At 61.8% G+C, this 54,935-nt stretch carries 58 protein-coding genes and 1 tRNA gene (2 of these 59 only partly in view); 42 read left to right on the top strand and 17 right to left on the bottom strand.

Annotation, left to right across the window (positions count from 1 at the left end):
* Positions 1-357, bottom strand: partial view of a sulfurtransferase complex subunit TusD gene (gene tusD / locus PspCFBP13509_RS13830; RefSeq protein WP_065948344.1) — the 5' portion only. 36 nt of this gene lie to the left of the window's left edge; 357 of the gene's 393 nt are visible here — the first part of the coding sequence; it begins with the start codon at positions 355-357; its stop codon lies beyond the left edge, outside the window.
* Between the two features lie 157 nt (positions 358-514).
* Between tusD and PspCFBP13509_RS13835 the strand changes: the two genes are divergently transcribed.
* Positions 515-1,690, top strand: coding sequence for a CaiB/BaiF CoA transferase family protein (locus tag PspCFBP13509_RS13835; RefSeq protein ID WP_065948343.1), 1,176 nt, complete (start codon positions 515-517; stop codon positions 1,688-1,690).
* A 95-nt stretch (positions 1,691-1,785) separates the two neighbouring features.
* Here PspCFBP13509_RS13835 and PspCFBP13509_RS13840 read toward each other — a convergent pair whose 3' ends face one another.
* Both PspCFBP13509_RS13840 and PspCFBP13509_RS13845 read right to left on the bottom strand, forming a co-directional pair.
* Positions 1,786-2,280 (bottom strand): SprT family zinc-dependent metalloprotease, encoded by a 495-nt coding sequence (locus tag PspCFBP13509_RS13840; protein ID WP_027606355.1) that lies wholly within the window; start codon positions 2,278-2,280, stop codon positions 1,786-1,788.
* Between the two features lie 129 nt (positions 2,281-2,409).
* On the bottom strand, positions 2,410-3,012 hold the full coding sequence (locus tag PspCFBP13509_RS13845; RefSeq protein WP_027606356.1) for a Yip1 family protein: 603 nt from the start codon (positions 3,010-3,012) through the stop codon (positions 2,410-2,412).
* A gap of 264 nt (positions 3,013-3,276) precedes the next feature.
* Between PspCFBP13509_RS13845 and ttcA the strand changes: the two genes are divergently transcribed.
* Together ttcA and PspCFBP13509_RS13855 are read left to right on the top strand one after the other, a co-directional pair.
* Complete coding sequence (gene ttcA / locus PspCFBP13509_RS13850; protein ID WP_065948342.1) at positions 3,277-4,101, top strand: tRNA 2-thiocytidine(32) synthetase TtcA; 825 nt, start codon at positions 3,277-3,279, stop codon at positions 4,099-4,101.
* A gap of 80 nt (positions 4,102-4,181) precedes the next feature.
* Entirely contained in the window at positions 4,182-4,853 is a 672-nt protein-coding gene (locus PspCFBP13509_RS13855) for a DNA-3-methyladenine glycosylase I (protein WP_027606358.1), read from the top strand.
* Between the two features lie 7 nt (positions 4,854-4,860).
* On the opposite strand, the gene PspCFBP13509_RS13860 is transcribed toward PspCFBP13509_RS13855, so the two are convergent.
* Genes PspCFBP13509_RS13860 through arsC form a run of 3 tightly spaced genes read right to left on the bottom strand, consistent with a single transcriptional unit; the run spans position 4,861 to position 6,216 of the window.
* Complete coding sequence (locus PspCFBP13509_RS13860; protein WP_065927084.1) at positions 4,861-5,268, bottom strand: DUF2069 domain-containing protein; 408 nt, start codon at positions 5,266-5,268, stop codon at positions 4,861-4,863.
* A complete protein-coding gene (wrbA, locus tag PspCFBP13509_RS13865) occupies positions 5,252-5,866 on the bottom strand; it encodes an NAD(P)H:quinone oxidoreductase (RefSeq protein ID WP_027606360.1) in 615 nt (204 codons plus the stop codon). Before wrbA ends, PspCFBP13509_RS13860 begins: the two co-directional genes overlap by 17 nt.
* Positions 5,863-6,216 carry an arsenate reductase (glutaredoxin) gene (arsC, locus tag PspCFBP13509_RS13870; protein WP_065927085.1) on the bottom strand — a complete coding sequence of 118 codons (354 nt, stop codon included), beginning with the start codon at positions 6,214-6,216 and terminating at the stop codon, positions 5,863-5,865. Before arsC ends, wrbA begins: the two co-directional genes overlap by 4 nt.
* A gap of 115 nt (positions 6,217-6,331) precedes the next feature.
* Here arsC and PspCFBP13509_RS13875 point away from each other — a divergent pair, with 115 nt between their 5' ends.
* Positions 6,332-6,793, top strand: coding sequence for a TlpA disulfide reductase family protein (locus PspCFBP13509_RS13875; protein ID WP_032889653.1), 462 nt, complete (start codon positions 6,332-6,334; stop codon positions 6,791-6,793).
* 230 nt (positions 6,794-7,023) lie between these two features.
* On the opposite strand, the gene PspCFBP13509_RS13880 is transcribed toward PspCFBP13509_RS13875, so the two are convergent.
* The 4 genes from PspCFBP13509_RS13880 to PspCFBP13509_RS13895 form a co-directional block, all read right to left on the bottom strand.
* Positions 7,024-7,428, bottom strand: coding sequence for an META domain-containing protein (locus tag PspCFBP13509_RS13880; RefSeq protein ID WP_065927086.1), 405 nt, complete (start codon positions 7,426-7,428; stop codon positions 7,024-7,026).
* Positions 7,425-7,865 (bottom strand): hypothetical protein, encoded by a 441-nt coding sequence (locus tag PspCFBP13509_RS13885; RefSeq protein WP_027607327.1) that lies wholly within the window; start codon positions 7,863-7,865, stop codon positions 7,425-7,427. The genes PspCFBP13509_RS13880 and PspCFBP13509_RS13885 overlap by 4 nt, the downstream gene beginning before the upstream one ends.
* 71 nt (positions 7,866-7,936) lie before the next feature.
* Positions 7,937-8,926 carry a 2-hydroxyacid dehydrogenase gene (locus tag PspCFBP13509_RS13890; protein ID WP_137212180.1) on the bottom strand — a complete coding sequence of 330 codons (990 nt, stop codon included), beginning with the start codon at positions 8,924-8,926 and terminating at the stop codon, positions 7,937-7,939.
* Positions 8,927-8,949: 23 nt separating this feature from the next.
* Complete coding sequence (locus PspCFBP13509_RS13895) at positions 8,950-11,703, bottom strand: response regulator (RefSeq protein WP_065948339.1); 2,754 nt, start codon at positions 11,701-11,703, stop codon at positions 8,950-8,952.
* Between the two features lie 205 nt (positions 11,704-11,908).
* Between PspCFBP13509_RS13895 and PspCFBP13509_RS13900 the strand changes: the two genes are divergently transcribed.
* Both PspCFBP13509_RS13900 and PspCFBP13509_RS13905 read left to right on the top strand, forming a co-directional pair.
* A complete protein-coding gene (locus PspCFBP13509_RS13900) occupies positions 11,909-12,637 on the top strand; it encodes a response regulator transcription factor (RefSeq protein WP_074847167.1) in 729 nt (242 codons plus the stop codon).
* Complete coding sequence (locus PspCFBP13509_RS13905; RefSeq protein WP_074847166.1) at positions 12,627-13,994, top strand: sensor histidine kinase; 1,368 nt, start codon at positions 12,627-12,629, stop codon at positions 13,992-13,994. The genes PspCFBP13509_RS13900 and PspCFBP13509_RS13905 overlap by 11 nt, the downstream gene beginning before the upstream one ends.
* Before the next feature lie 3 nt (positions 13,995-13,997).
* Here the strand turns inward: PspCFBP13509_RS13905 and PspCFBP13509_RS13910 are convergent, their stop codons facing one another.
* Positions 13,998-14,513, bottom strand: coding sequence for a DUF2062 domain-containing protein (locus PspCFBP13509_RS13910; protein WP_027607322.1), 516 nt, complete (start codon positions 14,511-14,513; stop codon positions 13,998-14,000).
* A 135-nt stretch (positions 14,514-14,648) separates the two neighbouring features.
* Between PspCFBP13509_RS13910 and PspCFBP13509_RS13915 the strand changes: the two genes are divergently transcribed.
* The 8 genes from PspCFBP13509_RS13915 (at position 14,649) to murB (ending at position 21,504) form a co-directional block, all read left to right on the top strand.
* Entirely contained in the window at positions 14,649-16,874 is a 2,226-nt protein-coding gene (locus PspCFBP13509_RS13915) for a ComEC/Rec2 family competence protein (RefSeq protein ID WP_235865596.1), read from the top strand.
* A gap of 109 nt (positions 16,875-16,983) precedes the next feature.
* Complete coding sequence (locus PspCFBP13509_RS13920; protein WP_027607320.1) at positions 16,984-17,619, top strand: MotA/TolQ/ExbB proton channel family protein; 636 nt, start codon at positions 16,984-16,986, stop codon at positions 17,617-17,619.
* Complete coding sequence (locus PspCFBP13509_RS13925) at positions 17,616-18,044, top strand: ExbD/TolR family protein (RefSeq protein WP_027607319.1); 429 nt, start codon at positions 17,616-17,618, stop codon at positions 18,042-18,044. The genes PspCFBP13509_RS13920 and PspCFBP13509_RS13925 overlap by 4 nt, the downstream gene beginning before the upstream one ends.
* On the top strand, positions 18,044-19,054 hold the full coding sequence (gene lpxK, locus PspCFBP13509_RS13930) for a tetraacyldisaccharide 4'-kinase (protein WP_137212181.1): 1,011 nt from the start codon (positions 18,044-18,046) through the stop codon (positions 19,052-19,054). The genes PspCFBP13509_RS13925 and lpxK overlap by 1 nt, the downstream gene beginning before the upstream one ends.
* A 23-nt stretch (positions 19,055-19,077) precedes the next feature.
* Positions 19,078-19,263: a Trm112 family protein gene (locus PspCFBP13509_RS13935; protein ID WP_003174668.1), complete on the top strand. Its 186-nt coding sequence runs from the start codon at positions 19,078-19,080 to the stop codon at positions 19,261-19,263.
* The gene (gene kdsB / locus PspCFBP13509_RS13940) at positions 19,260-20,024 is read left to right on the top strand and encodes a 3-deoxy-manno-octulosonate cytidylyltransferase (protein WP_065927093.1); all 765 of its coding nucleotides are present in this window, start codon (positions 19,260-19,262) and stop codon (positions 20,022-20,024) included. The genes PspCFBP13509_RS13935 and kdsB overlap by 4 nt, the downstream gene beginning before the upstream one ends.
* Complete coding sequence (locus PspCFBP13509_RS13945) at positions 20,024-20,488, top strand: low molecular weight protein-tyrosine-phosphatase (protein WP_065927094.1); 465 nt, start codon at positions 20,024-20,026, stop codon at positions 20,486-20,488. Before kdsB ends, PspCFBP13509_RS13945 begins: the two co-directional genes overlap by 1 nt.
* Positions 20,485-21,504 (top strand): UDP-N-acetylmuramate dehydrogenase, encoded by a 1,020-nt coding sequence (gene murB, locus PspCFBP13509_RS13950; RefSeq protein ID WP_065927095.1) that lies wholly within the window; start codon positions 20,485-20,487, stop codon positions 21,502-21,504. The genes PspCFBP13509_RS13945 and murB overlap by 4 nt, the downstream gene beginning before the upstream one ends.
* A 63-nt stretch (positions 21,505-21,567) precedes the next feature.
* Here murB and PspCFBP13509_RS13955 read toward each other — a convergent pair whose 3' ends face one another.
* Positions 21,568-22,239 (bottom strand): Bax inhibitor-1/YccA family protein, encoded by a 672-nt coding sequence (locus PspCFBP13509_RS13955; protein ID WP_027607314.1) that lies wholly within the window; start codon positions 22,237-22,239, stop codon positions 21,568-21,570.
* A 152-nt stretch (positions 22,240-22,391) separates the two neighbouring features.
* On the opposite strand from PspCFBP13509_RS13955, the gene PspCFBP13509_RS13960 reads away from it, so the two are divergent.
* The 7 genes from PspCFBP13509_RS13960 (at position 22,392) to PspCFBP13509_RS13990 (ending at position 27,243) form a co-directional block, all read left to right on the top strand.
* Positions 22,392-22,482: transfer RNA gene (locus PspCFBP13509_RS13960), tRNA-Ser, on the top strand.
* A 295-nt stretch (positions 22,483-22,777) separates the two neighbouring features.
* The gene (locus tag PspCFBP13509_RS31740) at positions 22,778-23,341 is read left to right on the top strand and encodes a hypothetical protein (RefSeq protein ID WP_235865594.1); all 564 of its coding nucleotides are present in this window, start codon (positions 22,778-22,780) and stop codon (positions 23,339-23,341) included.
* Positions 23,342-23,653: 312 nt separating this feature from the next.
* Entirely contained in the window at positions 23,654-24,550 is an 897-nt protein-coding gene (locus PspCFBP13509_RS13970) for a hypothetical protein (protein WP_137212182.1), read from the top strand.
* Between the two features lie 30 nt (positions 24,551-24,580).
* On the top strand, positions 24,581-24,865 hold the full coding sequence (locus PspCFBP13509_RS13975; protein WP_027607310.1) for a hypothetical protein: 285 nt from the start codon (positions 24,581-24,583) through the stop codon (positions 24,863-24,865).
* Between the two features lie 101 nt (positions 24,866-24,966).
* A complete protein-coding gene (locus PspCFBP13509_RS13980; protein WP_065948335.1) occupies positions 24,967-25,599 on the top strand; it encodes a hypothetical protein in 633 nt (210 codons plus the stop codon).
* A 500-nt stretch (positions 25,600-26,099) separates the two neighbouring features.
* Complete coding sequence (locus PspCFBP13509_RS13985; protein ID WP_137212183.1) at positions 26,100-26,849, top strand: hypothetical protein; 750 nt, start codon at positions 26,100-26,102, stop codon at positions 26,847-26,849.
* Between the two features lie 124 nt (positions 26,850-26,973).
* Positions 26,974-27,243: a hypothetical protein gene (locus tag PspCFBP13509_RS13990; RefSeq protein WP_065927112.1), complete on the top strand. Its 270-nt coding sequence runs from the start codon at positions 26,974-26,976 to the stop codon at positions 27,241-27,243.
* A gap of 253 nt (positions 27,244-27,496) precedes the next feature.
* Here PspCFBP13509_RS13990 and PspCFBP13509_RS31500 read toward each other — a convergent pair whose 3' ends face one another.
* The 3 genes from PspCFBP13509_RS31500 to PspCFBP13509_RS31505 all read right to left on the bottom strand — a co-directional run bounded on the left by PspCFBP13509_RS31500 (position 27,497) and on the right by PspCFBP13509_RS31505 (position 28,857).
* Positions 27,497-28,003, bottom strand: a complete 507-nt coding sequence (locus PspCFBP13509_RS31500; RefSeq protein ID WP_174562737.1) for a hypothetical protein — start codon at positions 28,001-28,003, stop codon at positions 27,497-27,499.
* 64 nt (positions 28,004-28,067) lie between these two features.
* Positions 28,068-28,694 (bottom strand): helix-turn-helix domain-containing protein, encoded by a 627-nt coding sequence (locus PspCFBP13509_RS14000; protein WP_065927114.1) that lies wholly within the window; start codon positions 28,692-28,694, stop codon positions 28,068-28,070.
* 4 nt (positions 28,695-28,698) lie between these two features.
* Positions 28,699-28,857 carry a hypothetical protein gene (locus PspCFBP13509_RS31505; RefSeq protein ID WP_162844266.1) on the bottom strand — a complete coding sequence of 53 codons (159 nt, stop codon included), beginning with the start codon at positions 28,855-28,857 and terminating at the stop codon, positions 28,699-28,701.
* A gap of 240 nt (positions 28,858-29,097) precedes the next feature.
* On the opposite strand from PspCFBP13509_RS31505, the gene PspCFBP13509_RS14005 reads away from it, so the two are divergent.
* The 3 genes from PspCFBP13509_RS14005 to PspCFBP13509_RS14015 all read left to right on the top strand — a co-directional run bounded on the left by PspCFBP13509_RS14005 (position 29,098) and on the right by PspCFBP13509_RS14015 (position 32,808).
* The gene (locus PspCFBP13509_RS14005; RefSeq protein WP_074847108.1) at positions 29,098-31,215 is read left to right on the top strand and encodes a TonB-dependent receptor family protein; all 2,118 of its coding nucleotides are present in this window, start codon (positions 29,098-29,100) and stop codon (positions 31,213-31,215) included.
* Between the two features lie 121 nt (positions 31,216-31,336).
* The gene (locus tag PspCFBP13509_RS14010) at positions 31,337-31,879 is read left to right on the top strand and encodes a sigma-70 family RNA polymerase sigma factor (protein ID WP_137212184.1); all 543 of its coding nucleotides are present in this window, start codon (positions 31,337-31,339) and stop codon (positions 31,877-31,879) included.
* Positions 31,876-32,808 carry a FecR family protein gene (locus PspCFBP13509_RS14015; protein WP_137212185.1) on the top strand — a complete coding sequence of 311 codons (933 nt, stop codon included), beginning with the start codon at positions 31,876-31,878 and terminating at the stop codon, positions 32,806-32,808. The genes PspCFBP13509_RS14010 and PspCFBP13509_RS14015 overlap by 4 nt, the downstream gene beginning before the upstream one ends.
* Here the strand turns inward: PspCFBP13509_RS14015 and PspCFBP13509_RS14020 are convergent.
* Positions 32,805-34,622, bottom strand: coding sequence for a sigma-54-dependent Fis family transcriptional regulator (locus PspCFBP13509_RS14020; RefSeq protein WP_137212186.1), 1,818 nt, complete (start codon positions 34,620-34,622; stop codon positions 32,805-32,807). The two genes, PspCFBP13509_RS14015 and PspCFBP13509_RS14020, sit on opposite strands and share 4 nt — an antisense overlap.
* A gap of 262 nt (positions 34,623-34,884) precedes the next feature.
* On the opposite strand from PspCFBP13509_RS14020, the gene PspCFBP13509_RS14025 reads away from it, so the two are divergent.
* The 17 genes from PspCFBP13509_RS14025 (at position 34,885) to PspCFBP13509_RS14125 (ending at position 53,338) form a co-directional block, all read left to right on the top strand.
* Complete coding sequence (locus PspCFBP13509_RS14025) at positions 34,885-35,979, top strand: ABC transporter ATP-binding protein (protein WP_027607299.1); 1,095 nt, start codon at positions 34,885-34,887, stop codon at positions 35,977-35,979.
* Positions 35,979-37,076: an ABC transporter ATP-binding protein gene (locus PspCFBP13509_RS14030; protein WP_065927119.1), complete on the top strand. Its 1,098-nt coding sequence runs from the start codon at positions 35,979-35,981 to the stop codon at positions 37,074-37,076. Before PspCFBP13509_RS14025 ends, PspCFBP13509_RS14030 begins: the two co-directional genes overlap by 1 nt.
* The gene (locus PspCFBP13509_RS14035; RefSeq protein ID WP_025858174.1) at positions 37,073-37,939 is read left to right on the top strand and encodes a carbohydrate ABC transporter permease; all 867 of its coding nucleotides are present in this window, start codon (positions 37,073-37,075) and stop codon (positions 37,937-37,939) included. Before PspCFBP13509_RS14030 ends, PspCFBP13509_RS14035 begins: the two co-directional genes overlap by 4 nt.
* Before the next feature lie 10 nt (positions 37,940-37,949).
* A complete protein-coding gene (locus PspCFBP13509_RS14040; protein WP_003174634.1) occupies positions 37,950-38,750 on the top strand; it encodes a carbohydrate ABC transporter permease in 801 nt (266 codons plus the stop codon).
* A gap of 10 nt (positions 38,751-38,760) precedes the next feature.
* Positions 38,761-39,033 (top strand): DUF2160 domain-containing protein, encoded by a 273-nt coding sequence (locus PspCFBP13509_RS14045; RefSeq protein ID WP_027607297.1) that lies wholly within the window; start codon positions 38,761-38,763, stop codon positions 39,031-39,033.
* Between the two features lie 162 nt (positions 39,034-39,195).
* Positions 39,196-40,938 (top strand): ABC transporter substrate-binding protein, encoded by a 1,743-nt coding sequence (locus PspCFBP13509_RS14050; protein WP_065927121.1) that lies wholly within the window; start codon positions 39,196-39,198, stop codon positions 40,936-40,938.
* Positions 40,939-42,475: 1,537 nt separating this feature from the next.
* A complete protein-coding gene (locus tag PspCFBP13509_RS14075) occupies positions 42,476-43,387 on the top strand; it encodes a methyl-accepting chemotaxis protein (RefSeq protein ID WP_370671246.1) in 912 nt (303 codons plus the stop codon).
* Between the two features lie 9 nt (positions 43,388-43,396).
* The gene (locus tag PspCFBP13509_RS14080) at positions 43,397-43,765 is read left to right on the top strand and encodes a response regulator (RefSeq protein ID WP_137212189.1); all 369 of its coding nucleotides are present in this window, start codon (positions 43,397-43,399) and stop codon (positions 43,763-43,765) included.
* A gap of 22 nt (positions 43,766-43,787) precedes the next feature.
* Entirely contained in the window at positions 43,788-44,075 is a 288-nt protein-coding gene (locus tag PspCFBP13509_RS14085; RefSeq protein WP_137212190.1) for an STAS domain-containing protein, read from the top strand.
* Between the two features lie 41 nt (positions 44,076-44,116).
* Positions 44,117-46,153 (top strand): chemotaxis protein CheA, encoded by a 2,037-nt coding sequence (locus tag PspCFBP13509_RS14090; RefSeq protein ID WP_137212191.1) that lies wholly within the window; start codon positions 44,117-44,119, stop codon positions 46,151-46,153.
* 29 nt (positions 46,154-46,182) lie between these two features.
* On the top strand, positions 46,183-47,841 hold the full coding sequence (locus PspCFBP13509_RS14095) for a methyl-accepting chemotaxis protein (RefSeq protein ID WP_137212192.1): 1,659 nt from the start codon (positions 46,183-46,185) through the stop codon (positions 47,839-47,841).
* Positions 47,842-47,877: 36 nt separating this feature from the next.
* On the top strand, positions 47,878-48,417 hold the full coding sequence (locus PspCFBP13509_RS14100; RefSeq protein ID WP_027607290.1) for a chemotaxis protein CheW: 540 nt from the start codon (positions 47,878-47,880) through the stop codon (positions 48,415-48,417).
* Positions 48,418-48,426: 9 nt separating this feature from the next.
* On the top strand, positions 48,427-49,236 hold the full coding sequence (locus PspCFBP13509_RS14105; RefSeq protein WP_092488757.1) for a CheR family methyltransferase: 810 nt from the start codon (positions 48,427-48,429) through the stop codon (positions 49,234-49,236).
* Positions 49,233-49,763, top strand: coding sequence for a chemoreceptor glutamine deamidase CheD (cheD, locus tag PspCFBP13509_RS14110; RefSeq protein WP_065924565.1), 531 nt, complete (start codon positions 49,233-49,235; stop codon positions 49,761-49,763). The genes PspCFBP13509_RS14105 and cheD overlap by 4 nt, the downstream gene beginning before the upstream one ends.
* Positions 49,726-50,808, top strand: coding sequence for a protein-glutamate methylesterase/protein-glutamine glutaminase (locus tag PspCFBP13509_RS14115; protein WP_137212193.1), 1,083 nt, complete (start codon positions 49,726-49,728; stop codon positions 50,806-50,808). Before cheD ends, PspCFBP13509_RS14115 begins: the two co-directional genes overlap by 38 nt.
* Positions 50,809-51,008: 200 nt before the next feature.
* Positions 51,009-52,382, top strand: a complete 1,374-nt coding sequence (locus PspCFBP13509_RS14120) for an iron-containing redox enzyme family protein (RefSeq protein ID WP_137212194.1) — start codon at positions 51,009-51,011, stop codon at positions 52,380-52,382.
* A gap of 11 nt (positions 52,383-52,393) precedes the next feature.
* Positions 52,394-53,338 (top strand): class I SAM-dependent methyltransferase, encoded by a 945-nt coding sequence (locus tag PspCFBP13509_RS14125; RefSeq protein WP_137212195.1) that lies wholly within the window; start codon positions 52,394-52,396, stop codon positions 53,336-53,338.
* Positions 53,339-53,481: 143 nt separating this feature from the next.
* Here PspCFBP13509_RS14125 and PspCFBP13509_RS14130 read toward each other — a convergent pair whose 3' ends face one another.
* A complete protein-coding gene (locus PspCFBP13509_RS14130; RefSeq protein ID WP_137212196.1) occupies positions 53,482-53,913 on the bottom strand; it encodes a hypothetical protein in 432 nt (143 codons plus the stop codon).
* Between the two features lie 165 nt (positions 53,914-54,078).
* Here PspCFBP13509_RS14130 and PspCFBP13509_RS14135 point away from each other — a divergent pair, with 165 nt between their 5' ends.
* Positions 54,079-54,935, top strand: partial view of an ABC transporter substrate-binding protein gene (locus tag PspCFBP13509_RS14135; RefSeq protein ID WP_065924570.1) — the 5' portion only. It continues 157 nt past the right edge of the window; the window shows 857 of its 1,014 coding nt (coding positions 1-857); its start codon is at positions 54,079-54,081; its stop codon lies off the right edge, out of view.

A 54,935-nucleotide genomic window follows, 5' to 3' on the forward strand; every position in this document is an offset into this window, starting at 1 on the left:
CTGGGTGGCGTCGTGCAATTGCCCCAGGCCCGACAATGCCCAGGGCGCATCCAGGTTGGCCGCGCTGCGTTGATAGCGCGTGGCTTCCTCGGCATTAAGCACGCCACGACGCAAGGCGGCAGCGATGCACACCACGCCGTCGAGTTGATGCACATTGACCAACTCGCGCCATTGGCGGGCGATGTCCTGCTCATCCTGGGGTGCAACGATGTTATTGGAGGCGCCGTAGACGCCGTCCTGATAGAAAAACAGCCGCACAATCTCATGCCCGCCGGCCAACGCCGCCTGTGCAAACAGCAGGGCGCGGCGCGAGGAGGGCGCATGGGCGGCGGAAAACACTGCAATCGCAAACTTCATGGAACACTCTGCAAGCAAACGTGGGCCAATGATAAAGCCGCCGCCACGAAAAAGCCCGCCATGATCAAAACGGTCACCCTCGATGATCGTTCTGACGATTGCCGGTAGGCGCCAGGCTGCCTAGTCTGTGGGAATCCGAAACCCAAATGGAGTCTCCATGTCAGGTCCCTTGGCGTCCCTCAAAGTGCTGGATTTTTCCACCTTACTGCCCGGCCCGTTTGCTTCCTTGATGCTGGCGGACATGGGCGCGGAGGTACTGCGTATCGAGTCCCCCACGCGCATCGACCTGCTGCGGGTGCTGCCGCCCCATGACCAGGGGACTTCCGCCAGCCATGCCTATCTCAACCGCAACAAACGCAGTCTGGCGCTGGATTTGAAGCAGGCCCAGGCGCTGGAGATCGTGCGCGAACTGGTCAAGGACTACGACATTGTCCTCGAACAATTCCGCCCCGGCGTGATGGAACGCCTGGGTCTGGGGTACGAGGCGCTGAAGGCGATCAACCCGCGGCTGATTTATGTGTCGATCACCGGGTATGGCCAGACCGGGCCCTATAAGGACCGCGCCGGGCATGACATCAACTACCTGGCGCTGGCCGGGGTCGCCAGTTACACCGGGCGCCGGGACAGCGGGCCACTGCCCTTGGGCGTGCAGTTGGCGGACGTGGGCGGCGGTTCGCTGCATGCGGTGGTGGGGCTGCTGGCGGCCGTTATCGCCCGGCAGCAGAGCGGGGTCGGCCAATACCTGGATGTCAGCATGACCGATTGCTCGTTCAGCCTGAACGCCATGGCCGGCGCGGGTTACCTGGCGTGTGGTGTGGAGCCTGAGCGGGAGGGCCATGTGCTCAATGGCGGGAGTTTCTACGATTACTACCGCTCCCGAGATGGGCGCTGGATGTCGGTCGGCAGCCTGGAACCGGCTTTCATGCAGCAGTTGTGTGAAGCGTTGGGCCGCCCGGAGTTGGCCGCGCAGGGCTTGAAGCCTGAGCAGCAGCCGGCGCTTAAGCAGGCCTTGCAGGTGGAGTTCGAGAAGCGCAGTTTCGAGCAATTGTGCGAGCTGTTTACCGGGGTGGATGCCTGCGTGGAGCCGGTGCTGACGCTCAGCGAAGCCGTGGCCCATCCGCAGTTGAAGGCGCGGGCGCTGGTCAGCCAGGTGCCCAGGGGTGATGGCTCTAGCCAGGCGCAGATAGCCTGCCCGTTGAAGTTTTCGGAAGGGTTGCCAGCGCCCCGGCACATTGGCGTCGCCGTGGGTGCGCACAGTGATGAAGTGTTGGCGGAGCTGGGCTTGAGCCCCCAGCGCATCAGCGAGCTGCGCAGCTCCAAGGTGATTATGTAGTGGCTGGGCGGACGCTATCGGGAGCAAGCCCCCTCCCACATTAGGCCTGTGAATACGATCAAAATGTGGGAGGGGGCTTGCTCCCGATGAGGCCTTTATTCCACTCTGGTTTCGCCGGTAAACACCAATGTCTGCCGACAGCGCCGACACAGGTACCGCCGCCCCTGAGCCACCATGCCATGGCGTTGCGACGAAAACGGAAAGTCACTGTCCGCACACGGGCAACGATAAATATAGCGGGTTACCTGGCGACGCTTCACGGCATAGGTGTGGCAGCGGTCCGGCGGCAGTTCATAGACCCCACGCATGATCAGTTGCCATTCCTCGCCATGGGGCTGGATGCGTTCGCCGAACAATTGGTGGGCAATCAGGTGCGCCACCTCATGGGCCACGGTCTGTTTCAGGAAGTGTTGGCTGTTTTCTCGGTACAACTGTGGGTTGAAGCGCAGCAGGTTCTCGTGCAAATGCGCGACACCGGCCTTCTGGCCCCGCAGCTTGAGGCTGACCTGGGGGCGTTTGAAGCTTCGTTTGAAAAAGGATTCGGCTTGCAGGAAACAATCTTCGACGCGGGTATTGAGTTGCTCGGGCATGCTGTACATATCTCCAGAGGCGTCCAGTATGCCGCAAAGCGGGGTGTTTCCGAATCTGTCAGGCGCCGAATGGTCATCCATCACGCACAAAGCCACCTTGCGGTGGCCTTGCCTTTGCCATTGAACGGGTCAGTTCGTGTAGATCGGCCCCACGCCCAGGCCCCAGACGATCACGGTAAACGCCATGATCGCCACCAGCACCACCAGCCCTACGGCCAGTATCGAACTGGAAAACAGGAAGCCTTCATCCGGATCGATGCTCATGAAGGTCGGTACGCCGACATACAGCAGGTACACCGTGTAGCAGATCGCCGCAGTGCCCACCACCATGCCCAGCCACATATGCGGGTAGAGCGCCGCCAGCCCGCCGATAAACAGAGGTGTCGCGGTATAGGTGGCAAACGCCACGCACCGCGCCATGCTGGGGTTGGCGTCGTAGGTGCGGGCCATCCAGTGGATGAACGCGCCCATCACTGCCACGCCGCCGAGCATGGCCGCGTAGGACATGAGAGTCATCCACAGCGCACTTTCCTGGGTCAGCATGACCGGGGAGCGGTTGCCGATGACCCAGCCGACCTGGGTGGTGCCGATAAAAGCCGATACGGCGGGGATCGCCGCGAGAATCAGGGTGTGAGTGAGGTACATGTGGCCGATGCTTTCTTCTTTATCGCCACGAATTTCCCGCCATTCCTGGTCGGGATGGGTAAACAGCCCCACGACGTGATGGATCATGCCAGTCACTCCTGTCGTTATTACCATCGCCCCCCATCGGAGCGCCCACGGGCCAGATGGCCACAAAGGTCTGGATATATGTGTGCGACCTCAAGTCGCAGTATAGGAAGGGATGACCGGAATAACCGTAGGGCCTTTAGAGCAAATTGCGCTGTAAACAGGGGGCCTAATCGCGGCGGGGTCTTTTACTGTTAGCCCTTTAGCTGTTTTTTTTGCGTAAAATACCCGGCTTTTCGTCACACACCTCCAGCGGATCCAAGCGCCATGGGCACTCTTACGGTCAACCAGAACAAACTGCAAAAACGCCTGCGCCGCCTGGCCGGTGAGGCAGTCGCCGATTTCAACATGATCGAGGACGGCGACAAGGTCATGGTCTGCCTCTCCGGCGGCAAAGACAGCTACACCATGCTCGACGTGCTGCTGCACCTGCAAAAGGTCGCGCCGATCAAGTTCGACATCGTTGCGGTCAATATGGACCAGAAACAACCGGGCTTCCCCGAGCACGTGCTGCCGGCCTACCTCAAGGCGCTGGGCGTCGAGTACCACATCGTCGAAAAAGACACCTATTCGGTGGTCAAGGAACTGATCCCTGAAGGCAAGACCACCTGCTCGCTATGCTCGCGCCTGCGCCGTGGCACGCTCTACACCTTTGCCGATGAGATCGGGGCGACCAAGATGGCCCTGGGTCATCACCGCGACGATATCGTCGAGACCTTCTTCCTCAATATGTTCTTCAACGGCTCGCTCAAGGCCATGCCGCCCAAGCTGCGTGCCGATGACGGCCGCAACGTGGTGATCCGCCCGCTGGCGTATTGCAACGAGAAGGACATCCAGGCCTATTCCGACTTCAAGCAATTCCCGATCATCCCGTGCAACCTGTGCGGCTCCCAGGAAAACCTGCAGCGCCAGGTGGTCAAGGACATGCTGGTGGATTGGGAGCGCAAGACCCCCGGGCGTACCGAAAGTATCTTCCGCAGCCTGCAGAACGTGCAGCCGTCGCAATTGGCCGACCGCAACCTGTTCGACTTCACCAGCCTTAAAATCGATGAGAGCGCCGCGCCGCGCTTCGTCAATGTTGTGAACCTCTGAGCCCATTCAACGCTCTGACACACGGCGCTTGCGGGCGCCGTTTTCAATTCAATTGCCAGCATTCAACAGCAGGAGAGGGCATGCGCGATTACAAGTGGCTGCACGAATATTGTCTGAACCGCTTCGGTTCAGCGGCCGAGCTGGACGCCCACCTGCCGGTGCCCAAGACTCCGGCGCAGTTACGCAAGATCAGTGATGATCGCTACCTGTCGACCTTGGCGTTGCGCGTGTTTCGCGCCGGCTTGAAACACAGCGTGGTGGATGCCAAGTGGCCGGCCTTCGAGCAGGTGTTCTTCGGCTTCGACCCGGAAAAAGTCGTGTTGATGGGGGCCGAGCACCTGGAGCGGCTGATGCAGGACACGCGCATCATCCGTCACCTGGGCAAGCTCAAGAGTGTGCCGCGCAATGCGCAGATGATCCTGGACATCGAGCAGGAAAAAGGCAGCTTCGGCGCATTTATCGCCGACTGGCCGGTGACCGATATCGTCGGGTTATGGAAATACCTGAGCAAGCACGGTCATCAGCTGGGCGGGCTGTCGGCCCCGCGCTTTTTGCGGATGGTGGGCAAGGATACCTTTGTGCCGAGCGATGACGTGGTCGCGGCATTGAATGCGCAGAAGATTGTCGACAAGGCACCCACCAGCCTGCGCGACCTGGCCACGGTGCAGGCTGCGTTCAACCAGTGGCATGCCGAGAGTGGGCGGCCGATGTGCCAGCTGTCGATGATGCTGGCCTATACGGTGAATCACTGACCGGGTTTTAGGGTGTGGCCAACCGGCGGTTCAACTGGTGCCGCCAGCGCACATACAGCAGCGCCGTGCAAAACACCGCCAGGCTGGCCAGCATCTCCAGCACCCCGAACCATTGCCGGTTCGGGTCATACGCCGCCAGCGCGCCCTTGATGAAATACAGGTTCACCGCAAAGCACATCCACGAATACCCGCGCGCGCTGCCGATGATCATCCCCGGCGCCAGCACCAGCAGCGGCACCAGTTCGATCAGCAGGATCACCCACGGGCGTGCGCCGTGCAGGTCGGCGACGAACAGGTAGTACCCGCACAACAAACCCACCAGGGCGAAAAACGCCAGCAGGCTTAACGCGCGTGCCGCCTTGACCCGTGGCTCCAGCCACGCTTGCGGCGGTAGAACCTTAGGCTTCCTGGCCACGGCCGTTCTCCAGCAGCGTGGCGGTCTTGGCCAGGCGCAGGCCCAGGGCCCGGCACAGGGTGATTTCATGCGGGTCGAGCAGGCGCTTGCCATCCGGCCCGGCATGGTGGCTGGCGCCATACGGCGTGCCGCCGCCCTGGGTGTCGAGCAGCGCCTGTTCGCTGTAGGGCAGGCCAGTGATCAGCATGCCGTGGTGCAGCAGCGGCAGCAGCATCGACATCAGCGTGGTTTCCTGGCCGCCATGCAGGCTGGCGGTGGAGGTGAACACCCCGGCCGGCTTGCCGACCAACGCACCGGTGAGCCACAGGTTGCTGGTGCCGTCGAGGAAGTACTTGAGCGGCGCGGCCATGTTGCCGAAGCGCGTCGGGCTGCCCAGGGCCAGGCCCGAGCAGTTTTTCAAGTCATCGAGGCTGGCGTACAGCGCGCCTTCGTCCGGGATGCTCGGCGCCACGGCTTCGCATTCGGTGGAGATCGCCGGTACGGTGCGCAGCCGCGCTTCCATCCCGCCTTGCTCGATGCCACGGGCAATCTGCCGAGCCATTTCGCTCACCGAGCCATTGCGGCTGTAATACAACACCAGCACATACGGCGCAGTCACGGCAGGATCTCCAGCACGTTCTCTGGCGGACGGCCAATGATGGCTTTATTGGCGGTTTCCAGGATCGGGCGTTCCATCAGCTTGGGGTGTTCGGCGATCGCGGCGATCAACTGCGCTTCGCTGAGGCTGGCGTCGGCCAGGTTGAGGGCCTTGTATTCGTCTTCGCCGGTGCGCAGCAGTTGGCGGGCGCTGATGCCCAGCTTGGCCAGCAGTGCCTTCAATTGCGCGGCATTCAGCGGGTTTTCCAGGTAACGCACCACGGTGGGGGCGAGGCCTCGGGCTTCCAGCAGTTCGAGCGCACCGCGGGATTTCGAGCAGCGCGGGTTGTGATAAAGCGTCAGATCGGTCATGTGCGGGTCGCATCTTGCGTAAGGTGGCGGGTATTCTACCTGCGCGGCGTCCTGTCCTTAAACCGTCAGAGGCGATAGGTCGCAGCCAACGTTCATTTTTGCGAAGGAATACCCCATGACAAGGCGACTGATCGGTGCATTGGCGATCATTACAACCCTGCTGCTCAGCGGCTGCGGCAATGACTACGGCGTTGACCAGTACGGCCAGAAGGTCGCGGCCGAGCGCCTGGACAAACAGTGGCTGGTGGTCAACTACTGGGCGGAATGGTGTGGCCCATGCCGTACGGAAATCCCCGAACTCAACGCCCTGGCGGAACAGTTGAAGGGGCAGGGCGTGGGGGTGTTCGGGGTTAACTTCGACAATGTGCAGGGTGCAGAGCTGAAAGAGGCCAGCGACAAACTGGGGATCAAGTTCACCGTGCTGGCACAGAACCCGGACGGGATCTTCGAGATTCCGCGCAGCGAAGCGTTGCCGGTGACCTATATCATTGATGACAAGGGCAAGGTGCGCGAGCAGTTGATGGGTGAGCAGACGGCGGAAGGGGTGTTGGCCAAGCTCAAGGCCTTGCGCGGCTAGAGTATTGCCCCCGATCAAATGTGGGAGGGGCGGTGCGACGATTCGACTTGCCCCGATAGCGGTGTGTCAGCCGACACACCTGCCAACCATGCCGCCGCCATCGAAGCCTCGCTAAAGCTCGACATCTCCCACAGGGGCCCAGCGGTGCCCACGAGATCTACAGCCGAGCAACTTCCCACCTGCCAACCCATCTCATTATTTAAATCTCACCAACCTGTAGGTCGGTGGAATCAGCCCTCTTCGAGCCATAGGCGAATCGGCTTGCCTTCGGTCGGCCAGAAGCGGGTCTGCTCGATCGGCGAGATGTCCCAGCGCTGTACGCCTTGCAGGGCCTGGAAGAAGCGCTGTTCCTGCTCCATCAGGGCCTCGGCGCAGAGCTTGCGGGTGCTGCCGAGCTTGCCGAAGCTGAGTTTGTCGCCCTCAAGGGTGTACGGCGCGAACCAGTGGTTGCAACCGCCGTTGCCGTAGGCACGCCCATCGGCGCCGAGGGTGACGGTCAGGTGTGCGTAATCCATCAACGGCCGCTCACCAATCCACTCCACCACGTAGCTGTGATCCTGCTTGAGCTTGGCCGCGTCACCGGCGCAGCCACTCAGGGCCGCACCGACGGCGGCGAGCAGAAGCAGGCCTTTCATTGCCCGGCCTTCTGGCATTTCGGGCAACGATGTTTGTCGCCTTCGCTGGCCCAACCCAACTCGGCAATGCGTGCATTGGCGGCCGGTTGCAGCGGCTCCTTGGTCAGCTTGGTTTCCACCGCGAATTCAAACTCCAGCACGGTGTCGCAGCTGTCGCAGTTGACCTTCCAGGTGTGAATCTCCAGCTCGCCGAACTTCGGCCCGCGGGCCATGGCGACCCACTGGCCGGCAGGGCGGATGGAGTAGCGCGCGTCACCTTCGACGGTAAGGCGCATGGACAAGGTTTTACTGCCGCGCAGGGTGACGATCAGCACGTCGTCATGCTTGATCGAGCCACCGTTGCCGGTGACCTGGTAACGGCCCGGCACCAGGGCACGGCATTCGATCAGGGTGTGTTGCGGGCTCAGCAAGCTGAAGCGGAAATCGTGTTCGGCCATGGATCCTCCAAATAGGCGCGGCATCCTATCACGGGTGCCTGCTGATCATGAGCCTGGTATGTGACCGCTGATCATCCTTCGACGAGGTTCTGCGTCCGGCCATCGGCCCATGCCGCAATATTGGCCAACGTGGTGCCGGCAATCGCCGCCAGGGCTTCGCGGGTAAGGAACGCCTGGTGTGCGGTGACGATCACGTTGGGGAAGGTCAGCAGGCGCGCGAGCACATCGTCCTGCAAGGGCAGATCGGAGCGGTCCTCGAAAAACAGCTGGGCTTCCTCCTCGTACACATCCAGCCCCAGGTAGCCGAGTTGGCCGTCCTTGAGTGCTTCGATCAGCGCCGGCGTGTCGACCAGGCCACCGCGACCGGTGTTGATCAACATGGCGCCGGGTTGCATCCGCGCCAGGGAGCGTGCATTGATCAGGTGCTTGCTGTCGGCGGTCAGCGGGCAGTGCAGGCTGATGATCTGGGCCTGGGCCAAGAGCTCCGGCAGGCTCACATAGTCAGCGCCGAGGGCCTGGACCTGGGGGTTGGGGAACGGGTCGTAGGCGAGCAGCCGGCAACCGAAGCCCGCCATGATCCTGGCGAACGTGGCGCCGATCTGGCCGGTGCCGACCACGCCGACGGTCTTGCCCACCAGGTCGAAGCCGGTGAGGCCATGCAGGCTGAAATCGCCGTCGCGGGTGCGGTTGTAGGCGCGATGCAGGCGGCGGTTGAGGGCGAGGATCAGGGCCACCGCGTGTTCGGCGATCGCATGGGGCGAATAGGCCGGGACGCGCACGATGGTCAGGCCCAGACGTTTGGCGGCAGGCAGGTCCACATGGTTGTAGCCGGCCGAACGCAACGCGATCAACCGCGTGCCGCCCTTGGCCAGGTGTTCCAGCACCGGGGCGCTGAGGTCATCGTTGATAAAGGCGCAGACTACCTCGTGGTGTTCGGCCAGGGCGACGGTGTCGAGGTTGAGCCGGGCGGGTTGGAATTGCAGTTCCAGGCCGCGCGGCAAGGGTTCGCCGAGGAAACTGTCGCGGTCGTAGGTCTGGCTGCTGAAAAGAATCACGCGCATCAAAGGCGTCCTTTTTGATGAGTTCAGGCGCTGACCCGCGCTTCACTGGCCAGCCGTGCAATGGCCATGTCCAGCTCGTCCAGCGCGGTCATGGCCTTGGCGTCGTCCTGCTTGAGCAGGGTTTCGGCGCGCTGGCAGGCGGCGCGCAGTTGCGGCACGCCACAGTAGCGGGTGGCGCCGTGCAGACGGTGGACGCGTTCGATCAGGGCCAGGTTGTCCTTGGCCTCGCGGGCGACGTGAATGGCCTGGCGATCGGCTTCCAGGGAGGCCAGCAGCATGGCCAGCATGTCGGCCGCCAGGTCCATCTTGCCGGCGGCCAGGCGCAGGCCTTCCTCGTGGTCCAGCACCGGCAATTGCACCCCGGGGCCCAGGCCTTCGACGGCGCGCTCCGGCACCTGGTTGCGCAGGGCCAGGCCGGTCCATTTCAGCACCACCTGGGCCAGTTGCCGTTCGCTGATGGGTTTGGTCAGGTAGTCGTCCATACCACTTTGCAGCAGGGCGCGCTTTTCGTTGGCCATGGCGTGGGCGGTGAGGGCGACCACCGGCAAGGGCGTGCCATGGCGCTCGCTTTCCCACTGGCGGATCGCCTCGGTGCTCTGGCGTCCGTCCATGCCCGGCATCTGCACGTCCATCAGCACCAGGTCGAAGGTGTCCTGTTTCACCGCGTCGACCGCCGCGTAGCCGCTTTCCACTGCCCGGACCTGCGCGCCCATGTCTTCCAGCAGGGTTTGCACCAACAGCAGGTTTGCCGGGTTGTCGTCGACACACAGCACACGCGGCGCACGGCTGGACAACGGCTCGCCCGGTTCACTGCGGGAGGGCCGCGGGCTGATCAGGTCGGACAAGGCACGGCGCAGCTTGCGGGTACACGCCGGCTTGGCCTGCAACTGGCTGTTGGGGTTGGGTACCGACTCGTTGAACAGCATCTGTTCGGTGGTGGGGCACAGCACCAGCACTTTGCAACCCAGGTGTTCGAGGTCCCACAGGTGCTGGTTGAGGCGCTCGGGCGGAATATCGTTGGCGGTCACGCCGAGTACCGCGAGGTCGATAGCCTGCTCGGTCTGGTGAGCGCTGGTGATGCCGTTGGTCAGGCTTTCCAGGGTATTGAACGGCGTTACTTCCAGGCCACAGTCTTCCAATTGGTGCTGCAGGGCCTGGCGAGCCAGGTCGTGGTTTTCCAGCACCGCTACACGATGGCCCAACAACGGCGCGCAGGGCAGGTCTTCGACGTCGTCGCGGGTCTTGGGCAGGTTCAGGCTGATCCAGAATTCAGAGCCTTCGCCCGGCGTGCTGTCGACGCCGATTTCACCGCCCATTTGTTCGATCAGGCGCTTGGATATCACCAGGCCAAGCCCCGTGCCGCCGGGCTGGCGCGACAGTGAATTGTCGGCCTGGCTGAACGCCTGGAACAACGCCCGCACGTCCTGGCTGGACAGGCCGATGCCGGTGTCCTGCACGCTGATGCGCAGTTGCACGCTGTCTTCCTGCTCGTCCTCGATCATCGCCCGGGCCACGATGGTGCCTTCGCGGGTGAACTTGATCGCATTGCTGATCAGGTTGGTCAGGATCTGCTTGAGCCGCAGCGGGTCGCCCACCAGCGCCAGCGGCGTGTCGCGGTACACCAGGCTGACCAGTTCCAGCTGCTTGGCATGGGCGGCGGGGGCGAGGATGGTGAGGGTGTCTTGCAGCAGATCCCGCAGGTTGAACGGGATGCTGTCGAGCACCAGCTTGCCGGCCTCGATCTTCGAGAAATCGAGGATCTCGTTGATGATGCCCAGCAGGTTGTCGGCGGATTTTTCGATGGTGCCCAGGTAGTCCAGCTGGCGCGGGGTCAGCTCGCTTTTTTGCAGCAGGTGGGTAAAGCCGAGTATGCCGTTGAGCGGCGTACGGATTTCATGGCTCATGTTCGCCAGGAACTCGGACTTGATGCGGCTGGCCTCCAGGGCCTCCTTGCGCGCCAGGTCCAGCTCGATGTTCTGGATCTCGATGGTTTCCAGGTTCTGGCGCACGTCTTCGGTGGCCTGGTCGATGCTGTGCTGCAATTCTTCCCGGGCGTTTTGCAGGGTTTCGGCCATGCGGTTGATGCCCGATGCGAGTTGATCCAGCTCCTGGCTGCCCAAGGGTGGCAGGCGGGTTTCCAGGTTGCCGTCCTTGAGTTGGGCCACCGCTTGCTTGATCAGGCCAATCGGCGCGTTGATCGTACGGCTGATGCGCAAGGCCAGGGCTGCGGTGCAGATCAGGCCGATGGCAATCAGCAGCAGGCTGGCGAACAGGCTGCGATAGCCGCGCAGCAACATACCGTTGTGGGACAACTCCACCTCGACCCAGCCGAGCAGGCGATCGGCTTCATCGGGGATCAAATCGCCCGCCAGGTTGCGATGGCGACCAAACACCGGCAGCAGGTAGCGCGTGGCGTCGTTGCCGGTGCGCTGCAGCAGGTGGGAACTGTTACCCACCGGCGGCTGGTTGAGCATGGTCGGGCCGGCGTGGGCCAGGGGCGTGCGGTCCGGCGCGAGGAACGCCACGGTGCGTACGTCCGTCTGTTCCAGGGATTGGGTGGCGATACGCTCCAGCAGGTCGGTATTCCTGCTGCCCATGGCCGGAGCCACCAGGGGCGCCAGCTGCTCGGCGATCATTTCGCCGCGTTGCAGCAGTTGGGCCTGCAACTCCGAGAGCTGCATCCAGGTGAAGTACCCTCCCAACAACAAGGCCATCAGGCTGGTCGGTAATAAGGTCAGCAACAGTACGCGGCCTTTTATCCCCATTCTTTTAAGCACGCCACTCTCCTGCTACCACACTGATATCAATCTTCCGCGCCGGCATCCGGCCCGCGCCACCTGCGCAGTGTAGCCATTTGCGCGGCCTGGAATCTTGCAAATTAATGACAGAGGGCAATCTTCGGGCCGTTGGACGCCGTGTGGCGATTGCCTGCGGCGGGGTTATCTTGAATAATCAGTGATTGAGAATGACTTGCAGACGCTAATGAATCCCGCAGCAGTTGGCCTACCCCGTATCCTCACAATTGAAGATGACCCCGTGCTGGGTGCCTATGTGCATGAGCATTTGGGGCGCTGTGGCTTCCAGGTCACCTGGTGCCAGAACGGTCAGCAGGGCTTGGAGATGGCGCGCGACCAGGCATTCGACGTGGTATTGATGGATATTCTGCTGCCGGGCCTGGATGGCTTGTCGATCCTCACCCATCTGCGCCGGAGCCATTCGGTTCCGGTGATCCTGATGTCGGCCCTGGGCGCTGAAACCGATCGCGTCAGCGGTTTTCGCCTGGGTGCCGATGATTACCTGCCCAAGCCCTTCAGCATGGTTGAATTGCGCGTGCGTATCGAAGCCATCCTGCGGCGGGTGGCCCTGGATCGGCGCCCGTTGCCGACGCTTGCGCCCGTGCGCGAGGATACCCGCACCCTGCGTTTCGACGATGAACGGTGCGATGTTTTTCATCAAGGCCACTGGGCGGGCCTGACCCGCAGCGAATATCGCCTGCTGGAAACCCTGCATCGCAACGCTGAAGAAGTCCTCAGCAAAGCCTTCCTCTACCAGCACGTGTTGCAACGGGGTTATGCGCCCCATGATCGCAGCCTCGACATGCATATCAGCCAGATCCGCCGCAAGCTCAAGGCCATCGGCTACGGCGAGCGTGAGGTGCGCACGGTGTGGGGCAAGGGCTATGTGCTGAGCGGTCACGACGATGGGCTTTGAGGCATCACTGAAACGGCTGCCGGGCAGGCACTCGTTATTCTGGAAGCTCGCCTGCCTGCTGATCGCCTTCTGTTTGCTGATGATCTGGCTCAGTTGGTCCTGGGGCCGGTACATGGAGCAAAAGAACGCCTACCTGTCCGATGAGGCCAGGAGCACCTTGAGTGGTTATGCGGTCGGCGCCGAGCAGGCCTGGAACCAGAGCGGCAATGCCGGCGTCGATGCGTGGCTGCAGGCAATGGGCAAGCGCGAAAGCACGTGGATCGGGGTGATCGGCAATGACTTGCAGTCGTTGAGCAGCTACCCGCTGACCGACACGGAAAGCCAGCGCCTGACCTTTCTGCGGGGCCTGGATTGGCCGGTCAGCCGCCACGTCAAGGGGTTGCCGTGGTTGAAGATCCCGTTTGCGGTGGATCCGGGCGCCGGTTCGCTGGTGATTGAACTGCCGCAGCGTTTTATGCCGGGGCGCTACCAACTGTTCTGGCGGGTGCTGACCAACGGCGTGATTCCCGGCCTCTTTACCTTGTTGCTGTGCATCGGCCTCTATCGGTTGCTGATCATGCCCCTCAATCAACTGCGCGAGCAGGCCAACGCATGGCGTGCCGATCAATTGAATACGCGGATGTCCCACGACGCCACCAGCCGCCAGGACGAATTGGGCGAGTTGGGGCGCGCGTTTGATCATATGTCCGAGCGCTTGCAGGGTACGGTGATGCTGCAACAGCAGCTGTTAAGGGACATGTCCCATGAACTGCGCACGCCCTTGAGCCGTTTGCGGGTGGCCTGTGACAGTGAGCAGGATCTTGCGCGCCTGCGTGAGCGGCTGGGGCGGGAGATCGATGCCATGCAGCGCCTGGTGGAAGACAGCCTGCAACTGGCCTGGCTGGATACCGAGCGGGCGCCGCTGCCCAAAGAAGATATTCAGGTGCAGGCGCTGTGGGACATGCTGCGCGAGAACGCGTGCTTTGAAAGCGGTTGGCCGGCGTCGCGGCTGTCCTGCCTTCTGGGCGCCGACAGTTGGGTACGGGGCAACCTGAATGCCCTGGCCCAGGCCCTGGAGAATATCCTGCGCAACGCCATACGCCATTCCCCGGCGGAGGGGGGCGTGTGCCTGGATGGATGCCGCGAGGGGGAGTATTGGCACCTTTGGTTGGAAGACCAGGGCGGGGGAATCGATGAGCAGGATCTGGAGCGAATCTTTGCGCCGTTTACGCGGCTGGACGGTTCGAGGCCCGGCGATGGTGGCTTCGGGCTGGGCCTGAGCATCGCGCGCAATGCCGTGCAACGCCAGGACGGCAGCCTGTGGGCGGAAAATACCGGCCAGGGCCTGCGTGTGCACCTGCGGTTGCCGGCGCGATAGGTCTCAGCCTCGGCGCTGCTTGCGCTTTTTCCATTGGTGCGCGACCCACCAGCGCCAGTACCCCATGGTCAGGCAGTAGGCCAGTGCGCCCAGCACCAGCCCCAACACCACCGAACCCAGCAGGAAGGGCTGCCACAGCGTGCTCAACTGGCCGCTGATCCACTCCCAGGTCAGGTCGTCGGGCAGGCTGCGCGGTGGCACATTCATCAGCCAGGCGCCGGTCATGTAGGTGCAGATGAACACCACCGGCATGGTGATCGGGTTGGTCAGCCATACCAGGCTGATGGCGATGGGCATATTGCCGCGCACGGTGATCGCCAGCACTGCCGCCAGCAGCATCTGCAATGGGATCGGGATAAACGCCGCGAACAAACCCACGGCCATGGCGCGTGCCACGGAGTGCCGATTCAGGTGCCAGAGGTTCGGGTCGTGCAGCAACGTGCCAAGAAACTGTAATGACTTGTGTTCCCTGATACTGGTGGGGTCGGGCATGTACCGTTTGAATAAGCGCCGAGGCATAGGGGGTCCAGGTCAGTTCGAGGGGCAAGTATGCCCGCATTCTATAAACAGAAAATTCAGACTTTGTGACAAAACATCATAGGACACGCTGGGCCCTCGTCTAAGACTGAGTGGATCACTTGAAAAGGAGGGTTCATGAAGACAGGGATGTTCGCGCTCGCGCTGGGGTTGCTTGCCTTGCGCTTTCTACCGGCGTTGCCGTCGACGGGGTGGCTGATAGCCATGTTGGTGCTGGCATTGATGCTATTGCCTTTTCGTACGTCGCCACTGGCATTTTTCCTGCTGGGTTTGAGCTGGGCCTGCATCAGCGCGCAGTGGGCGCTGGATGATCGACTACGGCCGGTGCTGGATGGCCAGACGCGATGGCTGGAAGGCCGTGTAACCGGGTTGCCGCAGCAGACAGGGACGGGCGTGCGTTTTGAGCTGGCCGACAGCCAGGCGCGCAACGCCCGGTTGCCCAAGCGCATCCGGGTGTTTTGGCACGGCGGGCCGCCGGTACGCAGTGGCGAGCGCTGGCGTCTGGCCGTGACGCTGAAACGGCCTGCCGGGCTGCTCAATTTTCACGGTTTCGATCAGGAGGCCTGGCTGCTGGCCCAGCGCATTGGCGCCACCGGCTCGGTGAAGGATGGTGAGCGCCTGGCGCCGGCGCGTCATGCCTGGCGTGACACGGTCCGCCAACGCCTGATGGCGGTGGATGCCCAAGGCCGCGAGGCGGGCCTGGCGGCTTTGGTGCTGGGGGATGGCTCCGGGCTGGCGGCCGAAGACTGGCAGGTGTTGCAGGACACCGGCACGGTGCACCTGTTGGTGATTTCCGGCCAGCACATTGGCTTGCTGGCGGGGTTGATCTACGGCTTGGTCGCGCTACTTGCACGCTACGGCTGCTGGCCCCGCACCTGGCCGTGGCTGCCGTGGGCGTGCGGCCTGGGGTTTGCCGCCGCGCTGGGGTACGGCCTGCTGGCAGGGTTTGGCGTGCCGGTGCAACGGGCCTGCGTCATGGTGGGGCTGGTGTTGTTGTGGCGCCTGCGCTTTCGTCATCTGGGCTTCTGGTGGCCGTTGTTGCTGGCACTCAATGGCGTGCTGATCCTGGAGCCACTGGCCAGCCTGCAACCCGGATTCTGGCTGTCCTTCATGGCTGTCGCGGTGCTGGTCCTGGGATTTGGTGGGCGCTTGGGGCCGTGGAGTGTCTGGCAGGCATGGACACGTCCCCAGTGCTTGATTGCCGTTGGTCTGTTTCCTGTGTTGCTGGTGCTCGGCTTGCCCGTCAGCGTCAGTGCGCCGCTGGCCAACCTGGTTGCCGTGCCGTGGATCAGCCTGGTGGTGTTGCCCCTGGCGTTGCTGGGGAGCACATTGTTGCCGCTGCCGTATGCGGGTGAGGGCTTGTTGTGGCTGGCGGGTGGGGCGCTTGACGAGTTGTTCCGGGGCTTGGCATGGCTCGCTGGGCTAATGCCTGCCTGGATACCGGCCGAAGTGCCCCTGGGTTACTGGCTGATCAGCCTGGTCGGCGCGGTGCTGTTATTGCTGCCCAGCGGCGTGCCGTTTCGGCCCCTGGGCTTGCCACTGCTGTTGTTGGCCGTGTTTCCACCCCGCGAGCTCGTGCCCCATGGGCGGATGGAGGTGGTACAGCTGGATGTCGGGCAGGGTCAGGCCTTGATCCTGCGTACCCGCCATCACACGTTGCTCTACGATGCCGGCCCGCGTTCGGGGACGGTTGACCTCGGTGCCCGTGTGGTAGTGCCCGCGTTGAAAAAGCTCGGCGTCGGGACGCTGGATATGATGCTGCTGAGCCACGCCGACGCCGATCATGCCGGTGGGGCGTCGGCTGTTGCCCGAGGGTTGCCGATCCGGCGTGTCGTGGGCGGTGAAACCGAGGGGTTGCCCGCGTTTCTCGCCACCCAGCCCTGCGTCAGCGGCGAACAGTGGGAGTGGGACGGTGTGGCATTCGAGCTGTGGCAGTGGCCTGATGCGATTGATGGCAACCCCAAGTCCTGTGTTCTGCAGGTCCAGGCCAACGGTGAGCGGCTGCTGCTCACGGGGGATATTGATCGGGCTGCCGAGCGAGCATTTCTCGCGTCTTCGTTGGCCGTGCACACCGACTGGCTGCAATCCCCTCACCATGGCAGCCGCAGTTCGTCGTCGTGGCCTTTTCTACAGCGGCTGGCGCCCACGTCGGTGCTGATTTCCCGTGGGCGTGGCAATGCGTTCGGCCATCCTCACCCGCAGGTGGTGGAGCGCTACCAGCGACTGGGCAGCCAGATATACGACAGTGCCGAGCTGGGCGCGGTGCGCGTGCAATTAGGGGCTTTCCAGCCACCCACTGTTGCGCGTAGTCAACGCCGTTTTTGGCGCGAAACGTTACCCTGAGCCGGCCATGCCAAAGGCCGGCGCCTGGGACAGACGGGTCCATGGCCGACGAACCCCGCCGCCGAACCTATATGGTAAAGTGGCGCACTTTTTCGAGGGGACATTCACTGTGTGGGAATTGGTCAAATCTGGCGGCTGGATGATGTTGCCCATCATCCTGAGCTCCATCGCCGCACTCGGCATCGTTGCCGAACGTTTGTGGACCCTGCGCGCCAGTCGCGTCACCCCCGAGCATCTGCTGGGGCAGGTCTGGAGCTGGATCAAGAACAAGCAGCTGGACAAGGACAAACTCAAGGAACTGCGCGCCAACTCGCCCCTGGGTGAAATCCTCGCCGCCGGCCTGGCCAACTCCAAGCATGGTCGCGAGATCATGAAGGAGTGCATCGAAGAGGCCGCCGCCCGGGTCATCCATGAACTGGAACGCTATATCAACGCCCTCGGCACCATCGCAGCCATGGCGCCGTTGCTCGGTTTGCTGGGGACGGTACTGGGCATGATCGATATTTTCAGCTCGTTCATGGGCTCGGGCATGACCACCAACGCGGCCGTGCTGGCCGGCGGTATCTCCAAGGCCCTGATTACCACGGCGGCGGGCCTGATGGTCGGTATTCCTTCGGTGTTCTTCCATCGTTTCCTGCAGCGGCGCATCGATGAACTGGTGGTCGGTATGGAGCAGGAAGCCATCAAGCTGGTGGAAGTGGTGCAGGGCGACCGTGATGTGGACCTGGTTGGGGGCAAAGCGTGAAATTTCGCCGCAAGCAACGGGAAAATGTCGACATCAACCTCGCGTCGTTGATCGACGTGGTGTTTATCCTGCTGCTGTTTTTTGTCGTCACCACCACCTTCACCCGGCAGACCGAACTGCGCGTCGACCTGCCGGAAGCCGTGAGTGGTTCGCCGGCCGAAGACCAGGAAGTCAAGCAACTGGACATCGCCATCAGCGCCGACGGGGCGTTTTCGGTGAATAACCAGGTGCTGGAGAAAAACGACCTCGCCAGCCTCATGGCGGCCCTGGAGAAAGAGTCCGGCGGCGATACCAAGATGCCGTTGTCCATCAGTGCCGATGGCAAGACCCAGCACCAGGCCGTGATCACTGCGATGGACGCTGCCGGCAAGCTCGGTTTCAGCCATCTGCGCATGAGCACTGTCGAGGCGGCGAGCCAACCCTGATGGCCATGTCCGATCGTTTGCTCAAGGCCTGGTACGAGGGCCATCCGGCACTGGCGTTGTTGCGTCCGCTGGAATCGTTGTATCGCCGGGTGGTGCAGCGCAAGCGCGCGCGGTTCCTGGCGGGAGAGGGCGAGATCTATCAATCGCCGGTGCCGGTGGTGGTGGTCGGTAATGTCACCGTGGGCGGCACCGGCAAGACGCCGTTGATCCTGTGGTTGATCGAACACTGTCGGCGCAGTGGCCTGCGGGTGGGTGTGGTCAGTCGCGGGTATGGCGCCAAGCCGCCGCAGTTGCCATGGCGCGTCGAGGCGAGCCACAGCGCCACGGTGGCGGGCGACGAGCCTTTGCTGATCGTGCAGCGCTGCGGCGTGCCGCTGATGATCGATCCCGACCGCAGTCGTGCGGTGCAGGCCTTGCTTGCCAGCGAGACCCTCGACCTGATCCTCTCCGACGACGGGCTGCAACACTACCGCCTGGCCCGTGACCTGGAACTGGTGCTGATCGACGCCGCCCGGGGCCTGGGCAATCGCCGTTGCCTGCCGGCGGGGCCGTTGCGCGAACCGGTTGAGCGTTTGCACAGTGTGGATGCACTGCTCTACAACGGTGCTGGCTCGGATCGCGACGACGGCTTTGGATTTCGCCTGCAACCTACCGCATTGGTCAACCTGCACAGCGGCGAGCGCCAGTCGCTGGCGTATTTTCCTGAGGGGCAGCAGGTACATGCGGTTGCCGGTATCGGCAACCCGCAACGTTTCTTCAACACCCTCGAAACGCTACACTGGCAGCCGATTCCCCATGCTTTCGCCGACCATGCGCCCTACAGTGCCGAGGTCTTGAGTTTTACCCCGTCATTGCCACTGGTCATGACCGAGAAGGACGCGGTGAAGTGCCGCGCCTTTGCCCAGCCCGACTGGTGGTACCTTGCGGTGGATGCGGTGCCGTCGCCGGCGTTCGTCGCCTGGTTCGACACGCAGCTGATGCGCCTGCTGCCCGCCCGTCTTTTGCCTTAAACGCTTTTTTCCAGGAAACACTCATGGACACCAAACTGCTCGACATCCTCGCTTGCCCGATCTGCAAAGGCCCGCTCAAGCTCAGCGCCGATAAAACCGAGCTGATCAGCAAGGGCGCCGGCCTGGCGTACCCGATCCGTGATGGCATCCCGGTAATGCTGGAAAGCGAAGCCCGCACCCTGACCACCGACGAGCGCCTGGATAAATGACCACAGCCTTTACCGTTGTCATTCCTTCCCGCTACGCCTCGACACGCCTGCCGGGCAAGCCGCTGCAACTGATCGGCAGCAAGCCGATGATCCAGCTGGTGTGGGAGCAGGCCTGCAAAAGCAGCGCTGAGCGTGTCGTGGTGGCCACTGATGACCCGCGCATCATCGAAGCCTGCAAAGGGTTCGGCGCCGAAGCGGTGCTGACCCGTGAAGATCACAACTCCGGCACCGATCGCCTGGCCGAAGTGGCCACGCAGTTGGGCCTGGCGCCAGACGCCATCGTGGTCAATGTGCAAGGCGACGAGCCGTTGATCCCGCCGGGCGTGATCGACCAGGTGGCCGCCAACCTGGCCGCCCACGGTGAAGCGCGTATGGCGACCCTGGCTGAGCCGATTGAAGACATCGACACCCTGTTCAACCCGAACGTGGTCAAGGTGGTCAGTGATGTCAACGGCCTGGCGCTGACCTTCAGCCGTTCGACCTTGCCCTGGGCGCGCGACGCCTTCGCCAGGAACCCTGACCTGCTGCCGGAAGGCGTGCCGTATCGTCGCCATATAGGTATCTACGCCTATCGTGCGGGGTTTCTGCATGACTTCGTCAGCTGGGGGCCGTGCTGGTTGGAAAATACCGAATCCCTGGAGCAACTCCGAGCCCTTTGGCACGGCGTACGCATCCACGTGGGCGATGCTCTGGAAGCACCGCCTGCGGGTGTCGATACCCCGGAAGACCTTGAGCGCGTCCGTCGCCTGCTGGGGGCCTGATGGAGGTTCTGTTTGTCTGCCTGGGCAATATCTGCCGCTCGCCCACCGCTGAGGGCGTACTGCGCCATAAATTGCGCGAAGCCGGGTTGGCGGGGCAGGTCGACGTAGCGTCCGCCGGCACCGGCGAGTGGCATGTCGGCAACCCGCCGGACCAGCGCAGCCAACGTGCGGCGCTGGTGCGCGGCTACGATTTGTCGGCCCAGAGGGCCCGGCAGGTCTCCCGCGCCGACTTTGCGCGCTACGACCTGATCCTGGCCATGGACCACAGCAACCTGCGCAACCTCAAGGCTATGCAGCCCGGCCAGGGCAAGGCGGAGTTGGACCTGTTCCTGCGGCGCTATGAGGCTGAAGTGGACGAGGTGCCGGATCCCTACTACGAAGGCGAACAAGGCTTCGAGTGGGTCCTGGACCTGATCGAGCGGGCGTGTGATTTACTGGTGATCGAATTGAAGGGGCGGTTATGACCTTGCAAGTGCGGGCGCAGGTGTCGCTCAAGCCATTCAACAGCTTTGGCATTGATGTGCGTGCCCGACTGTTCGCCGAGGCCCGCAGTGACGCCGATGTGCGCGAGGCACTGGCCTATGCGTCGACCCAGGCGTTGCCCTTGCTGGTGATCGGCGGTGGCAGCAACTTGCTGCTGACCCAGGACATTCCTGCCCTGGTGTTGCGCATGGCCACCCAGGGTATTCGCGTGCTGCAGGATGATGGCGTGCAGGTGGTGGTCGAAGCCGAAGCAGGCGAGGCCTGGCACCCGTTTGTGCTGTGGACCCTGGAGCAGGGCTTCTGTGGTCTGGAAAACCTCAGCCTGATCCCCGGCACCGTCGGTGCCGCCCCCATGCAGAACATCGGTGCCTACGGTGTGGAGATCAAGGACGTCTTTGCCGGCTTGACCGCCCTCGATCGCCAGACGGGCGAGTTGCGCGATTTCAGCCTGGAAGAATGCAACTTTGCCTACCGCGACAGCCTGTTCAAGCACGAAACCGGGCGCTGGTTGATCCTGCGGGTACGCTTTGCCCTGAGCCGCGCCAGCCACCTCAAGCTCGACTACGGCCCAGTGCAGCAGCGCCTGGCAGGGCAGGGGATCACCGAGGCGACACCGAGCGATGTCAGTCGCGCGATTTGCAGCATCCGTAGCGAAAAATTGCCCGACCCGGCAGTGCTTGGCAATGCCGGCAGCTTCTTCAAGAACCCGTTGGTGTCCAAAGCCCTGGCTGAAGAGTTACAGGCACAGTATCCGGACCTGGTGGCTTACCCACAGGCGGATGGGCAGATGAAGCTGGCCGCTGGCTGGCTGATCGACAAGGCCGGCTGGAAGGGCTTTCGTGACGGCGATGCCGGCGTGCATGCCCTGCAGGCGCTGGTGCTGGTCAACTATGGCGGCGCCACAGGGCACGATATTGCCAACTTGGCCCAGCGTATCCAGCGCGACATCGCCCAGCGTTTCAAGGTCGAGCTGGAAATGGAACCCAACCAGTACTGATACCCCGAAAACAAAAATGCCCCGCATCTTTCGATACGGGGCATTTTTTATGCAGCGAGTAAATCAGTCGTCGCGGCTCATGATGCCGAAGATCTGCAACAGGCTGATAAACAGGTTGTAGATCGACACATACAGGCTGACGGTCGCCATGATGTAGTTGCGTTCACCGCCGTGGATGATGGCGCTGGTCTGGAACAGGATGCACACGGAGGAGAACAGCACAAAACCCGCGCTGATCGCCAGTTGCAGGCCGCTGATCTGGAAGAACATGCCCGCCACCACCGCCGCCAGCAACACGAAGAAGCCCGCGGTGATGAAGCCACCCAGGAAGCTCATGTCCTTGCGTGTGACCAGCACGTAGGCCGACAGACCACCAAACACCAGGGCGGTCATGGCAAACGCCGAGCTGACCACTTCCGCACCACCGGCCATGCCGAGGTAACGGTTGAGGATCGGGCCGAGGATAAAGCCCATGAAACCGGTCAAGGCAAACGCCGACACCAGGCCCCAGGCCGAGTCACGCAGCTTGTTGGTCAGGAAGAACAGGCCATAGAAACCGATCAGTACGACAAAGATATTCGGGTAGCCGACGTGCATCTGCTGGGCCACGAACGCCATTAAGCCGCTGAATGCGAGGGTAAGGGCGAGCAGGCCATAGGTGTTGCGCAACACGCGGCTGACTTCAAGCTGCTCAGCCTGCGCGTTACCATTCACTGCGTAATTCTGTTCGCGCATGGCGACACTCCTTCGGTTTTGAAACGTTCAGTCGCAAAGATCATAACAGACGCTCTGTAACAAGCGATGGCGAGAGTTTGACAGTGTGTTTCATTCGGGTATTATGGCGCCCGCTGAGACAGGATGGGCTACCCTAATCCTGTGATGCACAAGGGAAATTGGCAGAGTGGTTGAATGCACCGGTCTTGAAAACCGGCGAACGTTAATAGCGTTCCCAGGGTTCGAATCCCTGGTTTCCCGCCAAGATTCAAACGAAAGCCCCGCTATGCGGGGCTTTTGCGTTTCTGAGGTTTGGCGATCTTCTGCTTACTGTGCCCTGTAGCAGACTCGCGCAGCCAATACTGATGATTGCCGATGCAGCCCGGGACCTGAATCAAGCAACTGAAGCCACTTCCACTGGCTCATTTAATTCGTGGTTTTTTCAGCCAGCTTTTGCTCGTCATCTTTTTATTTTTTTACTACTATCGTTCATCTGCGCACTCAAGGAAGAGAGGCTGAGCGCCTTGAGGCTGGTAGAAAAATTACACTCGATCATTGAATGAGTTATTACTTTTACCCAGAACCTAACGACTCAGCCATCCGTAATTACCTCTTGGTGGAACCGATGGATAAAATGTGTGGCATCGTTGTAGTGGTAGGGCTTGCCCTCTCTGGATGCGCTACGAAAACTCCCGAAAAACCTGATGTGACTCCACCTCCTGCCGTCGTCCGGGAAGCACCGCCTGAGGTCGCACCTTCGACCCCAGAAAAGTGGACTGTGCGATACGAGGCTGCACCTGCGAACGCCAGTGCTGACGCCCCAAAAGCAGCTTCTTTGGAGTCTGCTCAGTCAGAAACAGAAACAAACTTGAACCAAAATCGCGCTGAGCAATGCCGTAAAGAACTGGATGTTTTAAAGGTCTACAACAAAGCGTCTTACGATAAATACGAGGCGCAATACCAGGCCATTGCTGCCAAGACTGCCAAATACATGGAAATTAAAGACTCATTGGGTCCCGATTTAAACTACATGGTTATGCCCGCTTATCAATTTCAAATTCGTGAGTTCTGCTTCCGAGTTAAGACCCGTCTGTCGGAGCTTGTGCTTCGCCAAGCCCGATAATGATTCCGCGTCCGGGGACGTCTTTTGCCAGTTGGTGAAACAAGCGCTGCATTGTCCGAAAGATGACGAGGGTCCCAGGCGTGGTTTCCCGCCAGGACTTAAACGAAAGCCCCGCCTTAGCGGGGCTTTCGTGTTTCCGGCCCCAATGTCGCGAAGGTTGTGAACCCGTTGGCATTAACCCATATGCACAGGGAACGATGTTAATGAGCCATGTTCCAACCTGCCGTGCCAAGCCCGCCCAATGACGGCAGGGTTCAATCGGCCCCGCATAAACAGCGGTGCGCGCAACCCCATTACAAGGACGCAAGCGTTATGCAGTCATCCCCCTCCCAAGCGCCTTCCGCCACCGGCGAACTGATCGCCAGTTTCCGTCACGGCAAGGGTTTTCTGATTTTCAGTTTGATATTTGGCGTTGTGTTGTTAGGTCTCGCCGGGTTTGTGTTGTATCTGGGCACGATCCTGCCACCGGGCAATGAAGGGCCGGTCAGCCTCCAGACGTCCCGTGGCATGGCCTTCAGCTTCAGCAGCCCCCATACCTTGATTTACGCCACCAGCGCTTTGCTGGCGGTTCTCGGGCTGGGTGTATTTGCCGCTTACGCCTGGCACAGGAAACTGCGTGCGCCGCTTTACGACGTGTATGAGCATGGTATCGAGCGCATCATCAACGATCAGCGCGAATACACCGCCTTTGCCGAGATCGATGACTTGTATCTGTTTGGCTCCGGGCAAACCGTGCTGACCGGCATGATCACCAACGTGGCTTACCGTCGTAATGCCACGGAGCCGTTTCATCGAGTGATCGAGAGCCTCAAGGGCTTTCACGATTTCCAGCAGTTGGTCCGTGAGCTGCACGTACGTGCACGTCTGCCGGGGGTGCGGGCGACGCTGGAGTCGGGTGGGGCGGTCAGGTTCAATTGCATCAGCTCCGGGCAGGTCTGGGGCAAGCGTGTCAGCGGCAACTTCCTCAAAATCACCACGACGCCGATTGTGGTGAGCCAGGATTTTCTCGAATACCAGGGGCGCAAGGTGCCGATGTCGTCGCTGCGTACCGTCGACCTCAACGCCTGGACCGAAAAGGTGGTGATCAAGGACGAGAGCGGCAAACCCGTGTTGTCGACCATCGCCACCGGCATTCTGAGCCATGACCTGTTCCTCAACACACTCGATGCCGTGTTTGCGGCTGAAGAGCAAGCACGCGAACCGGCTTGAGCCAATCGTGTCATTCATGAGGATTAAACGATGATCTATCGCGGCGCAGGCTGGCTGACACTGTTCACGCCGGTGGCCATGGTGTTGCTGCTGATGGGGGTGTGGCCCGACCCCAGCGTCAAACCCGGCAATACCTCACTGATGCAACTGTTGATGGGTGTGGGGATTGGCTCGGCCATCAATACCGTGCTGGGCTTTGTCCTGAATCGGCAGGTGCATGAAGATGGCGTGCGCCATCACTTCTTTTTCATGCCCATGCAGTGGCCGGCGCTGGCGATCATGATTGTCTGCGCGGTGATTGCCCTGCTCAAGTAAGGCCGCCCGTAGGCGGGCGTCCAACTAACGGTTTGAGGGGAACGCAAAGGTTCCTGGCTTTTCGCCCATTATTGAACGCTGCAACCCCTGGAGCCTGTTGGATGAACCGTCAAGACCCACCTCACCTCGTCGCCACGCTTCCCGGAGCGCCAAGCACTGGAAGCCCTGTCGCGCACCCACCCACCTGGTATTACGGCCCGGATCTACCGAGCGTTGGCGGCAGTGGTCGGGGGATCCTGGGGTTCTACATTGCGCTACTGATGCTGTTGCCGGGCTATGGGCTGGTGATGTTGCTCCTGGCCGGGCTCGGAGCGCTGCAGGGCACGCCGCCCAGCGCTGAATCGAGTTTTACGACGTCGGCGCTCATCCTGTTCATGCTCGGTACCGCAGTGCTCATCGGTGCGATGTTTGCCTGGATGGCCTCTACGCCTCATGTGGAGGCCTTCACGTTCGATGAAAACCAGCAACTGCTTAGCCTCACGGTTATCCGTCGTGGCCGCAGGCCCTACGAAGTGCGGGTGCCATTCAGCAACATCATTTACGTCTGCCCCTACGTCCTCGCCCGGTTTGATCGCTGTGGGCATTTCCACCTCGTGGGTCAGGTACCCAAGGACAAGGTTTTCGAATATCGGTTGGGTGAGGGTATCTCTCTGGACGAAATGGCGTTTCACGCTGAATGGTTGCGGGGAATGATAGGGGCGCGGATGCACGAGCTGGTGAATCTGGATAAATGAAACATTCGCGTTAATACCAGACGCGTAGTGTCGGGCCGTCCGCGCTTGAAACCCGCGCGAACTCTACTGCGGCAGCAATGGCATTTAAGTTGATGGGCCCAAATACAGGGCGAAAACTGCCCCAGCCACACGCGCAGCTGATCTTAAAGGCAGTGACCCATGGCTCAGCAGAAAAGCTGAGCCACCGAAAGCAGGCAAATCACCTGGACAAAAATCTGAGCTCGAATGGGATGTTTCATCTGTGCGACCCTCCTGTACAGCTGCGGGGGGAAGTGCCATACGCGATGTAGATCCTCCCTGGATCGCCCACAACACTCGCAACTGTTCCATGGAGTATAGGCCCTGAAACGAATCTTTCACGATTGGGCCGATTCAGTCCCCGGCGGGCTCTGCTTACAACTATATGCCCAGCCCATTGCACTTTTTTTCATTTATCCAATCTATCTTTGTCCCAGCCCTGCCGATTTCCCGCGTGGGCAAAAGAACCAGATCGGGTGCCGATGGATCGCACGTTACTTTTATTCAAGACTCGACTAGTGCCTCGGCCCCTGTGGCTGGCCGTGGTGTTGATACTCTGCGCCAGTGGCTGCACCCAGCAGCAGGGGCGGGATATCGCCAAGCAGTTCAGCGATGGCAAACCCGATGAATTCTTCCAGACCAGTGTCGATCGCATGGCGACCCTGGGCATGCGCGACAACTTGCAAAGCCTGTATTTGCTCATGAACAAGCTCTACCTGCGTAACCCCAACCAGTGGCGCCAGTCGGGTTATCCGGATGCGGTGAGCGCTGCGCGGGAGATCCGCCTGGCCATTGAGCAGCGCCGCTCATTACCCGCCCTCGGGGAGCGTCGCGACCTGGCGGCGCTGAGCTACTCCTTGAGCCCTGAGTTTCAGGGCGATCGGGTCGGGGCGTTTATCTATGCCATCGGCAGTATGATCGTGACCGCCCACGGTGGGCGTACCGAGTTCTACATTACCGACTCGATCAACCCGCAGTTCGTCAGCAATGCCGCGCGCAACATCGAGAAGGCCACCTGGTTGCTCAGCAAGCGCCAGGATGCAAATGGCGTCCTGCTCCTGTTTTCCAACGAGATTTCGGAGGAGGGCAGCAACCTGAGTTTCGCCGTCGAGTTCGGCAAGATTGTTGCGCGTCTGGACCTGTTGACCCAGATGCTCGACGAACGCTACCGCCGTATTGGCCTTAACTATGCACAAAGCCTGTTGTTGATGAATTTCCTGCCGGTGCAGTAATTGGGTTGTTCGGTATGCTGTTTCTCCTTTGGATGTAGGAAGCGGCCTATCTTGCATTCCGATGCTTGAAACACCTCCCTGTGCGCAATAGCCTCGGATTTTTCTGAAAAAACGAGGCCCTACCTTGGGTAAGCGAAAAACGGCTTGGCCGACGGACCGCGAAATACGCCTGCGCTTTATCCTTTTCGCTGTGATCGACGCCGCGAGCGTTCACGGCGTCCCCTCTGAGCTGTTGCTGCCCGCGCATAAATTGCTGCGAGACTCGCCGACAGAGGCGCAGTTGCTCGCTGCTCTGGGGGAAATTCTGGCCACTGATGAAATGCATGGGTTCAGGCTACCACCAGGGTCGGAGGCCGATGAATTGATGCAGTCGCTGGAAAAGCCCGATGGCTAGGCTCATCCGTTAGACCGTTTATTTCCTTAAGATTGGACGAGATTCCTCAATCGAATATCCATGACGTCCATATCCGCCAGGTAACGGATATAAGTAACGCAATAGCGTCCTAATCACTGTTATCACGCCAAATACAGCTGTCTTGTTCGACTAAGCGTGCCTGGGAACACCCATTCCTGCTGCTCTGCCGGCGTCTTGCGCAGCCCTCCGGTCTCTCTAGAATCGGCGCCAGAACCTAGCCATTTCCTGTCGATTACGGAGTTTCGAACATGATGAATGCAATGCAGATGCCGATGAACACCTCCATGCCAATGATGCCGATGATGGGCATGCCGATGATGATGGCAACCATGAAATGCGAAATGGCCGCTGACGCCATGATGTGCACCATGAAGCCGGCAGCCGGCATGGACATGGCCCAGTTCAAGACCAATGCCGAAATGATGGCGATGATGATGAACTGCGGCATGCCGATGATGATGCAGTGCGCCAACCTGTCGATGATGTGCATGTCGGCCGACGCCATGGCCATGATGACCGGCATGAACATGATGCCGATGATGGGCATGCCGATGCCGATGATGAAGTGCGTCATGGAATGCACCATGATGGCTGACGGCATGATGTGCAAAATGATGCCGATGCCGGGCATGAGCATGGACATGATGAACAACTGCTGCATGCTCATGAACAAAATGATGAATGACTGCGCCATGCCCATGATGATGAGCTGCAACGGCATGCCGATGATGTGCTGCACCTGCTGACAGGTCCCGCGCGATGAAAAAACGCCCCGATAAGTCGGGGCGTTTTTTTTGCCGTGATTAATCCAGCCGTTCGGGGTAGGTGATCACCAGGAACGCCACGGCTTCGCTGTCCGCCGGGTTGCGGTAGCGGTGGGGCTGGTCGGCGTAGAACAGGATTGAATCGCCGGTGGACAGCAGGTAGCGCTCGTCATTGACGCTGACTTCCAGTACGCCTTGGGCCACCACCAGGTTTTCCTGGATGCCCGGGCCGTGGCCTTGGGAGACTTCCTCGCCGAGTGCCCGCAGGCGAATCTCGTAGAACTCGGACTGGCGTGCCGTATCGTAGGGAAACAATGCGCGGCTGATAAACGCACCATCGGCACTCACCAGGCGCTTGCTCTGCTGCGCCGGCAACACTTCCACCCCTTCGAACGCGCGGTCTTCCAGGAATGCCGCCACCGACACCTTCAAGCCCTTGGCAATTTTGCACAACACCTTGATCGACGGCACGCTGCGCCCGGATTCGATCTGCGCCAGCATTGCCCGGCTCACGCTGCAGGCGCGTGCCAGGGCGTCCAGTGACAAGTGCCGTTTGCTGCGCAGGCGTTGCAGGTTATGCGCAACGCACAGGCTGATCACATCGTCATCGGTGTTGGGCTTGGGCAGCGGTTCGGGCGGTTCGGGAATCACATGCAGGAAATTCATTGGCCTACGCCCGGCGTGTATCGCTGGGCGTTGCGGCGTGGGTGGTAAACACCGCCAACCCTGCGCGCGCCGCGTACATCGCCCACATCAACTCGGCCGCAGCACGTGCCTGGCGGCGTTTGCGGTGGAGGGTAAAGTCGATGACGGTGGCGGATGCAGGCATGGGAGGCGATCTCGTAGGTGACTCGATGGCTCCACAGTAATGCGTACTGGTTATTTCTTTAAATACTGAGTTTGCATGTATTAATTCGATTTTGGACTTAAAAAATAAATCCGGTCCGACGCTGTTGTGGGAAGCGTCTGGTCCGTTATTAAGGCGTGACTTGGCGGGCATCGTTGTCTTCCCATCACTGTTCGCGTGACGGCCCAGCCTTTCACGCCCCCGAATTCCAAGGATCCGCCCATGCTGCTGCGCCCACCTCCGTTCCTGTTCGCCGCCCTGACCTTTAGCTCCCTGGTGCACGCCGAAGACCTGCAATTGGCGCCGGTCGAAGTTACCACGCCCGAGGCCGGCGCCGGCGAAGTCGCCCAGGCGCAGCTCAAGAGCGTGCCCGGTGCTACCAATTACATCGACATGAGCAGCGTGCAGCAGGGGCGGGTGAGCACCAATGAAGACGTGTTCAAGTACCAGCCTGGGGTGTATGCCAAGGCGGCAAACAATGAAGGGGTGAAGCTGTCCATTCGTGGTTCGGGCCTGAACCGCAGCCCAGGCGCCCATGCTTCAGGGCTGTACGAAATGTTCGATGGCTTGCCGCTGACCGGCCCCGGCGGCACCCCTTATGAACTCAAGGACCCGCTGTGGCAAAGCCGCGTCGAGGTGCTGCGTGGCGCCAACGGTTTTGATCAAGGCGCGTTGGCTCTGGGGGGCGCGGTCAACTACGTGACCCATACCGGCTACGATGCGCCCAAGCTGCAAGTGCGCTATGAAGCCGGCAGCCGTGGCTATGCCCAGCGCGAGATCAGTTCGGGCCAGGTGCTGGGGGATGCCGACTACTACATCAGCCTCACCGACTCGGAATCCGACGGCTACCAGCGCCAGAGCGCCGCCACCGGCAAGGGCATGGCCGCCAACTTCGGCTACCGCTTCAACCCGGACCTGGAAACCCGCTTCTATTTCCGCTACCGCGAAACCACCAACGACACCCCCGGCAAACTCACCCGCGCCCAGATCAGCCACGACCCGCGTGCCGCCAACAGTCTCAACGCTGCCCGCGATTCCAAGCGCCTGCAGCCGGGTTCCACCTGGATCGCCAACAAGACCACCTTGCAGTTGGACGACAATTCGCGCCTGGAAGTCGGGCTGGCCTATCACGATTACCCGATGGACCTGCGCGAAGGCACCAACCGTCTCAAGGTGGCCTACACCGATATCAGCAGCACCTTGAATTACATCCGCCAGGACACGCTGTTCGGCCACGACAGCAAAACCACCCTCGGCCTGCGCACCACCCAGGCGATGCCCAACAACGGCACATCGGAATACGTGCGCACGCCGGCCGGCAACACCGCAACCTATGCCCCAGGCACCAAGACCCGCGACTACAGCTACCTGGGGTCAGACACCGTGCTGCATATCGGCAATGACCTGGAGCTGGTCCAGGACCTGTGGCTGACCACCGGCCTGGCCGCGATCTACACCCGCCGTGAAACCCAGGTCACCTATCCCGAAGGCCAGGCGCCGCTCAGCCAGCATGACTGGGACTACGCACCGCGCATCGGCCTGCGCTATGACTTCACCCCGCAGTTGCAGGTGTACGGCAACCTGAGCCGCTCGGTCGAGCCGCCGCATGCGTGGTCGATGATCTGGGGTTCCAACAAATACTTTCCAGCGGGCAGCGGCCCGGCCACTGGATTACAGCGCGAAGGCGTCAGCCTGAAAAACCAGACTGCCACCACCCTGGAAATCGGTGGCCGTGGCGAAGCATGGCTCGGCCAGTGGGACCTGGCGCTGTACCGCTCCGAAGTGCGCCACGAACTGCTCACCGTGGAAACCCAGGCCCAGACCTCGACCAGCAATGCCATCGTCGCCGAATCCAATGCCAGCCCCACCGTGCATCAGGGCGTGGAGCTGGGCCTGCTCAGCCCGCTGTGGGACGGCGGCCGCAGCGGTAAGCTCGACCTGCGCCAGGCCTATACCTTCAGCGACTTCCACTACCGCGACGACGACCGTTTCGGCGGCAACCGCTTGCCGGGCATCCCCCAGCACTACTATCAGGCGCAACTGCGCTACGGCCACCCGACGGGCTTCTACACCAGCCTCAATACCGAGCATTCCTCGCGGGTGGCGGTGGATTACGCCAATTCCTATTACGCCGCGTCCTACACCCTTCTGGGCGCGACCTTCGGCTACGACGCACCCAAGCAGGACTGGCAAGCCTGGGTCGACCTGCGCAACCTCACCAACCGCCGCTACGCCAACACCGTCACGCCGGGCTACGACGACAAGGGCCTGGATGTCGCACGCTCCACCCCGGCGGACGGACGCGGGATCTACACCGGTGTCTCATGGAGCTGGCGCTAAGCCGCAGCTATCCAGCCCCCTGTGGCGAGCGGGCTGCGACGGGGAGGGCCTTGCTCCTACACCGTTTTACTGGCATTGTTTGCGCAATTGGTAACTCTTCCCATTTGAGACTCTTTTGCGCATGCATGACATTCCGGCCGCGCTGGGCGATTCAGTGCGTCAGCAGACCCTTACGGCGATGTACCGCGAGCACCACGGCTGGTTGCATGGCTGGCTGCGCCGAAAACTGGGGTGTTCCCAGCACGCCGCCGACCTGGCCCACGATGCCTTCATCCGCGTGCTGATGCTGGCCGAGCCGCAAAATATCCAGGAACCCCGGGCCTTCCTGGCCACCACGGCGGGGCGTTTGCTGATCGATGGCGCCCGGCGTCGACGCATTGAAAAAGCCTACATGGAAGCCCTGGTGATCCAGAGCGAGGACGCCGGCATGCCCGACCCGGCCGCGATCCATATCGCCCTGCAAGCCCTGGAACGCATCGCCGAAATGCTTGCCGGCTTGCCCGCCAAGGCCCGCGAAGCCTTCCTGTTGAGTCGCTTGGACGGGTTGACCTACAGCGAAATCGCCACGCGCCTGGAGGTGTCCGCCAGCACTGTCAAAAACTACATCTCCAGCGCCCTGGTGCACTGCTACCACAGCCTGCACGCGGCAGACCCGCTGGCATGAATTCCGAACAGATCATCCAGCAAGCGGCGAATTGGCTGACCCGCCTGCACGACGAAGAGGTCAGCGACGCCGAGCGTCAGGCCTTCAACGCCTGGTGCCAGGCCGACCCTCGTCACGCCGTCGCCATCGACCGCATGCGCGCGCTGTGGGGAAGCCTCGACGCCTTGCCTGCACAACCCGCACGCGTGGCCCTGAACCGCGCATTTGCCCCGCGTCGCGCGCGCGGTGCCCAGGCGATGGGCGTGCTCGGCGTATTACTCTGCGGCTGGCTGGGCCTTACGCACCTGCCGGTGTGGATGGCCGACCAGCGCACCGACGTGGGCGAGCGGCGCCAGATCGTCCTTGAAGACGGCAGCCAGTTGCAACTCAACAGCAACTCGGCGGTGGACGTGAAATTCGACGGCCACCAACGGGTGATCGAACTGCTGCAAGGCGAGCTCTGGGTCGACGTGGCCAAGGATGCGACGCGGCCCTTCGTGGTGCGTACCGACCAAGGCACGGCGACGGCACTGGGCACGCGTTATTTGGTCAAGCGCGCGCCAGACGGCACGACCGTGGTAACGGTGATCGAGTCCACCGTGGCAGTCAAAGGGGACCGCAGCGAAGGGGTCAAGGTCACTGCCGGCCAGCGTTCGATCCTCGACCATGGTCGCGCCCAATCGCCCCAGGCCACCGACGACACCGACCCGGACGCCTGGACCCGTGGCCTGCTCAAGGTCAACGACCAACCCCTGAGCGAAGTGCTGCAAACCCTGGCCAGCTACCGCCACGGCCTGCTGCGCTTCGACCCCCAGGCCTTGCAGAACCTGCGGGTGACGGGGGTGTTCAAGCTGGATGACACGGCGGCGGCGCTGTCGACCCTGGCGGATAACCTGCCGATCCAGGTGGAGTACTTCACCGACCTGCTGGTGGTGGTCAAGCCGCGCTAGCGTTCGTTCTGGCGCAGGCGCTTGTACAGGGTGTTGCGGCTCACCCCCAGCTCCCGCGCCAGGTGGGAAATATTCCCGCCAGCGGCCTTCAAGCGCTGGGTCAGGTCGATGCGGGCATCCAGGTGTTCACTGGCGGGCAGTGGCGCCGTCACGTTCAAATCGACAAAAAAATCGTCCGGCAGATGCTCCGGGCGGATCGGCTGTTCCTCGGCCATCGCCAGCGCCACCTGCAGCACGCTGCTCACCTGGCGCAGGTTGCCGGGCCACGGGTGCTGTTCGAACAGTGCCAGCACCTCGGCGCTGAGCCCGGCCCACTGGCCTGGCTCCCGGTGTTGCTGCCACAGTTGCTGGAACAGCGCACGCTTGTCGCTGCGCTCGCGTAACGGTGGCAATTCAAGGGTCAGGCCGCCGATGCGGTAGTACAAGTCCTCGCGAAAGCGCCCGGCCTGGACCTGCTCGCGCAAGGCCCGGTTAGTGGCCGAGATGATGCGCAAATCCACCGGGAACAACTCGCTGCTGCCCACCGGCTGCACACAACGCTCCTGCAATACCCGCAACAGGCGCGCTTGCGTCGGCAGCGGCATATCGCCGATTTCATCGAGGAACAGCGTGCCCTTGTCGGCCTTGCGGATCAGGCCAATGCTGCCTTTCTGGTTGGCGCCGGTGAACGCGCCTTTTTCGTAGCCGAACAGTTCCGATTCCACCAGCTCGGCGGGAATCGCCGCACAGTTCACCGCGATAAACGCCTGCTGGCTGCGGGAACTGGCCTGGTGCAGGGCCTTGACGAAGACTTCCTTGCCCACGCCGGTTTCGCCGTGGATCAGCAGCGGGATGTCCTTCTCCAGCAGGCGCTCGGCCTGGCGCACGGCTTTTTCCACGCGCACATCGCCAAAGTGCAGGGTCTTCAAACCAATCGCGGCGGGCTTTGGCGCAACGGGTTCGCTGAACACGCGGGCCTGCACCGGCATCTGCTTCGGTCGCTTCAGCAGGCACTGGAAGCGATTGCGTCCCGCCGCCTGCAACGAAAAGGGCAGGCCCTCCGGTTGATTGAGCAACTCCAGCAGCGACACCTTGAACAAACTGTCGATCATCACCCGCGACAGGCTGATGCCCAACAGGTTGTCGGCCCGGCGGTTGGCCGAGAGCACCTGGCCGCTCTCGTCAAAGATCAGCAGGCCCGCCCATTGGCTGTCGAGGTTGCTCAGGCCGGTGTTGAAGGTCAGTTGGAAATGCTCACCGCGAAACAGGTTGAGGATCAGCCGATTCTCCACGGTCTGGCTCATCATCTTGACCATGCCCAGGGTGTGGGAGGGCGGCAGGTAGCTGTCACTGGAGACATCCAGCACCGCGATGATTTCGCGCTGGGCATCGAAGATCGGTGCTGCCGAGCCGGTCATGAAGCGGTTGGCCTTGAGGAAGTGTTCGTCATGTTCGATATGCACCGCCTGGGCACAGGCCAGTGCGGTGCCGATGGCATTGGTGCCGCTGGAACGCTCCATCCAGCTGGCGCCGGCGCTGAACCCCCGGGCCAGCTTGGGCTCGATAAAGCGCTGGGTGCCCCAACTGGTCAGCACCTGGCCTTGGTTGTCGGCCAGCATGATCAGGCAGTTGGAATTGCTCAGGATGTTTTCGTAGTAGGGCAGGACTTCCTGGTGCGTGGTCTGCACCAGGGAATGCTGGCTTTCCAGCAATTGGCTGATGCCCTCGGCGGGCAGTTGATCGAAGCTGGGCGTGCTCTGGTGGTCCAGGCCGAAGGCGCGGCAACGGCGCCAGGATTCCTGGATAAGGGTGTCGTGAGCCAGGGGTTCGGCCATGGGGCGACCTTCTTTTTATTGTTTTGGGGTCTTGCACAATCAACGGATGCAACCACGTCAATCGGGTTCAAAGAGTGTTGTTCATAACTGTTCATTGTCAACCCCCGGATTGTTCAGTTGTTCAGCCAGACCTGTTCATTTCTGTTCGCTCCTGAACATCCCGTTTCACCCATTTCCTTGCGGATCAAGCACCTGCCGTTTTTGGCATGAAACTCGCTCTGACGACTGGCCAGATTCATTCCAATAATAAAAAGGTCGTGTCATGTCATTGACCCTGGAACATGTCTCCCGCGTCGTCGAAGGCCAAACCTGGATCGACGACGCCAACCTGCGCTTCGAAGCCGGCTCCTTCAACGTCTTGCTTGGTCGCACCCTGTCCGGCAAGACCAGCCTGATGCGCCTGATGGCGGGCCTGGACAAGCCCGACAGCGGGCGCATCCTGATGAACGGCGTGGATGTCACCCACAAACCGGTGCGCCTGCGCAACGTGTCGATGGTGTATCAGCAGTTCATCAACTACCCGACCATGACCGTGTTCGAAAACATCGCCTCGCCGTTGCGCCAGGCCGGTGTGTCCAACGAGCTGATCCAGAGCAAGGTGCTGGAAACCGCGCGGATGCTGCGCATCGAGAAGTTCCTGCAACGTCACCCGCTGGAGCTGTCCGGTGGCCAGCAGCAACGCACGGCCATGGCCCGCGCGTTGGTGAAAGACGCCGAACTGATCCTGTTCGACGAGCCACTGGTGAACCTGGACTACAAACTGCGCGAAGAGCTGCGTCAGGAAATGCGCGAGCTGTTCAAGGCGCGGCATACCATTGCCATCTACGCCACCACCGAGCCCAACGAGGCCCTGGCCCTGGGCGGCACCACCACCATTCTTCACGAGGGCCGGGTGATCCAGAGCGGCAAGGCTGCCGAGGTGTATCACCAACCGCAGACCGTGTTGGCCGCCGAGCTGTTTTCCGAGCCGCCGATCAACCTGATGCCGGGGCGTATCAGCGGTAACGAGGTGAGCTTCGCCAATTTCGTGCACTTCCCGCTGAACGTTGACCTGCGTCCCATCGGCGAAGGCGAATTCCGCTTTGGTGTGCGCCCCAGCCATATCAGCCTGGTGCCGAGCAACGACGACGACCTCGAACTGGCGGTGACCGTGGAAGTCGCCGAGATCAGCGGTTCGGAAACCTTCCTGCATGTGCGCAGCGAGCATTTCCTGCTGGTGCTGCACCTGCCGGGGGTGCATGAGTACGACGTCGACGCGCCGATCCGCGTGTACATCCCCACCCATAAACTGTTTGTGTTCGATGGCCAGGGCCGTTTGGTCCAGGCCCCCGGGCGCCGCGTCGCGAGGGTTGCCTGATGGCCGAGATCCATTTGCAGAACCTGGCGCACAGCTACAGTCCCACGCCGAGCGGCCCTGAGGACTACGCCATCCGGGCAATGAACCACGTGTGGGAGCAGGGCGGTGCCTACGCCTTGCTCGGGCCGTCGGGCTGCGGCAAGTCGACGTTGCTCAATATCATCTCCGGCCTGCTGAGCCCGTCCGAAGGGCAGGTGCTGTTCGATAGCAAAGTGGTCAATGACCTCACCCCGGAAAAACGCAACATCGCCCAGGTGTTCCAGTTCCCGGTGGTGTACGACACCATGACCGTGTTCGATAACCTGGCCTTTCCCCTGCGAAACCAAGGCATGGCCGAGGCGAAAATTCACAGCAAGGTGCAGGAAATTGCCGAAGTCCTCGACCTGCAAAACCTGCTGAGCAAAAAAGCCCGCAACCTCACCGCCGACGAAAAACAGAAAGTCTCCATGGGCCGTGGCCTGGTGCGGGATGACGTGTCGGCCATCCTCTTTGACGAACCGCTGACGGTGATCGACCCGCACCTGAAGTGGAAGCTGCGGCGCAAGCTCAAGCAGATCCATGAGCAGTTCAATATCACCATGGTCTACGTCACCCATGACCAGCTTGAGGCCTCGACTTTCGCCGACAAGATCGCGGTGATGTACGGCGGGCAGATCGTGCAGTTCGGCACGCCCCGTGAGTTGTTCGAACGGCCCAGCCACACCTTTGTCGGCTATTTCATCGGTAGCCCTGGGATGAATCTGATCGAAGTGCAGGCCGAGGCCGGCGGTGTGCGCTTTGCCGGTACGCTTCTGCCGTTATCCGAGGCCTTGCAGCAACGCATTGCCGGCAGCGACTACAAGACGCTGCAGGTGGGGATCCGCCCGGAATTCATTCACGTGTGGGACGAGTACAACCCTGACGCCCTGCAGGCCGATGTCACTCACCTCGAAGACCTCGGCACCTACAAGATCATGACCCTCAACCTTGACGGCGCCACCCTCAAGGTGCGCCTGGCCGAAGACAAACCGGTGCCCGAGGGCAGGGCGTCCATCAGCTTTCCCGCGCAGTGGCTGATGGTGTATGCCGACGACTACCTGCTGGAGGTGCAGCCATGAACAAGGTGCAGAACAACAAGGCCTGGTGGCTGGTGTTGCCGGTGTTCCTGCTGGTGGCGTTCAGTGCGGTGATCCCGATGATGACGGTGGTCAACTATTCGGTGCAGGACATCTTCGACCAGTCCAGCCGCTACTTCGTCGGCGCCGACTGGTACAAGCAGGTGCTGCTCGACCCACGCCTGCATGACTCGCTGCTGCGCCAGTTCATCTATTCGGCTTGCGTGCTGCTGATCGAAATCCCCCTGGGTATCGCCATCGCCCTGACCATGCCGACCAAGGGCCGCTGGTCGTCGCTGGTGCTGATCATCCTGGCCATTCCGTTGCTGATTCCGTGGAACGTGGTGGGCACCATCTGGCAGATCTTCGGCCGCGCCGATATCGGCCTGTTGGGCTACAGCCTCAACGCCCTGGGCATCAGCTACAACTATGCGGCCAACACCATGGACGCCTGGGTCACCGTGCTGGTGATGGATGTGTGGCACTGGACTTCACTGGTGGCGCTGCTGTGTTATTCCGGGCTGCGAGCGATCCCGGATGTGTACTACCAGGCCGCACGTATCGATCGGGCTTCGGCGTGGGCGGTGTTCCGGCATATCCAGTTGCCGAAGATGAAAAGCGTACTGCTGATCGCGGTGATGCTGCGCTTCATGGACAGCTTCATGATCTACACCGAGCCCTTCGTCCTCACGGGGGGCGGGCCGGGGAATGCCACGACGTTCCTCAGTCAGACGCTGACCCAGATGGCCGTAGGCCAATTCGACCTGGGCCCGGCGGCGGCGTTTTCCCTGGTGTACTTCCTGATCATCCTGTTGGTGTCCTGGCTGTTCTACACCGCCATGACCCACTCCGACGCCAACCGCTGAGGCCGCCAACATGAGCAAGCGCAAGGTTATTCCGCTGCTGATCTACATCCTGTTCCTGCTGGTGCCGATCTACTGGCTGCTGAACATGTCCTTCAAGAGCAACACCGAAATCCTCGGCGGGCTGACCCTGTTTCCGCAGGATTTCACCCTGGCCAACTACAAGGTGATCTTCACCGACCCCAGCTGGTACACCGGTTACCTCAACTCGCTGTACTACGTGAGCCTGAACACGGTGATTTCCCTGAGCGTGGCGTTGCCGGCAGCCTATGCCTTCTCGCGCTACCGCTTCCTGGGTGACAAGCACCTGTTCTTCTGGCTGCTGACCAACCGCATGGCGCCACCCGCGGTGTTCCTGCTGCCGTTTTTCCAGCTGTATTCGTCCATCGGCCTGTTCGACACGCACATCGCCGTGGCCTTGGCCCACTGCCTGTTCAACGTACCGCTGGCGGTGTGGATCCTGGAGGGCTTCATGTCGGGGGTGCCCAAGGAAATCGACGAAACCGCCTACATCGACGGCTATAGTTTTCCCAAGTTCTTCGTGAAGATTTTTATCCCGTTGATCGGCTCCGGCATCGGTGTGACCGCGTTTTTCTGCTTCATGTTTTCCTGGGTCGAGTTGCTGCTGGCGCGCACCCTGACCTCGGTCAACGCCAAGCCCATCGCCGCGGTGATGACCCGCACGGTGTCGGCGTCGGGTATCGATTGGGGGGTGCTGGCAGCGGCGGGGGTGTTGACCATCCTGCCCGGCATGCTGGTGATCTGGTTTGTTCGCAACCATGTGGCCAAGGGCTTTGCCCTGGGCCGGGTCTGAGGAGTCGATGATGGAATGGATGGCCTGGACCACCCCCACTGCACTGTTCTTTGGCGGCATTGCCCTGATTCTGGCGGGCATGACCACCTGGGAGCTGCGCTCGCCGAGCATTCCGCGGCGCGGCGTCCTGCCGATCAGCACCACCCGTGGTGATCGCTTGTTTATCGGTCTTCTCGGCAGCGCCTACCTGCATTTGCTGGTGATCGGCGTTACCGACTGGAGCATCTGGGTAGCGTCCGCGCTCTCCCTGGTATGGCTGTTGAGTGTGATGCGTTGGGGCTAGTGCCCCGACACCTTGTAGGAGCGAGCTTGCTCGCGAAAATCGCCAACGATAACGCGGGCATTCTGGATGTACGCGGTGTCCTCGGGTTTTTCGCGAGCAAGCTCGCTCCTACAGAGGGTTGTGGCGTTTGTAGTCCTTTTTGAAATTAACCAGGAGGTCTCTATGTTGAATAAAAACAATAAGCTGCGACATAGCATTTCATTGGCCGCCGTACTGGCCCTCAGCGGTTTGAGCGCTTCGGCCTGGGCTGATGCGTATGAAGATGCGGCGAAGAAATGGATCGGCAGCGAGTTCAAGCCGTCGACCCTCACGGCCGACCAGCAGTTGGAGGAGTTGAAGTGGTTTATCAAAGCCTCGGAACCGTTCCGTGGGATGAAGATCAACGTGGTGTCGGAAACCCTCACCACCCACGAGTACGAATCCAAGGTGCTGGCCAAGGCCTTCAGCGAAATCACCGGCATCAAGCTGACTCACGACCTGCTGCAGGAAGGCGACGTGGTGGAGAAACTGCAAACCCAGATGCAGTCCGACAAGAATATCTATGACGGCTGGGTCAACGATTCCGACTTGATCGGTACGCACTTTCGCTATGGCAAGACCGAATCCATCACCGACCTGATGGCCAACGAAGGCAAGGCCTTTACCTCGCCAACCCTGGATATCAAGGACTTTATCGGCATCTCCTTCACCACCGCGCCGGACGGCAAGATCTACCAGCTGCCCGACCAGCAGTTTGCCAACCTCTACTGGTTCCGCGCCGACTGGTTCGAGCGTCCCGAACTGAAAGCCAAGTTCAAGGAAAAATACGGCTATGACCTCGGCGTGCCGGTGAATTGGTCGGCCTATGAAGACATCGCCAAATTCTTCAGTGAAGACGTCAAGGAAATCGACGGCAAGCGCATCTATGGGCACATGGACTACGGCAAGAAAGACCCGTCCCTGGGCTGGCGCTTCACCGATGCCTGGTTCTCCATGGCCGGTGGCGGCGACAAGGGCCTGCCCAACGGCTTGCCGGTGGACGAGTGGGGCATCCGCGTGGAGGACTGCCACCCGGTGGGCTCCAGCGTCACCCGTGGCGGCGACACCAACGGCCCGGCGGCGGTGTTCGCCACGCAGAAATACGTGGACTGGATGAAAGCCTACGCCCCCCCGGAAGCGGCGGGCATGACCTTCTCCGAATCCGGCCCGGTGCCGTCCCAGGGCAACATCGCCCAGCAGATATTCTGGTACACCGCGTTTACAGCCGACATGACCAAGCCGGGCCTGCCGGTGGTGAACGCCGACGGCACGCCGAAATGGCGCATGGCGCCGTCGCCGGTCGGACCGTATTGGGAAAAAGGCATGAAGAAGGGGTACCAGGACGTGGGTTCCTGGACCTTCCTCAAGTCCACCCCGGAGAAACAGAAACTCGCGGCCTGGCTCTACGCGCAGTTCGTCACCTCGAAAACCGTGTCCCTGAAGAAAACCATCGTCGGCCTGACGCCGATTCGTGAGTCCGATATCAACTCCCAGGCCATGACCGACATGGCGCCGAAACTCGGTGGCCTGGTGGAGTTCTACCGCAGCCCGGCGCGGGTCGAGTGGACCCCGACCGGCACCAACGTGCCGGACTACCCACGTCTGGCGCAACTGTGGTGGAGCAACATCGCCGCCGCCGCCAGCGGCGAGAAAACCCCGCAACAGGCCCTCGACAACCTGGCCAAGGAGCAGGACGCGATCATGACGCGCCTGGAGCGCTCCAAGGTGCAACCGGTGTGCGGCCCGAAAATGAACCCTGAGCGTGACGCGCAATACTGGTTCGACCAGCCGGGCGCGCCGAAACCGAAACTGGCCAACGAGAAACCGAAAGGCGAGACCGTGGCCTACGGCGACCTGCTCAAGCAGTGGGAGGCCGCGCGTAAGTAAACGTGCCCGGGCGTGAACCACAAGACGGCACCCAGGTGCCGTTTTGTTTTGGTGCAAACATGAAGGCGCAGCTCTGTGACCGATGACGCGCGGTGGTCAGGCAATCCTGAGTATGGGTGTCTACACAATTTTCAGTGGTCTGTGGCGAGGGAGCTTGCTTCCGTGGCGGCCTTCGGGCCGACCATGTATTTGGAGTTGACCGAGTACATATCCGTTGCTGCGGTCACGGCTGCCTATGGTTCCGCTCTTACAGCGGGTCACTTTTGGAAAGACCCAAAAGTAACCAAAAGGTCTTCGCCCCAACACTCGGCACCTCGCCTAGGCTCGGTGTGCCCTCACTCCGGCTTTGGAGCGTGGGCCGCCGCGATGGGCCATCCCTGGCCCAGCGCGGCTAACCCGGCGTCCTGCCGGGTTACCCACGCTCCAAAGCCTGCGTTCGGCCAGCGTGTTTGACGGGGCGATTTTAGATCAAAAGCCAAAGCGAGGCGGCCTTAAAGCCGACCTGATCTTTGAAGCGTACGCGGTGTGGCTTCTACTTCCTTAACCGCTGACGAAGTCAGCAATCTTTTGATCTGCTCTGGCTCTGGCTCTGGCTCTGGCTCTGGCTCTGGCTCTGGCTCTGGCTCTGGCTCTGGCTCTGGCTCTGGCTCTGGCTCTGGCTCTGGCTCTGGCTTTTGATCTTGATCTCAGTCGCCCCGTTAACCACGCTGGCCGAACGCAGGCTTGAATCCGTGGGTAACCCGGCAGGACGCCGGGTTAGCCGTCCTGGGCCAGGGATGGCCCATGACGGCGGCCCACGGATTCAAGCCTGCGTTCGGGCATACCGAGCCTAGGCGAGGTACCGAGTGGTGGGGCGAGAGCCTTTTGGTTACTTTTGGGCTCTTTCCAAAAGTGACCCGCTGTAAGAGCGGAACCCTAAGTGGCCGTTACCGCAGCAACGGATATGTACTCGGTCAAACCCAACGACATGGTCGGCCCAGAGGCCGCCACGGAACCAAGCCCCCTCACCACAAAGAGATTTCTCAGCCTGAAAGACAGACTCGCTCGCCAGCGCTTGCGACAACCCCCTGTTCGGTAAACCACCGCTGATCCTTCAGGAACAAGGACCCAGAACTGACCGATCTGTCACCCACGGTTCATAAACCAGACGGAAGGCACCTAAGTCACCTCAAGTTGCAAGTTACAGCGCAGATAACAACTATGTCACTTACATCCGCAACAACGTTCAAGGATCGAACTCATGCCCCAGCGCCAATCCAGCCGCCTGCCTCTTCCCGTTTATCCACGTTTTCGCTGGTTCGCTTTGATCCCGGTCGTGCCCGCCGTGTTGTGGATACTCGTGCAATCAACCTCGTCGGCCAATCTGCTGGCCTGCACGGTACTGGTGCTGATCGGCCTCGGTGCCTGTGCCTGGAGCGCGAGTTCGCAGCGCAACGCGATGCTGCAAGCGCTTGCACTGGCGGAACAGTCAGATGCGCACGCGGTGCACGACGGCATGGCCTCTCGTGCACAGCTCGATGAGGTATTGCTGGGCGCCATGCCCATCTGGGCCAAGCAGGTGGAAAGCTCGCGCCATCAGACCGAAGAAGCGATCGTGAGCCTGGCCAACCGTTTCACCGGGATCGCCGCACGATTGCAGGAGACGGTACAAGCCTCGCAGCACGCGGCCGGTGAACTGGACGGGCAGGCCGCCGACGGCGCGCTTGAGGTGCTGGCACGCAGTGACAGCGAGCTGAGCCAGGTGATCAATTCGCTCAAGGCCACCCAAACCAGCCGTGACCAGACCCTGGCCCAGGTCCGCAGCCTGACCGCCTATACCGGCGAACTGCGGACCATGGCCGCCGATGTGGCGGCGATTGCCGCGCAAACCAACCTGCTGGCCCTCAACGCCGCCATCGAGGCGGCGCGTGCCGGTGAGGCCGGGCGCGGTTTTGCGGTGGTGGCCGACGCGGTGCGCAGCCTGTCGAGCAAATCCAGTGAAACCGGCCAGCAGATGTCGGCCAAGGTCGACATCATCAACAACGCCATTACGCAATTGGTCCAGGCCGCGTCCAGCAGTGCCGACCAGGACAGCCATTCGGTGGCCGAGTCCGAAAACAGTATTCAAGTGGTGCTCGAGCGCTTCCAGAACATCACCGGGCGCCTGGCCGAATCCGCCGACCTGCTCAAGCAGGAAAGCTACGGCATCCGGGATGAGATGACCGAAGTGCTGGTCAACCTGCAATTCCAGGACCGGGTCAGCCAGATCCTCAGCCACGTGCGCGACAACATGCACGCCCTGCATGAGCACCTCCTGCAGGCCAGCCAGGCCCCGGACCAGCCGGTGGCCGTCGACGCCCGCCAATGGCTGGCGCGCATGGAAGCCACCTATGCCACCGACGAGCAACGGCGCCTGCACCATGGAGAGGCGGCCGTCCAGCAGAATTCTCAAGACATCACCTTCTTTTAGGAGCACATCATGGCGAAGAATGTATTAGTGGTCGACGACTCCAGCAGCGTGCGGCAAGTGGTCGGCATAGCCTTGAAAAGCGCCGGTTACGACGTCATCGAGGCCAGCGACGGCAAGGATGCCCTGGCCAAGCTGACCGGGCAGAAAGTGCACCTGATCATCAGCGACGTGAACATGCCCAACATGGACGGCATCACCTTCGTCAAGGAGGTCAAGAAGCTGGCTAACTACAAGTTCACCCCGATCATCATGCTCACCACCGAGTCCCAGGAGTCGAAAAAGGCCGAGGGCCAGGCCGCCGGCGCCAAGGCCTGGGTGGTCAAGCCGTTCCAGCCTGCGCAGATGTTGGCAGCCGTGTCTAAACTGATCCTGCCTTGATCCTGGCGCCAGGGAGGCTCCCATGCCGATAACCACTGAAACACTCGACGACACGGCCCACGTGCGCATTGACGGCGAGCTTACGATCTACACCGTAGCGGAACTGGCGGCGGCGCTGCTGCCGCAGATGGGCGCAGCGCCACGCCTGGAACTGGACCTGTCGCAGGTCACGGAAATGGATGGCGCCGGCTTGCAGTTGCTCGCGGTCATCCGGCGTGAGGCCGGTAATGCCGGCATAGCCTTGAGCGTGACCGGCCAGAGCCAGGCGGTCACGCAGGCGCTCCAACTGTGTCGCAGCGCGGCCTCATAGCCAGCGCTTCCCAGGTTTTTTGATCGACAAGGAAAGTCACGGTGAGCATCAATCTCGATCAGGCACAACAGACATTCATCGTTGAGGCGCGCGAGCTGTTGCAGGCCATGGAGCAATCCCTGCTGCAATTGGAAAGCGAGCCCGGCGACCAGGATGCCATCGGCGCGATTTTCCGCGCCGCGCACACCATCAAGGGTTCGGCGGGCCTTTTCGGCCTGGCGTCGATCGTGGGGTTCACGCATATCGTCGAAGATGTGCTTGACCGCCTGCGCGAAGGCAGTGTGGCGGTGGACGCTGCCTTGATCGCGCTGCTGCTCAAGTGCGGCGACCACATGCTCGAACTGGTCGAAGTGGTCGCCAACCGCGGTGAGGTGCCGACGCCTGCCGCTCTGGAGCGCGGCGAGGCATTGCGCGAGGCGCTGAGTGCCTATCAGCCGATGCGAACCGCCGTTGCCAGCGTCGAAACCGTTGAGGTGGCCGACGACGCGGCGGTCGAAGTGCTTTGGCATATTTCCCTGCGCTTCGGCACGGATGTGTTCCGTAATGGCATGGACCCGCTGTCATTTCTGCGCTACCTCGAGACCTTGGGGCAGTTGATACAGGTCGCCACCCTGACCGACAGCATCCCGCCCATGGACAGCTGGGACCCGGAAAGCTGCTACCTGGGTTTCGAGATCGACCTGCGCTCGATGGCCAGCCACGCCACCCTCAACGAAGTGTTCGACTTTGTGCGTGACGACTGTGAAGTGCACATCAGTGCCGTCGACGAAGCGCCCGACAGCACAGCGGCCATTGCTGGCGAGTTGGTCACGCCGGTCGAGCCGGGCCTTGTGACCGCCGCCCCCCAGCGTCCGGCAGCCAGCGAGGCGAAAACCCGCGACGGCAATTACGTGCGCGTCAACGCTGACAAGCTCGACGAGTTGATCAATCTGGTTGGCGAACTGGTCATCGCCAGCGCCGGCGCGAGCCTGCTGGCCCGGTCCTGTAACAACGACCCGTTGCACGAGGCCTCCTCGACAGTCTCGGGGCTGGTGGAAGAGATCCTCGATGGCGCCCTGCATTTGCGCATGATCCCCATCGGCGACACATTCAACCGCTTCCGCCGCGTGGTGCGCGATATCAGCCAGGAACTGGGCAAGGACATCGAACTGAGCATCAGCGGCGCGGAAACCGAACTGGACAAGACCGTGGTCGAGAAGATCGGCGACCCGCTGATGCACCTGTTGCGCAACGCCATGGACCACGGCATTGAAAGCGCCGATGCGCGGCGTGCGGCCGGCAAGTCGGCCAAGGGGCATCTGAGCCTCAATGCCTACCACGACTCGGGGAGCATCGTCATTGAGATCGCCGACGACGGCGCCGGCCTCAACCGCGAACGCATCCTGCAAAAGGCCCTGGAACGCGGGCTGGTGGCCAGCGGTGCGGTGCTCACCGACCAGGAGATCTACAACCTGATCTTCGAGGCGGGGTTCTCCACCGCCGAGGCGGTGACCAACCTGTCCGGGCGCGGTGTCGGCATGGACGTGGTCAAGCGCAATATCACCTTGTTGCGCGGCACCGTCGACCTCGACAGCCGTCCCGGCCAGGGCACCGTGGTGCGCATTCGCTTGCCGCTGACCCTGGCGATCATCAATGGGTTCCTGGTCGGCATCGACCAATCCACCTACGTGATTCCCCTGGACATGGTCCAGGAGTGTATCGAGCTGGATGAACAGCAGCGCCAGTCCAGTCGCGACACGGGTTATCTGGACCTGCGTGGCGAGGTGTTGCCGTTGGTGCACCTGCGCGACCACTTCAGCCACGAAGGCCCCGCGACCCGACGCCAGAATGTGGTGGTGGTGCGTTACGCCGAGCATAAGGCCGGGCTGGTGGTGGATGACCTGCTCGGCGAGTTCCAGACCGTGATCAAACCCCTGGGCAAGTTGTTCGGTGCACTGCGTGGCATCAGCGGCTCGACCATATTGGGCAGCGGCGCGGTGGCCCTGATCCTGGATGTACCGGTACTGCTCAACCAAATCGTACAACTGGAAGCCCGCACGGCCCAGGCGCCTCAGTCGCCACCGGCCGTCGCTCGCTGACGCATTTGCAATTCCATGGAGGTTCCCCGATGAAATGGTTCTACGATCTTAAGATTTCCACCAAGTTGATCTGTTCATTCCTGGTGGTCCTGGCGCTCACTGGGGCCATGGGCGGCTTCGCCATCCTCCAGCTCGGTGCCGTCAACCAGGCCGCCCAGGACATCAAGGGCAACTGGATGCCCTCCATGCGTGCCGCGGCAGGCATGCGCTTTTTTGCCGCCAACTATCGCTTGAAAGAGAACCGCCACATCGGCACCGAGATTGCCGAGGAAAAGGCCCAGGCCGAACGCGAAGCCGCCGACGCGCGCCAACAGTTCGAAACCCGCATGGGCACCTACGAGCAATTGCTGTCGAACGATGAAGATCGGCAACTCCTGGCCAGCGTGAAAAGCGCTTGGGACGCCTACCTTGCAAGCAGCAAGCAGGTGCTTGAGTTTTCTCGCCAGAACCAGGAAGCCCAGGCGCGCGGTTTGCTCAGGGGAGAATCCAAGGGGCATTTCGATGAGGTGACGGCCCGTCTGCAGAAAATGGTCGAGCTCAATGACGCCGGCGCGACTGTCGCGGGCGACAAGGGCTCGGCGCTGTACGAAAGCTCACGCGTGTCGATCATCGCGGTACTGGTCGCCGCCCTGTTGATCGGCCTGGGCCTGGCGATGTTCATCGCGCGGATCATTTCCCGCCCGTTGCGCCAGGCCGCGAGCGCCGCCGAGCAATTGGCCGAAGGCAACCTCAACGCGCACATCGAGCCGGGCGGGAAGGATGAAACCGGCATGGTGCTCAACGCCATGCGCAACATGGTCGGCAAGCTGGCGCATATCATCGGCGAAGTGCGTAACGCCGCCGACAACCTGGCCAGCGCCTCCGAGGAGGTCAGCGCCACCGCGCAATCGATGAGCCAGGCCACCAGTGAGCAGGCCGCCAGCGTCGAGGAAACCAGTGCGTCGGTCGAGCAGATGAGTGCCAGCATCAACCAGAACACCGAAAACGCCAAGGTCACCGATGGCATGGCCAGCAAGGCCGCCAAGGAAGCCACCGAGGGCGGCGAATCGGTACAGCAGACCGTGGTGGCGATGAAGAAAATCGCCCAGCGCATCAGCATCATCGATGACATCGCCTACCAGACCAATCTGCTCGCGCTCAACGCCGCCATCGAGGCCGCTCGGGCCGGCGAGCACGGCAAGGGGTTTGCCGTGGTGGCCGCCGAAGTGCGCAAGTTGGCCGAACGCAGCCAGGTTGCCGCCCAGGAAATCGGTGAACTGTCCTCCAGCAGCGTGGACATGGCCGAGAAGGCCGGCAAGTTGCTCGACGAAATGGTGCCCTCCATCAACAAGACGTCCGACCTTGTGCAGGAAATCAGCGCCGCGTCCGAGGAACAGGCCGCCGGTGTCGCGCAGATCAACACTGCGATGACCCAGCTCAACCAGGTAACCCAGCAAAATGCCTCGAGCAGCGAGGAACTGGCGGCCACGGCGGAAGAAATGAGCAGCCAGGCCGAGCAACTGCAACAGGCCATGAGCTTTTTCGTGCTGGATTCAGCGCCCAAGGCCGCAGTTCAAAGCAACAGCGTGGACAGCCCGGGCAGCAAGCCCAACCGTCAGGCGCCACAGCCGAAACCACCGGCGCAGCGCAAGGCGTTCGCCTACACCATGGCCAGTGCCCCGGACGAAGCGGATTTCACCCGCTTCTGATCCCATGATCAATACGGGCCTACTAGGGAGAGTGACATGGGTGCAGCAATGACGACTCGGCAGACCGCAGCAGCGGTCGATGAGGATGCGCAGTATCTGACCTTCATGCTCGGCGGTGAAATGTTCGCCATCGGCATTCTGGGGATCAAGGAAATTATCGAATACGGCAGCCTGACCGTGGTGCCGATGATGCCCGCGTTCGTACGCGGGGTGATCAACCTGCGCGGCGCGGTGGTGCCGGTGGTCGACCTGTCGGCGCGCTTTGGCCGGGCCAACTCGGCGATCACCCGGCGCTCCTGCGTGATCATCATCGAGGCGAGTACCGAAGATGGCCAGGCCCAGGACATCGGGCTGCTGGTCGATACGGTGTCTGCGGTGCGGGAGATTCCGGCGACGCAGATCGAGCCGCCACCCAACTTCGGCGCACGAATTCGCGCCGATTTCATCAGCGGCATGGCCAAGGTCGACGGCAAGTTCGTGATCGTGCTGGAGGTGGACAAGGTGCTGTCCATCGATGAGATGTCCAGCCTCGCCGAGGCCGGCCAGGCGCCGGCCCTCGACCTCGACCCGCGTTGAGACCCGACCATGCCAGACACCGTGTCCATCGATGACCATGAATTCGGTCAGTTCCAGACCTGGTTGTACCGCGCGGCCGGCATCAACCTGTCGCCGACCAAGAAAGCCCTGGTGGCCGGGCGCCTGTTCAAGCGCCTCAAGCACTATGAGCTGCACAGCTATGGTGAGTATTTCAAGCTGATCATGAATGACCAGCGCAAGGGCGAACTGCAGGTTGCGCTGGATTTGCTGACCACCAACGAAACCTATTTTTTTCGCGAGCCCAAGCACTTCGACTTCCTGCGTCAGCACGTGCTGCCCCGGGCCGCGCCGGGCAAGGTGTTTCGCGTGTGGAGCGCGGCCAGCTCCTCCGGTGAAGAACCCTACAGTCTGGCGATGACCCTGGCCGAAAGCCTCGGCAGCACGCCCTGGGAAGTGGTCGGCTCGGACATCAGCTCCCAAGTGCTGGCCAAGGCGCGCACCGGCCATTACTCCCTGGAACGCACCGAGACATTGCCCCAACCGCTGCTGGCCAAGTACTGCCTCAAGGGCATTGGTCGCCAGGAGGGCACCTTGCTGATCGACAAGGCCTTGCGTAGTCGCGTCAATTTTGTCCAGGTCAACCTTAACGAAGCGCTGCCGGCCCTGGGTGAGTTCGAGGTGATTTTCCTGCGCAACGTGATGATTTATTTCGACCAGCAGACCAAGAGCCAGGTGGTCGCGCGCCTGTTGCCGCTGCTCAAGCCGGGCGGTTACCTGATCATCAGTCACTCGGAGAGCCTCCACGGTGTCAATGACACCTTGAAACTGGTGGCTCCGTCGATTTACCGCAAGCCATGAAAAAGCCCGTCGGTACGGCCGAAGTGGTGTTGGCGCCTGGCCAGGTCAGCTTTGCGACGCGGCCGACGCGCCTGCGCACCTTGCTCGGCTCTTGCGTGGCGATCACCTTTTGGCACCCGCAACGGCTGATTGGCGGCATGTGTCACTTCATGCTGCCGGGGCGCGTGCGCGACCGTCAGCCCCTGGACGGCCGATATGCCGACGAAGCCCTGGAGCTGCTGCTGCGCCACGCCGAGATCAATGGCACGCATGCACAGGATTACCAGGTCAAATTGTTCGGCGGCGGCAAGATGTTTCCCCAGCTGTGCCGCCTGCCGACGCAGGACGTGGCCAGCCTGAATATTCGCGCGGCACTGGCCCTGGCCGAGCGCTATCACCTGCACCTGACGGCCCAGGACATGGGCAGTACCGGTTACCGCACGATCATGTTCGACCTGTGGAACGGCAACGTCTGGGTCCGGCACCAACCAATGGGAACAATTCAACAAGATGCCTACCAAAAAAATCAGTGTGCTGCTCGTCGATGATTCGGCCGTGGTGCGCCAGGTACTGCTGGCGATTCTCAGCGATACGCCGGATATCCATGTCATGGGCGCCGCCTCCGACCCGATTTTCGCCATGGACAAACTCGCCCGGGAATGGCCGGATGTGATCGTGCTGGACGTGGAAATGCCGCGCATGGACGGCATCACCTTTCTCAAGAAAATCATGAGCGAACGGCCGACGCCGGTGGTGATCTGTTCCTCGCTGACCCAGAAAGGCGCGGAAACCTCCCTGCAGGCGCTGTCGGCGGGCGCGGTGGAAATCATCACCAAGCCCACTACCGGGTTGAAGAATTTCCTGATCGAGTCGGCGGCCGAACTGGTGGCCGCGATCCGCGCCGCAGCAAATTCCAACGTCAGGAACCTGGGCAAGCGCAGCGCCAGCCCGGCGCCAGCACTGGCCCCGGCCAGCAAGCTCAGTGCGGATGCGATCCTGCCTGCCGCCAATGGCCATGCCATGGCACAGACCACCGAGCGTATCGTCGCCATCGGCACGTCCACCGGCGGTACCCAAGCGTTGGAGGCGGTTCTGGCGGCACTGCCGAGGGTGTGCCCAGGCATGGTGATCGTGCAGCACATGCCGGAAAAGTTCACCGCCTCGTTTGCCGAGCGCCTCAACAGCGTATGCGAGATCGAGGTGCGCGAAGCGCGCAACAACGACCGCATCCTGCCGGGCCTGGCCCTGATCGCGCCGGGTGGCAAGCACCTGATGGTGACTCGCAGCGGCGCCTATTATCACGCCCAGGTCATTGATGGGCCCTTGGTCAACCGGCACCGGCCATCCGTGGATGTGCTGTTTCGCTCGGTGGCCAAGTTCGCCGGCAGGAACGCCACCGGCATCATCATGACCGGCATGGGCGACGACGGCGCGCGCGGGCTCAAGGAGATGCTCGAGGCCGGCGCCGCCACGGTGGCCCAGGACGAGGCCAGTTGCGTGGTGTTCGGCATGCCCAAGGAGGCCATCAAGCTGAATGCCGCCCAGCGCATCATGGCGCTGGAGGATATCCATCAGGCGATCTTGTATAAGTGACGTCGCGCGCCGGCTTTTGCGCTGCGCCAGAATCCGCGGCGTGGGCTACTGACGACCACTGATCCGCAGCCGCACAACCCCGATTGAATTTTCCCCATGCCCGCAGGCTCTGCATTTTAGACGCGTGTGCTGTTGAGCGCGCTTGCGGGGCCTCCTTGTCGGGAGGCCTGGTTGGATCGGACTTTGCGGAAACTGCCATCATGACGCTTCTCACAGCGCTGTCGGGCCAGCCGGCCTCCATCACCCAACCGGGTCAGTATCAGTGGTCGTACCAACACCTGTATGGCGAAACCCCTGGCGCTGAAGAGGTTGCGCGGGAGTTTCTACGCACGCACTTGGCGCAGGTGCGCGACGCGCCCAGTGAGTTGCCGCAGATGCCCGAACAACTGCCGGCCTGGATCGAACAGCGCTGCGCCGACGTGGCCCAGGCCTATGCCGATTACCTGGAGCAACGCCAGCAAGGCCGGCCACGTCGTTATTTCCAGAACAAGGCCCATGCGCTGTATTTCCTGCAGCGCGTGGCACCGACCAAACAGGTCGACGGTGCCTGGCTCAATGGCCTGCTGCGCTATTGGCACGACCCGCGCTTCGACGGTCTGCTCACCACCTATCTCGAAGAGCTGGGTGACGGCGAAGCGGCGCAGAACCATGTGGTGATCTACCGCAAATTACTCAGCGAGCATGATGCCGACAGCGACGCCGGCCTTGAGGACGACCATTACCTGCAAGGCGCCCTGCAACTGGCGCTGGGCCTGTGCGCCGACGACTTCCTGCCGGAGATCATCGGTTTCAACCTCGGTTATGAGCAGTTGCCGTTGCACCTGCTGATCACCGCGTATGAGCTGAGCGAACTGGGCATCGACCCGTATTACTTCACCCTCCACGTCACCATCGACAATGCCAGCAGCGGCCACGCCTGCAAGGCCGCGCAGTCGGTGTTGAACCTGCTGCCGCTGGGGGAGGGCAGGGAGGACTTCTATCGCCGCGTGGCCGAGGGGTACCGCCTGAATGACCTCGGCCCGGGGACCAGCGCCGTTATCCACGACTTCAACCTGAATGACGAAGTGGTCGCCATGCTTGAACGCAAGCGCACGTTCGGCCAGCACATGCATTCGGATTACTGCCGCTTCGAAGGCAAGACCGTCAACCAATGGCTGGCGCGGCCGGGGCAGATCGGCGCCTTTCTCCAGGCCCTGGAAGACAAGGGCTGGATCAAGCGCAACCAGGATCCGGCCGAGAGCCGCTTCTGGCAGTTGATCGAAGGTGCGGGCGCGGCGATGTTTGGCGTGTTCAGCGGCTATGAGAAACAGCTGCTGCGCGATTGGATCGCGGGTGATTGGATCAGCGCTCAACGTGTGGCGCCCGTGCGGCCCGGACGCGGCAGCCGCTTCTCCCGCGAGCAGCATCGCCCGTCCGACCCGGACACCCAGGCGCTGGTGGATTCGCTGTGGAACCTGCCCGATGAGCAGCAGCTCAATGCGCTGATCCCGTGGCTGTCGGCGCGGCGTCACTGCACGCCCGCCGGGTTGTATGCCACTCGCCGCTTTATCCAACTGCGTGCGCGCCTGCGCTAAGGAAATCATCCATGTCTGCACAACAACTCGCCGACCGCGCCCTGCTGAACCTGGGCCGGGGGTTGAAGGAAAATGGCTACCGCTTCATCACGCCAACGCCCTTGACCCATGAACGGTTTTTCCAGCGCCAGGGGGCGCCGCTGGCGAAGGACCTGCGGGATGTCTTCGGCTGGTCGCTGCCGTTTGACCGCGAGCTGTTGCCGGAGGCGTTTCGAGAGGAGCTGCAGCAGGCCGATGTGGTCGAAAAACACGAGGCGCTGTGGCGCAGTGCGGTGCGTTGGTCGAGCCTGGACGACCTGCTGTTTGCCCACTCGGCATACCCCACCACGCAAGCGGACGCGGTGTTTTTCGGGCCTGACAGCTATCGGTTTGCCCAACTGATCGAAGCCCATCTGCAACAGCGCGTCGAGCCGATCAAACGCGCCGTGGACATCGGCTGCGGCGCCGGTGTGGGCGCGCTGGTGGTCGCCCGTGCGCGGCCTGACGCCGAGGTGCTGGCGGTGGACATCAACCCGCGCGCCTTGCGCCTGACGGCAGTGAATGCCGAGCTGGCCGGGCTGGCGAACGTCACCGCGTACCACAGCGATGTACTGGGCAGCGTCGAAGGCACGTTCGACCTGATCGTCGCCAACCCGCCCTATATGAACGACGACCGCCAGCGTGCCTACCGGCATGGCGGCGGGGCACTGGGCGAGCAACTGTCGGTGCGCATCGCCGGCGAGGCCGTTGGGCGCCTGGCCCTGGGCGGCAGCCTGGTGCTCTACACCGGCGTGGCGATTGTCGCCGGGAAGGATCCGTTCCTGGCCGCCGTCACGCCGTTGCTGGACAGCGATGCCTTTGGGTGGACCTACCGCGAACTTGACCCCGATGTGTTCGGCGAAGAGCTGGAAAAGCCCGGCTATGAGCGTGTGGAGCGGATCGCCGTGGTGGCGCTCACCGTCACCCGTTTGCGCTGACGCTCATCTATCCCCCGTAGCAGCTGCCGAGCGCAAGCGAGGCTGCGTCAGGCGCGCTGCCGATTCAGGTTCTAGTCGCGGCCGACGCAGCCTCGCTTGGGCTCGACAGCTGCTACGCGACGATTTGATTCAGGGAGAAGGTGTCAGGCCGTGGCTTGTGGCTGCAGGTGCAACTCGCCGTCGACATCCTTGGCCAAACCACTGGCCAGAAACAGCGGCATCAGGCGCTTGTGCAACTGCGGCTCGACAAATTCCTTCACCGTCTCCAGCGCCAGCGGGCCACTCGAAGGCAGCTCAGCCTTGGTGAAGGACAACCAGGCCTTTTTCAGCGCCATCAACACATCACTGCCCGCCGTGGAGGCAAAGCGGCGCTGGGTTGGTTTGCCGTCGAAGCTGAAGGTGTGTTGGAACGCGTAGCCGGTTTCGTCACCGCCGCTGGCGGTGCAACGAATGCAGGTGCACGGGCCGTCGCCGAAAGCGCTGCGCAGGTAGCTGTTGAAGTCCACCACGGGTTTGAGTGACAGGCGCTTATCCACCTCGAACAGGTCCCCGGTCATTTTTTCGTCAGTGTTCAACGTGCAGTTCCTCACAGTGTGCGGCAGTTTTTTCAAAGCGCGGCACGATACCAGCCGCGCGCCGTTTTAGGGGTATTTGCATAACAATAGACCCAGATATTCTTTTGCTGTCTAAAAAACCGCGGCTACGCTCCATCACCTTCTCGAAAACGCGGCAGATTCCCCATGACGTTCAAGCGTTCCTCCCTGACTCTCCTGGCCGCGTCCCTCGCCGCCGCCAGCGTCTTGCTCAGCCCTGGTGCCCAGGCCGAAGGCAAGATCAGCATCGCCCAGCAATTCGGCATCGGCTACCTGATCCTCGATGTGGTGCGCGACCAGCACCTGATCGAAAAACACGGCAAGGCCCAGGGCCTGGACATCCAGGTGGAATGGAACAGCATTTCCGGCGCCACCGCCATGAACGAATCGCTGCTGGCCGGCGCTCTGGATGTGGTGTCCGCCGGTGTGCCGCCGATGCTCACCCTGTGGGACCGCACCAAGGGCAAGCAGAACGTCAAGGCCATCGCCTCCTTGGGCTCGATGCCCAACTACCTGTTGACCAACAACCCCAAGGTAAAGACTCTCAAGGACTTCACCGAGAAAGACCGCATCGCCGTGCCCGCTGCTGGGGTGGGTTTCCAGTCGCGGACCTTACAGATTGAAACCGCCAGGCAGTTCGGCGATGCCAACTACAAGAAGTTCGATGACATCTCCATCAGCCTGGCCCACCCCGATGCCACCGCCGCGTTGATTGCCGGTGGTTCGGAGATCAACGCGCACTTCTCCAGCCCGCCGTTCCAGTACCAGGAACTGTTGAACCCCAATGTGCACAAGGTGCTCAGTTCCTACGACATCCTTGGCGGTCCGGCGACGTTCAACGTGCTGTACACCACGCAGAAATTCCACGACGAAAACCCCAAGACCTACCAGGCGTTCTACGCCGCGCTGGCCGAAGCCGAGCAGATCATCAAGGCCGACAAGCCCGCAGCGGCCAAGGCGTACATCCGCGTAGAACAGTCGAAGCTGCCATTGGACCTGGTGGA

Source organism: Pseudomonas sp. CFBP13509, from assembly GCF_005233485.1.
Classification (GTDB): Bacteria; Pseudomonadota; Gammaproteobacteria; order Pseudomonadales; family Pseudomonadaceae; genus Aquipseudomonas; species Aquipseudomonas marginalis.

Excerpts from the sequence above, each read along its gene's own strand:
- PspCFBP13509_RS13835 (WP_065948343.1), top strand. The coding sequence starts at position 515 with ATGTCAGGTCCCTTGGCGTCCCTCAAAGTGCTGGATTTTTCCACCTTA.
- PspCFBP13509_RS13840 (WP_027606355.1), bottom strand. The coding sequence starts at position 2,280 with ATGCCCGAGCAACTCAATACCCGCGTCGAAGATTGTTTCCTGCAAGCC.
- PspCFBP13509_RS13845 (WP_027606356.1), bottom strand. The coding sequence starts at position 3,012 with ATGATCCATCACGTCGTGGGGCTGTTTACCCATCCCGACCAGGAATGG.
- ttcA (WP_065948342.1), top strand. The coding sequence starts at position 3,277 with ATGGGCACTCTTACGGTCAACCAGAACAAACTGCAAAAACGCCTGCGC.
- PspCFBP13509_RS13855 (WP_027606358.1), top strand. The coding sequence starts at position 4,182 with ATGCGCGATTACAAGTGGCTGCACGAATATTGTCTGAACCGCTTCGGT.
- arsC (WP_065927085.1), bottom strand. The coding sequence starts at position 6,216 with ATGACCGATCTGACGCTTTATCACAACCCGCGCTGCTCGAAATCCCGC.
- PspCFBP13509_RS13875 (WP_032889653.1), top strand. The coding sequence starts at position 6,332 with ATGACAAGGCGACTGATCGGTGCATTGGCGATCATTACAACCCTGCTG.
- PspCFBP13509_RS13880 (WP_065927086.1), bottom strand. The coding sequence starts at position 7,428 with ATGAAAGGCCTGCTTCTGCTCGCCGCCGTCGGTGCGGCCCTGAGTGGC.
- PspCFBP13509_RS13885 (WP_027607327.1), bottom strand. The coding sequence starts at position 7,865 with ATGGCCGAACACGATTTCCGCTTCAGCTTGCTGAGCCCGCAACACACC.
- PspCFBP13509_RS13890 (WP_137212180.1), bottom strand. The coding sequence starts at position 8,926 with ATGCGCGTGATTCTTTTCAGCAGCCAGACCTACGACCGCGACAGTTTC.
- PspCFBP13509_RS13900 (WP_074847167.1), top strand. The coding sequence starts at position 11,909 with ATGAATCCCGCAGCAGTTGGCCTACCCCGTATCCTCACAATTGAAGAT.
- PspCFBP13509_RS13905 (WP_074847166.1), top strand. The coding sequence starts at position 12,627 with ATGGGCTTTGAGGCATCACTGAAACGGCTGCCGGGCAGGCACTCGTTA.
- PspCFBP13509_RS13910 (WP_027607322.1), bottom strand. The coding sequence starts at position 14,513 with ATGCCTCGGCGCTTATTCAAACGGTACATGCCCGACCCCACCAGTATC.
- PspCFBP13509_RS13915 (WP_235865596.1), top strand. The coding sequence starts at position 14,649 with ATGAAGACAGGGATGTTCGCGCTCGCGCTGGGGTTGCTTGCCTTGCGC.
- lpxK (WP_137212181.1), top strand. The coding sequence starts at position 18,044 with ATGGCCATGTCCGATCGTTTGCTCAAGGCCTGGTACGAGGGCCATCCG.
- PspCFBP13509_RS13935 (WP_003174668.1), top strand. The coding sequence starts at position 19,078 with ATGGACACCAAACTGCTCGACATCCTCGCTTGCCCGATCTGCAAAGGC.
- kdsB (WP_065927093.1), top strand. The coding sequence starts at position 19,260 with ATGACCACAGCCTTTACCGTTGTCATTCCTTCCCGCTACGCCTCGACA.
- PspCFBP13509_RS13945 (WP_065927094.1), top strand. The coding sequence starts at position 20,024 with ATGGAGGTTCTGTTTGTCTGCCTGGGCAATATCTGCCGCTCGCCCACC.
- murB (WP_065927095.1), top strand. The coding sequence starts at position 20,485 with ATGACCTTGCAAGTGCGGGCGCAGGTGTCGCTCAAGCCATTCAACAGC.
- PspCFBP13509_RS13955 (WP_027607314.1), bottom strand. The coding sequence starts at position 22,239 with ATGCGCGAACAGAATTACGCAGTGAATGGTAACGCGCAGGCTGAGCAG.
- PspCFBP13509_RS31740 (WP_235865594.1), top strand. The coding sequence starts at position 22,778 with ATGAGTTATTACTTTTACCCAGAACCTAACGACTCAGCCATCCGTAAT.
- PspCFBP13509_RS13970 (WP_137212182.1), top strand. The coding sequence starts at position 23,654 with ATGCAGTCATCCCCCTCCCAAGCGCCTTCCGCCACCGGCGAACTGATC.
- PspCFBP13509_RS13975 (WP_027607310.1), top strand. The coding sequence starts at position 24,581 with ATGATCTATCGCGGCGCAGGCTGGCTGACACTGTTCACGCCGGTGGCC.
- PspCFBP13509_RS13980 (WP_065948335.1), top strand. The coding sequence starts at position 24,967 with ATGAACCGTCAAGACCCACCTCACCTCGTCGCCACGCTTCCCGGAGCG.
- PspCFBP13509_RS13985 (WP_137212183.1), top strand. The coding sequence starts at position 26,100 with ATGGATCGCACGTTACTTTTATTCAAGACTCGACTAGTGCCTCGGCCC.
- PspCFBP13509_RS14000 (WP_065927114.1), bottom strand. The coding sequence starts at position 28,694 with ATGAATTTCCTGCATGTGATTCCCGAACCGCCCGAACCGCTGCCCAAG.
- PspCFBP13509_RS31505 (WP_162844266.1), bottom strand. The coding sequence starts at position 28,857 with ATGCCTGCATCCGCCACCGTCATCGACTTTACCCTCCACCGCAAACGC.
- PspCFBP13509_RS14005 (WP_074847108.1), top strand. The coding sequence starts at position 29,098 with ATGCTGCTGCGCCCACCTCCGTTCCTGTTCGCCGCCCTGACCTTTAGC.
- PspCFBP13509_RS14010 (WP_137212184.1), top strand. The coding sequence starts at position 31,337 with ATGCATGACATTCCGGCCGCGCTGGGCGATTCAGTGCGTCAGCAGACC.
- PspCFBP13509_RS14015 (WP_137212185.1), top strand. The coding sequence starts at position 31,876 with ATGAATTCCGAACAGATCATCCAGCAAGCGGCGAATTGGCTGACCCGC.
- PspCFBP13509_RS14020 (WP_137212186.1), bottom strand. The coding sequence starts at position 34,622 with ATGGCCGAACCCCTGGCTCACGACACCCTTATCCAGGAATCCTGGCGC.
- PspCFBP13509_RS14025 (WP_027607299.1), top strand. The coding sequence starts at position 34,885 with ATGTCATTGACCCTGGAACATGTCTCCCGCGTCGTCGAAGGCCAAACC.
- PspCFBP13509_RS14030 (WP_065927119.1), top strand. The coding sequence starts at position 35,979 with ATGGCCGAGATCCATTTGCAGAACCTGGCGCACAGCTACAGTCCCACG.
- PspCFBP13509_RS14035 (WP_025858174.1), top strand. The coding sequence starts at position 37,073 with ATGAACAAGGTGCAGAACAACAAGGCCTGGTGGCTGGTGTTGCCGGTG.
- PspCFBP13509_RS14040 (WP_003174634.1), top strand. The coding sequence starts at position 37,950 with ATGAGCAAGCGCAAGGTTATTCCGCTGCTGATCTACATCCTGTTCCTG.
- PspCFBP13509_RS14045 (WP_027607297.1), top strand. The coding sequence starts at position 38,761 with ATGGAATGGATGGCCTGGACCACCCCCACTGCACTGTTCTTTGGCGGC.
- PspCFBP13509_RS14050 (WP_065927121.1), top strand. The coding sequence starts at position 39,196 with ATGTTGAATAAAAACAATAAGCTGCGACATAGCATTTCATTGGCCGCC.
- PspCFBP13509_RS14075 (WP_370671246.1), top strand. The coding sequence starts at position 42,476 with ATGCCCATCTGGGCCAAGCAGGTGGAAAGCTCGCGCCATCAGACCGAA.
- PspCFBP13509_RS14080 (WP_137212189.1), top strand. The coding sequence starts at position 43,397 with ATGGCGAAGAATGTATTAGTGGTCGACGACTCCAGCAGCGTGCGGCAA.
- PspCFBP13509_RS14085 (WP_137212190.1), top strand. The coding sequence starts at position 43,788 with ATGCCGATAACCACTGAAACACTCGACGACACGGCCCACGTGCGCATT.
- PspCFBP13509_RS14095 (WP_137212192.1), top strand. The coding sequence starts at position 46,183 with ATGAAATGGTTCTACGATCTTAAGATTTCCACCAAGTTGATCTGTTCA.
- PspCFBP13509_RS14100 (WP_027607290.1), top strand. The coding sequence starts at position 47,878 with ATGGGTGCAGCAATGACGACTCGGCAGACCGCAGCAGCGGTCGATGAG.
- PspCFBP13509_RS14105 (WP_092488757.1), top strand. The coding sequence starts at position 48,427 with ATGCCAGACACCGTGTCCATCGATGACCATGAATTCGGTCAGTTCCAG.
- cheD (WP_065924565.1), top strand. The coding sequence starts at position 49,233 with ATGAAAAAGCCCGTCGGTACGGCCGAAGTGGTGTTGGCGCCTGGCCAG.
- PspCFBP13509_RS14115 (WP_137212193.1), top strand. The coding sequence starts at position 49,726 with ATGCCTACCAAAAAAATCAGTGTGCTGCTCGTCGATGATTCGGCCGTG.
- PspCFBP13509_RS14120 (WP_137212194.1), top strand. The coding sequence starts at position 51,009 with ATGACGCTTCTCACAGCGCTGTCGGGCCAGCCGGCCTCCATCACCCAA.
- PspCFBP13509_RS14125 (WP_137212195.1), top strand. The coding sequence starts at position 52,394 with ATGTCTGCACAACAACTCGCCGACCGCGCCCTGCTGAACCTGGGCCGG.